Annotated in this window: 46 protein-coding genes (2 of these 46 running past the window's edge); 13 read left to right on the top strand and 33 right to left on the bottom strand. The window is 74.1% G+C overall.

The window, feature by feature from the left end; genetic code table 11:
* From ABZ117_RS01775 to ABZ117_RS01705, 15 genes are all read right to left on the bottom strand, one after another.
* A protein-coding gene (locus ABZ117_RS01775; protein WP_356816378.1) for an FHA domain-containing protein crosses the window boundary here: on the bottom strand, positions 1-852 show its 5' portion. 729 nt of this gene lie to the left of the window's left edge; 852 of the gene's 1,581 nt are visible here — the first part of the coding sequence; it begins with the start codon at positions 850-852; its stop codon lies off the left edge, out of view.
* A gap of 58 nt (positions 853-910) precedes the next feature.
* On the bottom strand, positions 911-2,263 hold the full coding sequence (locus ABZ117_RS01770) for a VWA domain-containing protein (protein ID WP_356816377.1): 1,353 nt from the start codon (positions 2,261-2,263) through the stop codon (positions 911-913).
* A gap of 97 nt (positions 2,264-2,360) precedes the next feature.
* Positions 2,361-3,686 carry a protein phosphatase 2C domain-containing protein gene (locus ABZ117_RS01765; RefSeq protein WP_356816376.1) on the bottom strand — a complete coding sequence of 442 codons (1,326 nt, stop codon included), beginning with the start codon at positions 3,684-3,686 and terminating at the stop codon, positions 2,361-2,363.
* Between the two features lie 3 nt (positions 3,687-3,689).
* Positions 3,690-6,485, bottom strand: coding sequence for a tetratricopeptide repeat protein (locus tag ABZ117_RS01760; RefSeq protein WP_356816375.1), 2,796 nt, complete (start codon positions 6,483-6,485; stop codon positions 3,690-3,692).
* Positions 6,482-7,762 carry a hypothetical protein gene (locus tag ABZ117_RS01755; RefSeq protein ID WP_356816374.1) on the bottom strand — a complete coding sequence of 427 codons (1,281 nt, stop codon included), beginning with the start codon at positions 7,760-7,762 and terminating at the stop codon, positions 6,482-6,484. Before ABZ117_RS01755 ends, ABZ117_RS01760 begins: the two co-directional genes overlap by 4 nt.
* A gap of 40 nt (positions 7,763-7,802) precedes the next feature.
* On the bottom strand, positions 7,803-8,828 hold the full coding sequence (locus ABZ117_RS01750) for a glutamate ABC transporter substrate-binding protein (protein WP_356816373.1): 1,026 nt from the start codon (positions 8,826-8,828) through the stop codon (positions 7,803-7,805).
* A gap of 14 nt (positions 8,829-8,842) precedes the next feature.
* Positions 8,843-10,186 carry a hypothetical protein gene (locus ABZ117_RS01745; protein ID WP_356816372.1) on the bottom strand — a complete coding sequence of 448 codons (1,344 nt, stop codon included), beginning with the start codon at positions 10,184-10,186 and terminating at the stop codon, positions 8,843-8,845.
* Between the two features lie 421 nt (positions 10,187-10,607).
* Positions 10,608-11,600 carry a BadF/BadG/BcrA/BcrD ATPase family protein gene (locus ABZ117_RS01740; protein WP_356816371.1) on the bottom strand — a complete coding sequence of 331 codons (993 nt, stop codon included), beginning with the start codon at positions 11,598-11,600 and terminating at the stop codon, positions 10,608-10,610.
* Positions 11,591-12,856 (bottom strand): 6-phospho-beta-glucosidase, encoded by a 1,266-nt coding sequence (locus ABZ117_RS01735; RefSeq protein WP_356816370.1) that lies wholly within the window; start codon positions 12,854-12,856, stop codon positions 11,591-11,593. The genes ABZ117_RS01740 and ABZ117_RS01735 overlap by 10 nt, the downstream gene beginning before the upstream one ends.
* A gap of 7 nt (positions 12,857-12,863) precedes the next feature.
* The gene (locus ABZ117_RS01730; RefSeq protein WP_356816369.1) at positions 12,864-13,757 is read right to left on the bottom strand and encodes a carbohydrate ABC transporter permease; all 894 of its coding nucleotides are present in this window, start codon (positions 13,755-13,757) and stop codon (positions 12,864-12,866) included.
* A 2-nt stretch (positions 13,758-13,759) separates the two neighbouring features.
* The gene (locus ABZ117_RS01725) at positions 13,760-14,701 is read right to left on the bottom strand and encodes a sugar ABC transporter permease (RefSeq protein ID WP_356816368.1); all 942 of its coding nucleotides are present in this window, start codon (positions 14,699-14,701) and stop codon (positions 13,760-13,762) included.
* Positions 14,701-16,044 (bottom strand): ABC transporter substrate-binding protein, encoded by a 1,344-nt coding sequence (locus tag ABZ117_RS01720; protein ID WP_356816367.1) that lies wholly within the window; start codon positions 16,042-16,044, stop codon positions 14,701-14,703. Before ABZ117_RS01720 ends, ABZ117_RS01725 begins: the two co-directional genes overlap by 1 nt.
* A gap of 59 nt (positions 16,045-16,103) precedes the next feature.
* Entirely contained in the window at positions 16,104-17,315 is a 1,212-nt protein-coding gene (locus ABZ117_RS01715) for an ROK family transcriptional regulator (RefSeq protein ID WP_356816366.1), read from the bottom strand.
* 299 nt (positions 17,316-17,614) lie between these two features.
* The gene (locus ABZ117_RS01710; protein WP_356816365.1) at positions 17,615-18,235 is read right to left on the bottom strand and encodes a Uma2 family endonuclease; all 621 of its coding nucleotides are present in this window, start codon (positions 18,233-18,235) and stop codon (positions 17,615-17,617) included.
* Between the two features lie 322 nt (positions 18,236-18,557).
* Positions 18,558-19,667 carry a mechanosensitive ion channel family protein gene (locus ABZ117_RS01705; RefSeq protein WP_356816636.1) on the bottom strand — a complete coding sequence of 370 codons (1,110 nt, stop codon included), beginning with the start codon at positions 19,665-19,667 and terminating at the stop codon, positions 18,558-18,560.
* Positions 19,668-19,985: 318 nt separating this feature from the next.
* Here ABZ117_RS01705 and ABZ117_RS01700 point away from each other — a divergent pair, with 318 nt between their 5' ends.
* Positions 19,986-20,522: an HNH endonuclease gene (locus ABZ117_RS01700; RefSeq protein ID WP_356816364.1), complete on the top strand. Its 537-nt coding sequence runs from the start codon at positions 19,986-19,988 to the stop codon at positions 20,520-20,522.
* Positions 20,523-20,583: 61 nt separating this feature from the next.
* On the opposite strand, the gene ABZ117_RS01695 is transcribed toward ABZ117_RS01700, so the two are convergent.
* From ABZ117_RS01695 to ABZ117_RS01675, 5 genes are all read right to left on the bottom strand, one after another.
* Complete coding sequence (locus tag ABZ117_RS01695) at positions 20,584-21,138, bottom strand: hypothetical protein (protein WP_356816363.1); 555 nt, start codon at positions 21,136-21,138, stop codon at positions 20,584-20,586.
* 53 nt (positions 21,139-21,191) lie between these two features.
* Complete coding sequence (locus ABZ117_RS01690) at positions 21,192-22,481, bottom strand: hypothetical protein (protein WP_356816362.1); 1,290 nt, start codon at positions 22,479-22,481, stop codon at positions 21,192-21,194.
* 29 nt (positions 22,482-22,510) lie between these two features.
* On the bottom strand, positions 22,511-23,281 hold the full coding sequence (locus ABZ117_RS01685; protein ID WP_356816361.1) for an ABC transporter ATP-binding protein: 771 nt from the start codon (positions 23,279-23,281) through the stop codon (positions 22,511-22,513).
* Between the two features lie 97 nt (positions 23,282-23,378).
* Positions 23,379-24,677 carry a zf-HC2 domain-containing protein gene (locus ABZ117_RS01680; RefSeq protein WP_356816360.1) on the bottom strand — a complete coding sequence of 433 codons (1,299 nt, stop codon included), beginning with the start codon at positions 24,675-24,677 and terminating at the stop codon, positions 23,379-23,381.
* Positions 24,674-25,282 carry an RNA polymerase sigma factor gene (locus ABZ117_RS01675; protein WP_356816359.1) on the bottom strand — a complete coding sequence of 203 codons (609 nt, stop codon included), beginning with the start codon at positions 25,280-25,282 and terminating at the stop codon, positions 24,674-24,676. Before ABZ117_RS01675 ends, ABZ117_RS01680 begins: the two co-directional genes overlap by 4 nt.
* A 158-nt stretch (positions 25,283-25,440) precedes the next feature.
* Here ABZ117_RS01675 and ABZ117_RS01670 point away from each other — a divergent pair, with 158 nt between their 5' ends.
* From ABZ117_RS01670 to ABZ117_RS01660, 3 genes are all read left to right on the top strand, one after another.
* Positions 25,441-25,695: a hypothetical protein gene (locus ABZ117_RS01670; protein ID WP_356816358.1), complete on the top strand. Its 255-nt coding sequence runs from the start codon at positions 25,441-25,443 to the stop codon at positions 25,693-25,695.
* The gene (gene malQ, locus ABZ117_RS01665; RefSeq protein WP_356816357.1) at positions 25,696-27,804 is read left to right on the top strand and encodes a 4-alpha-glucanotransferase; all 2,109 of its coding nucleotides are present in this window, start codon (positions 25,696-25,698) and stop codon (positions 27,802-27,804) included.
* Between the two features lie 152 nt (positions 27,805-27,956).
* The gene (locus ABZ117_RS01660; RefSeq protein ID WP_356816356.1) at positions 27,957-28,244 is read left to right on the top strand and encodes a hypothetical protein; all 288 of its coding nucleotides are present in this window, start codon (positions 27,957-27,959) and stop codon (positions 28,242-28,244) included.
* A 138-nt stretch (positions 28,245-28,382) separates the two neighbouring features.
* On the opposite strand, the gene ABZ117_RS01655 is transcribed toward ABZ117_RS01660, so the two are convergent.
* Positions 28,383-28,973 carry a TetR family transcriptional regulator gene (locus tag ABZ117_RS01655; RefSeq protein WP_356816355.1) on the bottom strand — a complete coding sequence of 197 codons (591 nt, stop codon included), beginning with the start codon at positions 28,971-28,973 and terminating at the stop codon, positions 28,383-28,385.
* Positions 28,974-29,204: 231 nt separating this feature from the next.
* Between ABZ117_RS01655 and ABZ117_RS01650 the strand changes: the two genes are divergently transcribed.
* A complete protein-coding gene (locus ABZ117_RS01650; protein WP_356816354.1) occupies positions 29,205-30,824 on the top strand; it encodes an FAD-dependent monooxygenase in 1,620 nt (539 codons plus the stop codon).
* Positions 30,825-30,897: 73 nt separating this feature from the next.
* Here the strand turns inward: ABZ117_RS01650 and ABZ117_RS01645 are convergent, their stop codons facing one another.
* A complete protein-coding gene (locus tag ABZ117_RS01645) occupies positions 30,898-31,401 on the bottom strand; it encodes a MarR family transcriptional regulator (protein ID WP_356816353.1) in 504 nt (167 codons plus the stop codon).
* A 156-nt stretch (positions 31,402-31,557) separates the two neighbouring features.
* On the opposite strand from ABZ117_RS01645, the gene ABZ117_RS01640 reads away from it, so the two are divergent.
* On the top strand, positions 31,558-32,595 hold the full coding sequence (locus tag ABZ117_RS01640; RefSeq protein WP_356816352.1) for an EamA family transporter: 1,038 nt from the start codon (positions 31,558-31,560) through the stop codon (positions 32,593-32,595).
* Positions 32,596-32,690: 95 nt separating this feature from the next.
* On the opposite strand, the gene pepN (ABZ117_RS01635) is transcribed toward ABZ117_RS01640, so the two are convergent.
* The 3 genes from pepN (ABZ117_RS01635) to ABZ117_RS01625 all read right to left on the bottom strand — a co-directional run bounded on the left by pepN (ABZ117_RS01635) (position 32,691) and on the right by ABZ117_RS01625 (position 37,046).
* Positions 32,691-35,264 carry an aminopeptidase N gene (gene pepN, locus ABZ117_RS01635; RefSeq protein WP_356816351.1) on the bottom strand — a complete coding sequence of 858 codons (2,574 nt, stop codon included), beginning with the start codon at positions 35,262-35,264 and terminating at the stop codon, positions 32,691-32,693.
* 175 nt (positions 35,265-35,439) lie between these two features.
* Positions 35,440-35,694 (bottom strand): hypothetical protein, encoded by a 255-nt coding sequence (locus tag ABZ117_RS01630; protein ID WP_356816350.1) that lies wholly within the window; start codon positions 35,692-35,694, stop codon positions 35,440-35,442.
* A 332-nt stretch (positions 35,695-36,026) separates the two neighbouring features.
* Positions 36,027-37,046, bottom strand: coding sequence for an aspartate-semialdehyde dehydrogenase (locus ABZ117_RS01625; protein ID WP_356816349.1), 1,020 nt, complete (start codon positions 37,044-37,046; stop codon positions 36,027-36,029).
* A gap of 330 nt (positions 37,047-37,376) precedes the next feature.
* Here ABZ117_RS01625 and ABZ117_RS01620 point away from each other — a divergent pair, with 330 nt between their 5' ends.
* Complete coding sequence (locus tag ABZ117_RS01620) at positions 37,377-37,925, top strand: sigma-70 family RNA polymerase sigma factor (RefSeq protein ID WP_356816634.1); 549 nt, start codon at positions 37,377-37,379, stop codon at positions 37,923-37,925.
* Between the two features lies 1 nt (position 37,926).
* Positions 37,927-39,453 (top strand): hypothetical protein, encoded by a 1,527-nt coding sequence (locus tag ABZ117_RS01615; protein WP_356816348.1) that lies wholly within the window; start codon positions 37,927-37,929, stop codon positions 39,451-39,453.
* 253 nt (positions 39,454-39,706) lie between these two features.
* Here ABZ117_RS01615 and ABZ117_RS01610 read toward each other — a convergent pair whose 3' ends face one another.
* Both ABZ117_RS01610 and ABZ117_RS01605 read right to left on the bottom strand, forming a co-directional pair.
* Complete coding sequence (locus ABZ117_RS01610) at positions 39,707-43,006, bottom strand: S8 family serine peptidase (RefSeq protein WP_356816347.1); 3,300 nt, start codon at positions 43,004-43,006, stop codon at positions 39,707-39,709.
* Between the two features lie 153 nt (positions 43,007-43,159).
* Positions 43,160-43,702 (bottom strand): CGNR zinc finger domain-containing protein, encoded by a 543-nt coding sequence (locus tag ABZ117_RS01605; protein ID WP_356816346.1) that lies wholly within the window; start codon positions 43,700-43,702, stop codon positions 43,160-43,162.
* A 124-nt stretch (positions 43,703-43,826) separates the two neighbouring features.
* On the opposite strand from ABZ117_RS01605, the gene ABZ117_RS01600 reads away from it, so the two are divergent.
* The 4 genes from ABZ117_RS01600 to ABZ117_RS01585 all read left to right on the top strand — a co-directional run bounded on the left by ABZ117_RS01600 (position 43,827) and on the right by ABZ117_RS01585 (position 48,645).
* Positions 43,827-44,267, top strand: coding sequence for a VOC family protein (locus tag ABZ117_RS01600; RefSeq protein WP_356816632.1), 441 nt, complete (start codon positions 43,827-43,829; stop codon positions 44,265-44,267).
* Positions 44,268-44,269: 2 nt separating this feature from the next.
* On the top strand, positions 44,270-45,151 hold the full coding sequence (locus ABZ117_RS01595) for a pyridoxamine 5'-phosphate oxidase family protein (protein WP_356816345.1): 882 nt from the start codon (positions 44,270-44,272) through the stop codon (positions 45,149-45,151).
* A 492-nt stretch (positions 45,152-45,643) separates the two neighbouring features.
* Positions 45,644-47,410, top strand: coding sequence for a TIGR03767 family metallophosphoesterase (locus tag ABZ117_RS01590; RefSeq protein WP_356816344.1), 1,767 nt, complete (start codon positions 45,644-45,646; stop codon positions 47,408-47,410).
* A 92-nt stretch (positions 47,411-47,502) separates the two neighbouring features.
* Complete coding sequence (locus tag ABZ117_RS01585) at positions 47,503-48,645, top strand: serine hydrolase domain-containing protein (protein ID WP_356816343.1); 1,143 nt, start codon at positions 47,503-47,505, stop codon at positions 48,643-48,645.
* A 237-nt stretch (positions 48,646-48,882) separates the two neighbouring features.
* On the opposite strand, the gene ABZ117_RS01580 is transcribed toward ABZ117_RS01585, so the two are convergent.
* Positions 48,883-49,932, bottom strand: a complete 1,050-nt coding sequence (locus ABZ117_RS01580) for a hypothetical protein (protein ID WP_356816342.1) — start codon at positions 49,930-49,932, stop codon at positions 48,883-48,885.
* 207 nt (positions 49,933-50,139) lie between these two features.
* Entirely contained in the window at positions 50,140-52,722 is a 2,583-nt protein-coding gene (gene pepN / locus ABZ117_RS01575) for an aminopeptidase N (protein WP_356816341.1), read from the bottom strand.
* Between the two features lie 141 nt (positions 52,723-52,863).
* On the opposite strand from pepN (ABZ117_RS01575), the gene ABZ117_RS01570 reads away from it, so the two are divergent.
* Positions 52,864-53,526 carry a DsbA family protein gene (locus ABZ117_RS01570; protein WP_356816340.1) on the top strand — a complete coding sequence of 221 codons (663 nt, stop codon included), beginning with the start codon at positions 52,864-52,866 and terminating at the stop codon, positions 53,524-53,526.
* On the opposite strand, the gene ABZ117_RS01565 is transcribed toward ABZ117_RS01570, so the two are convergent.
* The 4 genes in view from ABZ117_RS01565 to ABZ117_RS01550 are tightly spaced (at most 34 nt apart) and all read right to left on the bottom strand, a layout consistent with a single transcriptional unit that may run on beyond the window.
* The gene (locus ABZ117_RS01565) at positions 53,513-54,973 is read right to left on the bottom strand and encodes an FGGY-family carbohydrate kinase (protein ID WP_356816339.1); all 1,461 of its coding nucleotides are present in this window, start codon (positions 54,971-54,973) and stop codon (positions 53,513-53,515) included. The genes ABZ117_RS01570 and ABZ117_RS01565 overlap by 14 nt on opposite strands.
* A gap of 34 nt (positions 54,974-55,007) precedes the next feature.
* Positions 55,008-56,033 carry a 2-hydroxyacid dehydrogenase gene (locus ABZ117_RS01560; RefSeq protein ID WP_356816338.1) on the bottom strand — a complete coding sequence of 342 codons (1,026 nt, stop codon included), beginning with the start codon at positions 56,031-56,033 and terminating at the stop codon, positions 55,008-55,010.
* Positions 56,030-57,103: an ABC transporter ATP-binding protein gene (locus ABZ117_RS01555; RefSeq protein WP_356816337.1), complete on the bottom strand. Its 1,074-nt coding sequence runs from the start codon at positions 57,101-57,103 to the stop codon at positions 56,030-56,032. The genes ABZ117_RS01560 and ABZ117_RS01555 overlap by 4 nt, the downstream gene beginning before the upstream one ends.
* Positions 57,081-57,671, bottom strand: partial view of a DeoR/GlpR family DNA-binding transcription regulator gene (locus tag ABZ117_RS01550; protein ID WP_356816336.1) — the 3' portion only. The gene runs 237 nt beyond the window's last position; only the last 591 of its 828 coding nucleotides appear in the window; its start codon lies beyond the right edge, outside the window; its stop codon occupies positions 57,081-57,083. Before ABZ117_RS01550 ends, ABZ117_RS01555 begins: the two co-directional genes overlap by 23 nt.

The raw sequence follows: 57,671 nt of genomic DNA, 5'->3' as shown, positions 1-57,671 counted from the left end.
ACCCTGACCCTGGCCGTGGCTCTGACCGCCGCCGAAGCCGGGGCTCTGGGGGTCCTGCCCCTGACCCTGACCGCCGCCGAAGCCGGAGTGTCCACCGAAACCCTGACCCTGACCCTGGCCCTGCCCCTGGCTTCCGCCGTACCCCGAGGGGCCGCCGGGACCCTGCCCCTGACCGCCGCCGAAGCCGGACGGGCCACCGGGGCCCTGGGGGCCCTGACCCTGACCCTGGTCCTGGCCGCCGCCGAAGGCGGACCGGCCGGGCCGGCCCGGGGTGCCGGGGAAGGGCGGCGGGGGGCCGGGGCGGCGCTGGTTGCCGGGGGCGAAGGGGGGTGCGCCCGTGGGGCCGGGAGCGGTCGGCGGGCCGGCGGGGCGCCGTTCGCCGGCGAACGGCGTCGGACCCGACGGCTCGCTGGTGAAGGACGGGATCGGCTCGGCGGGCCGGTTCATCTGCGAGGGCCGGGAGCCCTGGTACTCGTATCCGTCACCGCCGCCGTACGTCGCGCTCGGCGGCTGGAACCGGGGCTGCGGCGAGCGCGGGGCGGCCGGGGTGTAGGAGGTCGCCGTGTTGGTCAGGAAGTTCCACCGGCACTCCTCGCAGAACGGCGCGCCGCCCTCGCGGGGCGTACGGCACTGCGGGCACAGTTCCGGCTCCGGTGCGGACCCGGCGGACGCGTGCGGGCGTCCGGCGCCGGTCCGGCCGCCGGGACCGCCCGGGCCGGCGGGCGGCGGGAAGCCGTAGCCACCGCCGGGCGGCGGCGGAGGGGGCGGAGGTACGGCACCGGCCATGCGGTGACCGCAGACCTCGCACCAGTCGTCGGAACCCGACTGGTGTCCGTTCGGGCAGGTCGGCATGTCGGTGCTTCCCCTTCTCCTGAGGGTCCGTCTGGATCGCTGCAATCGCTTCCAGGAGTCACTTCTTCACACGGACGGTCTTGGTGGACCGGGTCTCCAGAGTCATCTCGTCCGCCTCCGCGACCCTCGTCCTCAACCGCACAGTACCTGTCGCGGCGTCGACCACGTCCACCACCTTCGCAAGCAGTTTCGCAGTATCCGCGTTCCCCGAGGCGCTCGCCAGCTGAACCGCGCGCCCCAGTTTGGCCGTTGCTCCGTCGAAATCGCCCGCTTTGCGAAGGTCGAGGCCCTTCTGGATGACCTGTGCCAGTTCGGCCTGCCCGGTGTAGTGGGCGACTTGGGGGTTGATCGAGGTGGAGGCCGTCATGTCGTCCGTCCACACGGCCCGTACGAGCCCTTGCGCGCCGAGATTCTGTACCGTTCCGTCCGGTTGTGGGACGACCAGGGAGACCCGTGCGGCGAGCATCTCCTGTCCGATCCCGGCCGGCGGGACCGCGACGCACACGTGGTAGTCGCGGGACTCCTCGCCCCAGGACCCGGTGGGGTAGTCCCCGGCGCGCGGCCCGGCCTCGGTGCGGCGGTCGGTCAAGTCCTCCACGGCGGGCGCGACTTGCTTGACGAACCGGATGGCCGTGCCGACCGGCGTCCACACCCGCAGGGCGACGTCGGCGACCTCCTTGCCCATCGCCGTCTCCATCATCCGCGTGAAGTCGGCGGCCAGGCCGGCCGGGTCGGCGACGATGTCGGCGGTGCCGAGCAGCGCGGAGGCGATGCCTGTGACGTCTTTCACTTCCCAGTCGGTGCCCACGCCCCGCGCGTCACAGGTGAACCGTCCGGCGCACGCCTCCAGCGTGGCCCGCAGGTCGTCCGCCGGCTCGTGCTCGTTGCGGCCGTCGGTGAGCAGGATGCCGTGCCGGATGGTGACGTCCACCGAGGACAGCAGCCGGTCGGCGAGCCGCAGCCAGGTGCCGATGGCCGTACCGCCGCCCGCGCTCAGCCGGCGCAGCGCCTGTTTGGCCTGCTCGCGGGTGACGGAGTCGGCGACGGCGAGGCGTCCGCCGCCCGGGTAGACCTCCTCGGCGACGTGGGTGCCGCCGATCACCGCGAAGTGCGTGCCGTCGCGCAGGGTGTCGATCGCGGCGGCCGTGGCGTCCCGCGCGTTGCGCATCTTGGCCGGCGGGTGGTCCATGGAACCCGAGCAGTCGACCATGACCGCCACGGCGGCGGACGGCTCCCGCCCCGGTGCGTGGCCGGATGCGGCGGGCGCGGTGCCGGCGCCGCCGACGGTGCCGCCGCCGGTCGCCGTCACCGTGACGACGGCGTTGACCTCGCTGCCGCCCTCGGGCAGGTACTCGTTCTGGTACACGTCCACCGAGAACTGCGGCGCGTTCGGCTTCGCGAAACTGGCCATGCTGGTTCACATCCCCCTCGGACACCCCGCGGAAGCGAGGCCACGCAACTGAGCGGACCGGTCCCCTCCGGTCCGTCGAGGCCTCCCCGTTCCGGCCTCAGGCCGATCCTGCCCCCTGGCGCGGCGCCGGGAACGGCAGCACGGCCACTGTTACGTTGTCGTGGCCCCCGCCGTCCAGGGCGTGACCGACCAGCACCTGGGCGCTGTGCAGCGGACGGTCCGCCGCGTCCGCCGGCACGACCTCGGACAACTCCTCCGCCGACTCGGCGTAGTTCCACAGTCCGTCGGTGCACACCACCACGGTGCCGGGCCGGTCCGGTTTGAACGACGCGGTGTGCGGGTCCAGTTCGTAGGCGTCCGCGCCGAGCCAGCCGGTGATCGCGTGGGCGCGCTGGTCGGCGTACGCCTCGGCCTCGCTCATCAGGCCGGCGGCGACCATCTGCGCGGCCCAGGAGTCGTCCTCGGTCAGCCGGGCGGGCGGCGCGCCGCGGTCGGCGGGCACCCAGTAGGCCCGGCTGTCGCCGACCCAGCCGACGACCAGCAGCCCCGAGGTGACCACCGCACCGACGATCGTGCAGGCCGGCGCGTTCTGGTGCGGGGCCTGCTCGCGGGCCGTGGCGGGCTCGTCGGCGAGCGCGTCGACCGCCTGCGCGGCGGCGACGATCGCCTCGTGCATCGCCTGCTGCGGGTGGGTGCCGCGCTCCAACGCGGCCAGCAGGATGTCACCGGCCGCATTGGAGGCGGCCAGGGACGCGTCGTCGGGACGGGTCGCGGACGACACGCCGTCACAGACGACCGCCAGCGCCGCCGGGGTGCCGTCCGGCAGCGTGGTGTGGCCGACGGCGAAGGCGTCCTCGTTGCGGTGATGGCGCAGCCCGCGGTCGCTGACGGCGGCGACCGGACCCGACTCCCGCTCCACGTGGTCGCGTTCGCGGGGCTGGGCGTGTCCGCAGTTCTCGCAGTAGCCGTCGCTGTCCACCCGGCCCGTCCGGCAGGCCACGCACACCGTCGCCGTACCTGCCGGGGCGCCGGGACCGGGGGACAGCCGTGGGTCCGGTGCCTGGAGCGGGTACTCCTCGGGCTCCGCCGGCCGGTCCAGCCGCACCCCGGGGCCGGTGGACCGCTCGGCGTCGGACTCGTGCCCGGACAGCGGTGTGCCGCCCGAGTCGGTGCCGGGCAGGTCGGCCGGCAGGTGCACCCCGGGCGCGGTCCCGGCGGAGCCCGGCGGTTCGGGGGCCGGCCAGTCCACGCCGTCGCCGGGCGCGCCGGGACCGGTCATGGTGGGGGTCGGCCGGTCCTGCGGGGGAGCGGGGACCACCGAGAGGTCGTACCCGCACGCTCCGCAGAACAGGTCACCCCGCTCGACGGGCTCCGCGCAGCTCGGGCACTTCGGCAGTGCGGCCTGCTGAGGCATCTGCGACATCGACTACACCCACGTCCGGGGGCGGTAACGGTTGGCCCGTTCCACCAGCTCGATCCTTTCGTCGCCGCCGGGCGCCAGCCGGGCCAGCGTGCGGTAGGCGCGCTCCAGGCCGAAGCGCAGGCCCCGCTCGTCCAGACCGCTGCCCAGCAGCACCCGGCCGCCGGCGGCGGGGCCGGTGTCCTGGCCTCCGGAGAGTATCCAGTCCAGGGCGCAGCCGAGCACCTCCGCCGTCAACTGCTCGCGCCGGGCCGGGTCCAGACCGTACACCTGGAGCGCCTCGATCTGCCCGGCGGCGGCCGTCAGGTCGTCCAGGAACGGTACGTCGCCGGCGCTCGCCGTGCGCTGTCTCAGACGGGCCCGGACGGCGGCGACCCGGGCGGCCGTGTAGTGGATGGACGACTCCGGCACCGACTCCAGCGTCGTCACGGCGCCGCGCCGGTCCCCGGCCGCGAGCCGCACCCGGGCCAGGCCGAACGCGGCGCTCACGTAGCTCGGGTCGGTCGTCCACACCAGGCGGTAGTACTCGGCCGCGTTGTCCGGCTGGCCCAGCACCTCGGCGCACAGGCCGAGCGCCAGCTTGGGCGCGGCCTCGCCGGGGAAGGCGTCGTAGATCGCGTCGAAGGCGAGGGCGGCGCCCTCGAAGTCGCCGGTGGCCAGAGCGGTGACGCCCCGGTACCAGACCACCCGCCAGTCGTCGGGCCGTTCCTCGTCCAGATCGGCCAGGCCGGCCAGCGCGGCCCGGTGGTCGCCGCTCTCCAGCCGGGCGCGGATCTGCCGCAGCCGGGTCGCGACGGACCGGGTGGGCGCCGCGGCCAGGGCACCGATCAGCTCGGCCGGCGCGGAGGCCATGAGGCCCGCCAGGAAACCGGCGTCGGGGTCGGTGGGGTCGACCAGCGGGACCGGCAGGGCCAGGGCGGCGGCGGGGGTGTCGACGGGCCTGACCAGGGCCGCCGGGACCGGAACGGGCACGCCCGCGGCCTGCGCCCCGGGAGCCGGCATCCCGGGAGCCGCCACCGCGGCAGCCGAGACGGCCGCGCCCGGCGCCGCCGGAACCGGAGCCACCACCGCCGGACCCGGTGCCGAACTCGCCGGAGCCGAGGCCGAAGTCCCCGAAGCCGCCACGGCCGGAGCCGAAGCCGCCACCGCCGGAGCCGACGCCGAACTCCCCGGAGCCGAGGCCGAAGTCCCCGAAGCCGCCACCGCCGGAGCCGGAACCGCGGCCGCCACCGCCGGAGTCGGAGGCACCCGAGCTCCCGCTGCCGGAGCCGCACCCGGAGTCACCGCGGTCGCTACCGCCGCGCCCCCGCCCCGCTTCCGGCCGCGTACCGCGCGTGCCCCCAGCCGGGACACCTCCCCGTGCAGCCGTGGGAACAACTCCGTGTCCGTGACCTTCAGCTCGGGCCCGAACAGCGTCGACAGCGCGGGACGGGCGTGTCCGGTCTGGAGCGACACGACCTCCCGCAGCACGCCCGTCAGCTGGTCGGCCATCTCCTGGGCGGAGGCGAACCGGCGGGCCGGGTCGGGGTCGGTGGCGCGGACCAGGAGCCGGTAGAAGGACTCGTACCGGTGGAAGACCTCGATGCTGTCGGGGTCGGGCAGACGGTCGGCGTAGACGTTCGTGTAGCCCTGGAAGTCGAACGCCAGCACGGCGAGCGTACGGCCCACCGTGTACAGGTCGCTGGCCACCGACGGGCCGGTCTCGGCGACCTCCGGTGCCTGGTAGCCGACCGTGCCGTAGATGGCCGACTCGTCGTCGTCCATCCTGCGCACCGCGCCCATGTCGATCAGCTTGAGCTGGTCCTCGGTCTGGATGGCGTTGTCGACCTTGAAGTCGCAGTACAGCAGGTTGCGGCTGTGCAGGTGGCCGAGCGCCTCCAGCGCCTCGATGCCGTACGCGCACGCCTGCTCCACCGGCAGCGGGTCGCGCCGGCCGTCGGCGGTGCGGCGGGCGTTGGCGATCTCCTTGAGGGACTTGCCGCCGACGTACTCCATGACGATGTAGCCGTCGAGGGAGCCGGTGCGCTGGTCCAGGTGCTCGACGAAGTTGTAGATCCGCACGATGTTGGCGTGCTCGATCTCCGCGAGGAACCGCCGTTCGGAGATCGCCGCGGCCATCGCGTCCTGGTCGCCGGTGTCCAGCAGGCCCTTGAGCACCACCCAGCGGTCGGAGACGGCCCGGTCCACGGCGAGGTAGACCCAGCCGAGTCCGCCGTGCGCGAGGCAGCCGGCGACCTCGTACTGGCCGTGCACGATGTCCCCGGTCCGCAGCTTGGGCACGAAGGAGTACGGGTGCCCGCACTTGGTGCAGAAGCCCTCCGTGCGGCCCGGCCGCTCGCCCCGGGCCCGGCCCACCGGCGCCCCGCAGTCCGAGCGGGAGCAGAACCGCTTGCGCTCAGGCACCTGAGGGTGGTCCAGCACCATGGCGCGCGGGTCCGGCCGCGGTACCTGCGGCACGGCGACCAGCCCCGCGCCCAGCCGCCCGCGCGTGGACGGACCGGACGACGCGCCGGAGCTGCGCACCGACACCGAACGGCCGGCGGACGCGCCGGACAGCGACCGGGAGAGCCGCCCGGACACCGAGCGCCGGGACCTCGACGACTGGGACGACGTACGCGCGCTGCGGGAACTGCCGCTCTGCGCGGAGCCCCTGGTGACCCCGGTGGGCGGCGAGCCGACCGATCCGGTCGCGGAGACGACCGGCGCGAGACCGCAGGTGTCGCAGTACAGTTCGCCGCCGCCGACGTCCTCGTACGCTCCGCCGCAGCCCGGCCGCTGGCAGGTCTGCCCCGGCTGACTCATGACTGGTCCCCCCTGCCGTCCTGCGGCGCGCTCGCGCTGCCCAGTGTCTCGGCCGCCGCCCGCTGGTAGCGCAGGACGGCCTGTTCGGCGACGCGCAGGTCGCAGGGCGCGCTCCACAGCATGCGCCGGGCCGCGTCGTACCGCTCGACCAGCAGCGGGTCCTGAGCGAATCCGTGCCGGGCGACCTTGGCCCGGTAGGCGTCGAGCCGGCCGCGCAGCTCGGCGCGGACCGCGAGCGGCGCGGTGACCGCGGTCAGCGACTCGCGGGCGCGCAGCAGTTCGTCCTCCGCCTTGCGCTCCAGGTCCTCCAGCAGCGGGGAGAGCCGGTGCCAGCGGGCCTGCCTGCGGTACTCGGCCGCGGTGCTCAGCTGCTCGTGGAGCGCGGTCGGGGGCCCGCTGACCACCGGCACCTCGGTCGCGGCGATCTTCGCCAGCACCTCGCCGCGCGCGGCACGGGCCTCGGCGAGGGTGCGGTCCGCGCGCGAGAGGACGTCCCGCAGCCGGATCAGCCGGGCCTCCGCGTCCTGGCGGACCGTCAGCACCGCGTCGATCTCCCGTCGTACGTCCTCCAGGGCGCGCGCCTCACGGTCGTACACCGTCGTGTCCGGACGGCCGCCGCCGGGCGCGGAACTGCCCGCGGCCGGCACCCAGAAGGCGAGCGGGTCCGAGACGACGTCCTCGCGCAGCCGGGTCAGCGTGCGCGTGATCCGTTCCAGGTCGTCGCCGGCCGGGTGTTCGCCGGGGCGCACGCCCACGGAGTGCGCGAGCTGCCGGGTGCGCTGGAGCTCCTCGGCGAGCAGATCGATCCGCGCGGGCAGCGCCGACCACACCGCGTCGGCGGCGACGATCACGTCCAGGCTCGTCGCGTACAGCTCGTTCATCCGGTCCACCAGCGCCGACAGCGTGAACGTCTCGCTCAGCCTGCCGGTGCCGCTGTCGGGGACGGTCACACACTCGCCGCGCAGCAGCCCGGTCAGCTGCGCCAGGTCCTCACGGCTGGACCAGCGGCGCCGGGCGCGGATCTGCCGGGCGCCGCGCAGCGCGGACGTGTACGCGTCGAAGCACGCCCACAACGCGGTGATCCGCGCTTCCGTGGCCTGCCAGCGCTCCTCGGTGACACCGGTCAGTGCGGCCCCTTCGAGGAGTCTGCGGCCCGCGTGGTCCTGGAGGGCCAGCAGCGAGGTCTCGATCGCCTCGTGCTCCTGGCCGAGCCGCGCCAGCGCACGGTCCACCTCGTCCCGGTCCATCACCGGCCCGGCGGGGTCCGTGACGCCCATCGATCACCTCTCGCTCGCTGTGTTTCCGGTCGGGTGCGGCTCAACCGCCGTGCAGGTACTGCGGCACGGGCGGTTTCGACGCGGCCGGATCCTTACCCAGTGTCGCCGACAGCCACTTGTCGTACGACGCCTGCCAGCCGTTCGCGCGGTAGTCCACCAGGACGCGGTTGACCCGGCGTACCAGGTCGGTGGCGTCCCTCCGCATCGCCACGCCGTAGTACTCCTCGGTGAACGCCTCACCCTTCAGTGCGACGGTCGGGTCCTGTGCCGCCTGGCTCGCGGCGAGCGCGCCGTCGGTCACCACCGCGTCCACCTCGCCGAGTTGGAGGCGGACCAGGCAGTCGAGCTGGCTGGGGACGGTGGTGGAGATGTCGGTGGAGGCGGGCAGCCGGCCGTCCTTGCGGTCGGCGTCCAGCTTGGTGTGCGCGGTCGAACCGGCCGACGTGCAGACCTTCTTGTGGGCCAGCGAGCCGTCGTAGCCGGTGATCGGCGAGGACTTGGGGGCGAGGACCTGTTGCCCCGTCTTGAAGTAGGGCGCGGAGAAGGCGACGTGGGCGAGCCGGTCGCAGGTGATCGTCATGGTCCGTACGACCATGTCCACCCGCCCGTTCTCGATGGCGGGGATGCGCTGGCTGGTCGGGATGGCCTTGAACTGCACCGCTTCCGGGTCGCCGAGGATGTCCTGGGCGATCCGGTGGACGAGGTCGATGTCGAAGCCCTCCAGCTCCGCGCCCTCGGTGCTGGGGTTGCGGTAGCCCCAGCGGTAGCTGTTCTGGTCGACGCCGACGATCAGCTTGCGCCGGGCGCCCGTACGGGCCTTGATGGCGTCGATCACCGGCCCGTCGGCGCCGGACGGGGCGAGCGTGCGCCGGTGGGCGTCCGCGTCCGCGCAGCCGTCGGCGCGGGCCTGGGTGGCGGTGACGGTCCGCCGGGCGGCCCGCTCGGGCACCGGCGTCTGGATGCACGGCAGCAGCAGGGCGAACGCCAGCGCCAGCGCGCACAGCACCGCCATCGCGGCGACCCCGCCCCAGCCCCGCAGCGAGGCCCGTGCACGGCTCGTGTCCATCGCCCTGCCCCCTGTCACCGGTACTCCGAGAGCCGGCGCCCGACACCGGCGACGGCACCGGCCGCGCCCAGCACCGCGAGCGCGGCCGCGCCGGCCGGCAGCCCGGTCATGGCGTCGCGGCCGTCCCCGGCCGCCTGACGGAACTCGGCCTGCTCGTGGCCGATGGCGCGGACGAGGCTGCGGTCCACGCCGTCGAAGCACTGGCCGGTCGCGCCCTTCGCGCCGATCACCTTGTCGAGCGCCTGCTGGTAGTTGCCGTTCTCGTCCTCGGCCCGCGCCGCGGCGTGGCGCTGCTTCCACACCGCCATGTCGGTCTCGGCCGCCTCGACCGGGGCGGTGCCCTCCTGGTCGTCGGCGAGCCTCGCGGCCTCGGTCAGTCCCTTGCCGAGCACGGCCATGTCCTTGTCGAAGTCGTGGTAGTAGGCGTCGTAGGACGTGCCGCCGACCGTGACGGTCTCGGCGCCGCGCGACACCAGGCTCAGGTTCTCGTTGCCGCGTGCCTTCAGGGACGCGATCCGGGCGTCGTGCAGGACGTTGAGCGACCGGATGCCGTGCTCGTAGGAGCCGTCGAGTCCCGACCGGGCGAACGCGTGCCCGACGACCAGCCACAGCAGGGCGACGGTGGTCGCGGCGGTGGCGGCGACCAGACCGTGGTTGAGGACGCGGTGGGTGCGCCGGTACATGCGGTGCTGGGCCCGGCCGAGCGCGGCGAGGGCGAGCACACCGAGGGCGATCGCCGCCCACGGGTACGGTGTCGCGTCCCCGTAGTCGCCGGTGAGCCGCCGGTTCTCCGTCGAGTAGAGGTCCTCCGCCGCCGGGAGCATCTGCTTCTGCATCTTCTCGTTGGCGTAGCGCAGATAGGCGCCGCCCACCGGGTAGCCCTGCCGGTTGTACGTACGGGCCCGCTCGACCAGGCCCTTGTACTCCGGCAGCAGCCGGTTCAGCCGGGCGATGGTCGCCTCGGAGGCCGAGCCGGGTTCGGCGTTGGCGGCGGCCGTGACGAGTCCGGTCGCGGCGGTCCTGATGTCCTTCTCGTACCGGTCCCGGGAGTCCGGGGTCTCCTGCCCGCCCGCCAGGTAGCCGGTGGAGGCGGCCGTGTTGGCGTCCGCCAGCGACCGGTAGATCCCGGCCGCGCCCGCGCTGAGCGGCTGGCTGCGGTGCAGCACGTCGTCGGCGGCGGCGGACCGGGCACTGGTCTGCCAGGCCGCGACCGCCCCGAACGCGAGGACCAGCAGGGCCAGTACGGCGCCGATCACGCGCAGCCGTCCCGGCTCGGTCGTCGCGGCGGCGCGCAGCCGCTCGGCCCCCTCGGCGAACGCGGTGCGCCGGGTGGGCGGCACCGGCGGGACGACGGCCACGGGCTCCCCGGGGCGGCCGGCCCGGGCGGGGATGCCGGGGGCGGCGGGAGCGCCGGGGGTGCCGGGTGTGCCGGAAAGACCGGGGACACCGAAGGCGCCCGGGGCGCCGGGTGTGCCGGGGAGACCGTGCGGACCAGGGGCACCACGGAGGCCGGACGCGCCGGCGGGTACGGACGGCCGGGCCGGCGGTGGCACCGCGCTGCTCTTCGGCGGTTGTGTCACTCGACCTCCCCCGTGGTCATCCGTTCGCCGCCCAGTATCTCCGCCGGCACCGGCAACCGCACCGGCCTTCACGGGATCTTGATCGGATCGCAGTGTGCCCGGGGGCGTGTGCCGCCGGGCGCACCACCCCCCGGTGAGGAACACGACGGTGAGGGGGGATCGGTTCCCCCGGGATGCGGCCGGCACCCCGGGGGAGCGGTCACCGGGTCGCGCGCTCCCAGTGCCCGCGTGCCCGGTCCCCGGCCTCGGCTCCGGCCCCGAGCCGGTCCAGGCCCAGCAGGGCCGCGCCCAGGACCGGGCCGGCCGTGACCACGCGGACGGTGGCCTTGGGGGCGCGGGCGGCCAGCAGCGCGCGGATCCCGTCGTCGAGCCGGGCGTGGCCGGCCGTCAGGACGCTGCCGCCCAGCACGACCGGGGTCTCCTCGGCGAGCAGGTCGAGGCGGGTCAGGGCGACCGTGGCCATCACCGTGACCTCCTCGGCGAGCCGGGTGACGAGCGCGCCGGCCACCGGGTCGCCGGCCGCGGCCGTGGCGAAGAGGACCGGGGTCAGCTCGTGGCGGCGGTCGTGCGCGACGTGCTCCAGGTGCAGGGCCTCGATGAGGGCGTACATGGTCGGCAGGCCGAAGTGCGCGGGCAGGGTGCGGGACAGGGCCGTCGGCTCGCCGCGTCCGTCCTCCGCCCGGGCCGCGTGCCACAGCGCCTCCTCGGCCAGACCCCAGCCGCCGCCCCAGTCGCCGGAGATACGGCCGATCGCCGGGAAGCGGGCGGTGCGGCCGTCGGGGCGCATGCCCACGCAGTTGATGCCCGCGCCGCACACCACCGCCACGCCACGGGGCTCGGCGACGCCCGCGCGCAGCACGGCGAAGGTGTCGTTGCGGACCTCCACCGACGTGCCCCACGCCCGTGCGCGCAGCGCTGCCGCCAGGCGCTCCTCCTCCACCGGGAGGTCGGCGTTGGCCAGACAGGCCGACACATGGGTCACGGAGGTCACCCCGGCGTCCGCGAACGCCCGGGTCACCGGCTCCGCCAGCGCGTCCAGCGCCGCGGTCACCCCCACGGCGGGCGGGCGGAAGCCGCCGCCGCGGGCCGTGGCCAGGACCTCGCCGGCGGCGGTGACCACGGCCACGTCGGTCTTGCTGTTGCCCGCGTCGACGGCGAGGACCGTCGGCGGTTCGGCTGCGGTCAGGCCCACGCCAGATGCTCCCGGTTGTGTGCGATGAGACGGTCGGTGAGGGTCTCGGCGTACGCGTACTGGGCGATCAGGGGATGCGCCAGCAACGCGCGGAAGACGCGGTCCCGGCCGCCGCGCAGCGCCGCGTCCAGGGCCAGGTCCTCGTACGCCGTCACGTTGGCGACCAGGCCCGAGAACAGCGGGTCCAGGGCGGGGACCGGGAGCGGGACCGGCCCCGCCGGGCCGACCGCCGCCTGGACCTCGATCACCGCGTCGTCGGGGAGGAAGGGCAGCGTGCCCCGGTTGAGGGTGTTCACCACCTGGTAGGGGCTGCCGCCACCGCCGAGCAGGGCCGCGGCCAGGTCCACGGCGGCCTCCGAGTAGTAGGCGCCGCCGCGCTCGGCCAGCAGGGCCGGCTTCTCGTCCAGGGCCGGGTCGCCGTACATCGTCAGCAGTTCGGCCTCCATGGCGGCCACTTCGGCGGCCCGGGAGGGCTTGGTGCCGAGTTCCCGGACGACCTCGTCGTGCGCGTAGTAGTAGCGCAGGTAGTACGACGGGACGACGCCGAGGCGGTCCAGGAGGGCGCGGGGGAGGCGGAGGTCGGCGGCGATCGCCTCACCGTGCTCCGCCAGCAGCCCGGGCAGGACGTCGTCGCCCTCGGGGCCGCCCAGCCGTACGCCGGTCTCCCACGTGAGGTGGTTCAGGCCGACGTGGCCGAGGTGGAGTTCCGCCGGGGCCACGCCCAGCAGCGCGGCGAACTTGCGCTGCAAGCCGATCGCCACGTTGCACAGGCCGACCGCCCGGTGGCCCTCCCGGAGCAGGGCGCGGGTGACGATGCCGACCGGGTTGGTGAAGTCGACGATCCAGGCACGCGGGTTGGCGCGGCGGACCCGTTCGGCGATGTCGAGCACGACGGGGACGGTGCGCAGGGCCTTCGCCAGGCCGCCGGCGCCGGTCGTCTCCTGGCCGACGCAGCCGCACTCCAGCGGCCAGGTCTCGTCCTGCTGCCGGGCCGCCTGGCCGCCGACGCGCAGTTGCAGCAGGACCGCGTCGGCGCCGTCGATCCCCGCCTCCAGGTCGGACGTCGTCACGACACGGCCGGGGTGGCCCTGCTTGGCGAAGATGCGCCGGGCCAGGCCGCCGACCAGCTCCAGCCGGTCCGCCGCCGGATCCACGAGGACGAGTTCCTCCAGCGGCAGGGTGTCGCGCAGGCGGGCGAAGCCGTCGACGAGTTCGGGCGTGTAGGTCGAGCCGCCGCCGACCACGGTGAGTTTCACAGCCAGATCAACCCTTTACTCCGGTGAGGGTGACGCCCTCGACGAATGCCTTCTGGGCGAAGAAGAACACGAGGATCACGGGGGCCATGACGAGCACGGTCGCCGCCATGGTGAGGTTCCAGTCGGTGTGGTGGGCGCCCTTGAAGGACTCCAGGCCGTAGGACAGGGTCCAGGCGCCGGGGTTCTCCGACGCGTAGATCTGCGGGCCGAAGTAGTCGTTCCAGGCGTAGAAGAACTGGAAGAGGGCCACGGCGGCGATGCCCGGCCTGGCCATGGGCAGGACCACCCGGACGAGGGTGCGCAGGTCGCCGCAGCCGTCGACCTTCGCCGCGTCCAGGTACTCGTTCGGGATGGTCATCAGGAACTGGCGCAGCAGGAAGACGGAGAACGCGTCCCCGAACGCCATCGGGACGATCAGCGGCCACAGCGTGCCGGACAGGTCCAGCTGCTTCGCCCAGAACAGGTACATCGGGATGACGACCACCTGCGGGGGCAGCATCATCATCGAGATCACCAGCATGAGTGACAGGTTGCGGCCGCGGAAGCGGAACTTGGCGAGCGCGTACGCCACCGGCACCGAGGACACCACGGTCAGGACGGTGCCTAGGCCGGCGTAGACCAGCGTGTTGCGCCACCAGGTGAGGAAGCCGGGGGTGTCGAAGACCTTCCGGTAGTTGCCCCACTCCCAGGTGTGCGGGATCAGGTCGCGGCTCAGTGCCTGGCTGTCGCTCATCAGCGAGGTCAGCACCACGAACACGAACGGCAGGGTGAAGAACAGGGCGGCGGCGACGCCGAGGGAGTGGACCGCGACCCACTCCAGCAGCGCCCTGCGGCGGGCGGCGCGCCCGGCCGCGGAGACGGACGGCGCCGGCCGCACGGGCTGGTCCAGTACGTGGGTCATGGTCAGTCACCTGCCTGGATCAGGCCGCCCCGGCGCCGCATCAGCAGCGCGGTGAACGCCATCGACAGGGCGAACAGCACCAGCGCCACCGCGCAGGCCGAGCCGTAGTCGAAGCGCTGGAAGCCGAGGTTGTAGACGAGCTGGGGGAGGGTGAGGGTGGACTTGTCGGGGTAGCCGGGCTCGAACTGGGTGCCCGCGCCCTGGATCACGCCGGAGGCGACCTTCCCGGCGACCAGCGGCTGGGTGTAGTACTGCATGGCCTGGATCACGCCGGTGACGACGGCGAACATCACGATCGGCGAGATGTTCGGCAGGGTCACGTACCGGAACCGCTGCCACGCCGAGGCGCCGTCCAGCTCGGCCGCCTCGTACTGCTCGGTGGGCACGTCCAGCAGCGCGGCCATGAAGATGACCATCAGGTCGCCGATGCCCCACAGGGCGAGCAGGGTCAGCGCGGGCTTGGACCAGGCGGGGTCGCTGAACCAGCCCGGGGCCGGGATGCCGGTCTTCTCCAGGAGGGAGTCGACGGGGCCCGTGCCGGGGTTGAGGAGGAACGCGAAGGCCATGGTCGCCGCGACCGGCGGGGCCAGGTAGGGCAGGTAGAACAGGGTGCGGAAGACGCCAGTACCGGTCTTGATCTTCGTGATGAGCAGGCCGACGCCGAGTCCGAAGAGCACCCGGAGGCTCACCATGACCGCGACCAGCCACAGCGTGTTGCGCAGGGCGGGCCAGAACAGCGGGTAGTGCGCGAAGACGTACGTCCAGTTCTTCCCGCCGGTCCACCGCGGCGGCTGGAAGCCGTCGTAGTGCATGAAGGAGAAGTAGACGGTGGAGAGCAGCGGGTAGGCGAAGAAGACCGCGAAGCCGATGAGCCAGGGCGACATGAAGGCGAGCGTGCGCAGGGCCGAACGCCGGCGCCTGGAGGCGAGGGTGACGGTGCTCATCACCGGGCCTGCGCGATGTCCGTGTCGATCTGCGCGGCCGTCCTCCGCAGCCCGGCCTTCAGATCGGTGACCTTGCCGCTCTCGTAGTCGTAGCCGAACTGCTGGATCGTCACCAGGTACACCCCGCCGTTGAGGGAGGCGGGCGTGGTGGTGGAGTGCGGGTTCGCGGCGATGTCCAGGAACGTCCTGAAACGCGGGTCGTACTTCAGCTTCGGGGACTTCAGCGCGGCCAGCGTGGAGGGCACGTTGTGGATGGCGTTGGCGAAGCCGACCACCGCGTCCGTGTCCGTGGTCATGTACTTCACCAGCTCCCAGGCCGCGTTCTGCTTGTGGCTGGTGGCGGCGATGCCCGCGACGGTGCCGGTGATGTAGCCCTTGCCGTACTCGCCGGCCCGGTCGTCCGGCACGGGCAGCGGGGCCACGCCGATCTCGAAGCCGGGCTTGGCCTCCTCCGCCATGCCGAGCCGCCACTCGCCGTCGAGCTGCATGGCGACCTGGCCGGTGTGGAAGGGGTGCCGGGCGCCCCACTCGTCACCGAGGGTGGACCGGAACCGCTCCAGCCTGCGGAACCCGCCGAGTTCGTCGACGAGCTTCTTCTGGAGCGTGAACCCCCGCTGGAACGCGGGGTCCTCGGCGACCCGGGACTTGCCGTTCCGGTCGAAGTAGGTCGGGGAGAACTGGGCGAGGTAGTGCTCGGTGGTGGACTCCCAACCGTGGTAGTCCGGCATGAACCCGAGCTGCCGGTAGCCGTCGCCCTGGCGGACCGTCAGCTTCTTGGCGTCGGCCGTGAACTGCGACCAGGTGCGGGGCGGTGCCGTGATGCCCGCCTTCCGGAAGGCCGTCTTGTTGTAGTACAGCCCGTACGCGTCGCCGAGCAGCGGGACCGTGCAGCGGTTGCCCTCGAAGCTCGTGTACTCGTTCATCGGCTTCGGGAACGTCGTGCCCGGGTCGATCCGGGACTTCTCGAAGAACGGGTCCAGGTTCACCAGGGCACCGGAGGAGCAGAACCTGCCCACGTTGTTGGTGGTGAACGAGGAGATCACGTCCGGGGCGTTGCCGCCGCCGGAGCGCAGCGCCTGGTTGATCTTGTCGTCGGTCATGTTGCCGACGACGTTCACGTGGATGTTGGGGTGCGCCTTCTCGAAGCCGGCGATCAGCGACCGGACGGCCTTCACCTCGTTCGGCGCGCTCCAGGCGTGCCAGAAGTTGATCGTCGTGTTCTTCGAGGCGTCGTCCGTGGCGCCCGTACCGGACCGGCCGGTACAGGCGGTGGTGAGCAGGGCCAGCGACGCGGTCAGGGCAAAAGCCGTCTTTCGGACAGCTGAGGGTATGACGTCGGGCATGGCGAGGTCTCCCAGGGGCGGGTGGGCGGGACGGGGAGTGCTACCGGGGTGCGGCGGGCTCAGTGCGAGGTGTCGAAGACCTCGTCGCGGGTGGCGGCGAGCGCGGACTCCAGCGCGCCGCGCAGGACGGGGTGTTCGCGGACGTCACCGACGACCAGCCGGGGGCGGGCCGCGGCCAGCTCCTCCAGTTCGGCCTGGACGAGGGCGCGCAGCACCTCGCCGCCGGCCGTCAGGGCGGAGCCGCTGAGGACGACGAGTTCGGGGTCGAGGACGGAGACGAGGGAGGCGAGACCGGTGGCCAGCCGGGTCGCGTAGGTCCGCAGCAGTTCCCGGTGGGGGCCGCCGGCGTGGTCGGCGGCGCGGGCGACGAGCGCGGTGGCGGCCTCGGCGTACGGCCCCGGCGGCACGTCCTCGATGCCGAGTTCGCGGGCCAGCACCGGTACGGCCTGGGAGCCGGCCAGCTCCTGGTAGCCGCCGCTGTTGGCCTTCGTGACCTGCCGGACGAGGGGGGCGCCCGGCACCGGCAGGAAGCCGACCTCGCCGGCGCCGCCGGTCCAGCCGCGGTGCAGCCGGCCGCCGAGGACCAGGGCGGCGCCGAGTCCCTCCTGGTTCCACAGCAGCACGAAGTCCGCGTGGCCGCGGGCCGCGCCGAGGCGTTGCTCGGCGATGGCGGCGAGGTTGACGTCGTTCTCGTACTCGACCGGCATCGGCAGTGCCGCCGCGAGTTCGTCGAGGAGGCTGGGGGAGTGCCAGCCGGGCAGGTGGGAGGCGTAGCGCAGGCGGCCGGTGCCCGGGTCGAAGGCGCCGGGGGTGCCGATGACCAGCCGGTGCACGTCGGACCGGGCGAGCCCGGCGGCCTTGACGGCACCGTCCAGCGCGTCGGTGACCTGCTGGACGACGGGTCGGGCGGGCCGCCGGCCGGGGGTGGGCAGCCGGTACTCGCCGACCGTGCGGCCGGTGATGTCGGCGACGGCGGCCCGGATGCGGTGCGGGGTGACGTCGAGCCCGGCGGCGTACGCGGCGGCCGGGTCGATCGCGTACAGCTGGGCGTTGGGGCCCGGCCGGCCCTCGCTGGTCCCGGTGAGCCGGACCAGGCCGGCCGCCTCCAGGCGGGCCAGCAGCTGGGAGGCGGTGGGCTTGGACAGGCCGGTGAGCTTGCCGATCCGGGTGCGCGACAGCGGCCCGTGCTCCAGCAGCAGGTCCAGGGCGGCACGGTCGTTCATGGCGCGCAGGACGCGCGGGGTGCCCGGCGTACCGGCGGTTCCTGCCATGCGGGTCGACACCTGCCTTTCCAGCCGCCCAGCTTTTCAGTGACCGGGGGACGGCGTCCAGTCTTGATCGACGGCCGCCGGGAGATCACTGTTAGGAAAGTTTCCTATTCGGATGGGAGGAACGTAAGCCCAGGACGAAGGGGGCGTCAATAGACAACGCCCCCGAGGCAACGGAGTCGTTACCTCGGGGGCGTGCGCGGTGCGGGTGGCGCAAGGGGCTCTCGCACGGCACCGGCGACCTGACCGCTCCGGGCGGGGGCGCCTGGGTCCGCGAGGCTACCGGCCGGCCTGCGGCCCGCTCAGCCGGTGACGAACGGGGCCCTGTCCAGGGTGGGGTACGGCGCCGGGAGCGGCAGGGGTTCACCGAGGTCGACCTTGGTGTCGGTGCCGTAGTACGCCTCGGTGGGGTCGTCGCCGGGGAGGACCGGTTCCGTGCAGCAGTGGGCCGTCCTGGAGTGACGGTCGACGAGAACGTAGACGGGGACGCCGGCGGCGGCGTAGGTGCGCAGCTTGGGGCCGGTGTCCGTCTCGTGGTTGGTGGAGGTGACCTCCCCGACGAGGGCGAGCATGTCGATGGGGTACCAGCCCTTGTGGGCTTTGCGGTACGACTCGTCGAGCTCGGTCGGCCTGCGGCGGCGGACGTAGAAGTCCGGCACGATCAGGGCCATGGTCTTGCCGTCTTCGTGTGACGCGCGGTAGCCATTACCCATGCCCACGAGGCGGAACCCAGCCGCACGGAACTGGAAACTCAGCTCGAATGCGCCGTCGTTGTGATCGTCGTTCGGTTGCGGCGGCACGATGGCCGTCCCCTCGATGTACTCGGGTCGAATCGGCATCGAGGTTGCCTCTTCGATCGCGCTCAACAGGTCGATGGGGTCCACCTGCGTCATCACCGGCTCCATGATCGGTTCGGCGCTCATCGCTGGTTCTCCTTGCTGCACTGGTGCCAGGCTAGGGCCTTTCTTCCGGATCAGGCCGGTTTCAGCCGACTGCGCCTCCTGGCCGACCCGAGCGGGGGCCTGGTGCGTGCAGCTGCAAGGCGGAGGAGGGAGTCGACGCGGAGCGTCGGCGAGCGACGACAACGCCGCAGATGTGCGTGCCAGGCCCCGCGACGCCGGCAGGATCCGGAAGACAGGCCCTGAGCCCGCGCTGGGGCCCCGGCAGAACGATGGGGCATCCGGGGTGCGTTGCGCGGCAGAATGCGCCATCCGTTCACTCGAACGAGCGTGCTGAACCGTTCCGCTACTTCGCCGGCGGTGCCGGACGCTGTGCCGCGATCGGGGCCGTCGCATCCACCTGCGGGGAGTCCGCGTTGGCGTACGCCGACGGGGCCGCGACGGCGGTCGCCGGGTCGGGGGTGTTCTCCGCGTCCTCCAGGGCCGTCGCGCCGCCCACGATGCGGATGCTCGCCGCGTCGAACGCCCGCTTGATCCGCCAGCGCAGCTCCCGTTCGACCGTCACCGACTTGCCCGGCATGGTCTTCGCCGAGACACGGACCACCATGGAGTCGATCAGCACGGAGTCCAGGCCGAGTACCTCGACCGGGCCCCACAGCAGCTCGTTCCAGGGCTCTTCCTTGCTCATCTTCTCGGCGACCTCGTCGAGCGTGGCGCGGACCCGGTCCAGTTCCTCGCTGGCCCGCACGGTCACGTCGACGCCGGCCGTCGCCCAGCCCTGGGAGAGGTTGCCGATCCGCTTGACCTCGCCGTTGCGGACGTACCAGATCTCGCCGCCGTCACCGCGCAGCTTGGTCACGCGCAGCCCGACCTCGATCACCTCACCGGTGGCCACACCCGCGTCGATCACGTCACCGACGCCGTACTGGTCCTCCAGGATCATGAAAACACCGGAGAGGAAGTCCGTGACCAGGTTCCGGGCGCCGAAACCGATGGCCACACCCGCGACACCGGCGGACGCCAGCAGCGGCGCCAGGTTGATCTTGAACGTGCCCAGCACCATCAGCGCGGCCGTGCCGAGGATCAAGAAGCTGGCCACCGACCGCAGCACCGAGCCGATCGCCGCCGCCCGCTGCCGCCGCCGCTCGGCGTTGACCAGCAGCCCGCCCAGCGCGCTGCCGTCCACGGCCTGCACGGTCCGGTTCATCCGGTCGATCAGCTTGGTGATCGACCGCCGCACCACCGCTCTGAGCGAGACCGCCACGATCACGATCAGCAGGATCTGGAGACCCATCGCGAGCCATGTCGACCAGTTCTGCTCGACCCAGCTCGCCGCGTTCGTCGCGCTGTCCTGGGCGTCCTGGAGGGACGGCACGGCCGGCGCCGTCGACTGCGAGGGGGACGGAGACGGTGACGGGGACGCGCCGGCGGCCATCAGGGCGATGGGCAGGGACAACACGGCAGGTACCTCCAGGTGCTGCGCGGTCCGCACCGGCGGGCGGTCAAGGTCACGAAAAGGTCACCGGGCGGACAGGACCACCACACTAATGGGGCATCGTGTGTGCCTCCGGCCGTTCCGCACAGGAGGCCCGCAGGAGAGACACGGCTCACGCGGGCTTGAACGGGTGGTGCTCCGGGGGATGCATCAGATGTGGTCGAAAACACTCCCAGCCCGTTACCGGCACATGGTGGCGCTTCCGCCGGGCGTCAAGGGAGACTGACCTCAGTTCGTCCCGGCGCAAGCCACGCGCCGCCGACGCCCAAGGAGGCACCCGTGCCGCATGTCCTGGTCCTCAACGCGTCGTACGAGCCGCTCGGCGTCGTACCGCTACGCCGCGCGCTCGTCCTCGTCCTGGAGAACAAGGCCGTCTCCCTCGAGGAATCCGGCGCCTATCTGCACAGCGCGACCGTCACACTTCCCGCTCCCAGCGTGGTCCGGCTCAAGCGGTTCGTGCGGGTTCCCTACCGGGGGCCCGTCCCGCTGACCCGGCGAGCGCTCTTCGCGCGCGACGGGGGCCGGTGCATGTACTGCGGTGGCATCGCAACCAGCGTCGACCACGTCATCCCGCGCAGCCGCGGGGGCAAGCACGTCTGGGACAACGTGGTGGCCTCCTGCCGCCGCTGCAACCACGTCAAGGCCGACCGCCACCTGGTCGAGCTGGGCTGGCGGCTGCGCCACAAGCCCGCCCCGCCCTCGGGCCTGGCCTGGCGCATCATCGGCACCGGGCACCGGGATCCGCGCTGGCTCCCCTACTTGCAGCCGTACGGCGCGGACGACGCGCTGGCCCGGATCGACGGCATCTCCGCGTAGACGGGCAGCGGGCCGCCGCGCGCCGGCGGGAACGCGGCGGGCCGGCGCCGTCCCGCCGTGTTCAGCCGCGGGGCCCCTCGGGGCGGGCGCCCCGCACGGCGTACCCGGCCGCGCCCAGCGCGAACGCCGTCAGCGCCGCCGCCCACGCGCCCGGCTGCGCACCCGGCTGCACCGGCCACGCCCACACCGTGGCCGCGCGGCCGTGGACGCCGTGGGCGCCCAGGTACACCGCGGTGACGTAGCCGAACGCGGGCAGCCAGCTCGCACGGGCGCCCAGCAGGACGGCCGCCGCCGCGGTGATCCCCGTACAGCCCAGGGTGTTGCGCAGCACCGCCGGCGGCCCGAAGGTCCCCGTGTGGCCGAGCACGGCCGGCACCAGCAGCAGTGCGGCCAGCCCGGTCAGCGCCGCCAGATGCGTCAGCCGGCGCGGCCACCACGGCCGTACGGCGGTGCGGTCCAGTTCGTCCGAGGCGCTGTACAGGCTCGTCCCGATCACCGCCGACGCCAGCAGCGGCGCCAGGGCGACGACCGGCACCCGGCGGTCGGGGTCGAGGTAGGCGTCCAGCCGGCCGGCCGCCCACACCGCGAACGCGGCCGTGGCGGCGAGCGCGGCCAAGGCCGGGGGCAACGCCCGGGAACGGACGTGGAGCAGAGGCCCGCGGAATGTCGTCACAGTGCGGGAATCCCCTTCGTACGGCAGGCCGCCCGGGCCGCGAAGTACGCCGACAGCCACGCGCGGCGCTCGTGCTCGTCCATCCCGGCCAGCCTGGCCCGCGCGGCGCGGGCCCCGCGCAGCCAGGCGTCGTGGGGCTCGGACCCGTCGAGGCGGTCCCGCACCGGGCTCGGCGCGAGATAGTGCTCCACCGCGTCGTCCGCCGTCTGCACCCGGCCGGACAGCTGCTCCTGCGGACAGTCGCCGCGCAGCGCCAGCGCGCCGGCCGCCTCCCACGCGTACTGCTCCGGATCGGTCAGCCGCCCCCGTACGGCCGACCGGCCGAGCGGCGTGACCGCCGGCAGCGCCACCTCGCCGGCGCGCGGGGCGCCTCCGCGGTCCGCCCAGCGCACCGGCAGGTTCCGCACGCCCGCCAGCTTGCCCGTGACCCCCGACAGGGCATCGCTGACCTGCGGCAGCATCCCGGCGTACCGGGCGTTCACACACACCGCCGGAGTGCGGGAGGTGTCGCACACCTGGCGCCGGGTCAGCGGATCGGGGTGCCACAGGCCGTCCCCGCTCTGCGCGAGCAGCGTGCCCGCGGCCAGCGCGGCCGCCAGCGGCAGCAGCGCCACCGCCCGGCGCCGGGCCGCGTATGCCAGCGCGGCGGCGCAGGCCAGGCCGCCCGTCCACACCGCCATCGCCCACGGCTGCCACCACACCGGCAGCTCCCCGACCCCGGCCAGGGCGGCGGGACTCAGCGCGCGGCCGGCCGCCGGGCCGTCGGCCGCCAGGACGCCCAGCCCCACGTACCCGGCCATCGCCAGCAGCGGAGCCGCCAGCCGCGTAGGCACGGCACGCCCCACCACGTGCCCGGCCAGCGCGCCCGCCGCGACGGCGGCCGCGTCCCCCGGCAGCAGCGCCAGGTGCGGCCGGTCACCCCGCGCATACGGCCAGGTGGCGAGGAGCGCCACGGCCACCGTGACCAGATAGCCGGCGACCGCCCAGAACGCGACGGGCAGCGCGGCGAGCAGCAGACGGGCCAGCGGCGTGCGTACGGTCGTCGTCCACAGCTCCTCGGTACGGTGCCGCCGCTCCCTGCCGCCCTGCCAGCAGCCCGCCGCCGCGGCCAGCGGAACCGTGATCAGCAGCGCGGTGTGCGCCTCGACGGCCGTCTCCGACCAGCCGCCCTGCCAGCGGTCCGCCGTCCCGGACAGCATCGCCCCGCACGTCAGCAGCACCGCGGCCCCGGCCCACGGCGCGAACCCGCGCACCCCCTCGGTCCGCAGCGGACGCGGCGCCCGCACGCGCGCCTCCCGGGCGATGACCGGCGTCCTCACACCGCCCCCCGGGCACCCGGCGTACGGTGCGCCCGCAGCGCCGCCGTGTACCCGCGCTCGATCGGGTGGTCGCCCGGCCCGCCGGACGCCTCACCGAGCAGGCTGAGCGCACGGGGCGTACCGCGGTAGGCGATCCGGCCCCCGTCCAGCAGGGTGACCCCCGTGCAGGCGGCGGCCACATCCTCCACCAGGTGAGTGGAGACCACCACGGTCGCCGTGGCCCCCAGCTCGCGCAGCAGCTCCCGGAACTCCACCCGCTGCTCCGGGTCAAGACCGGCGGTCGGTTCGTCCAGCAGGAGCAGCGCGGGGTCGTTCACGATGGCCTGCGCGATCCCGACCCGGCGGACCATGCCGCCCGACAGCGTCCGGATCCGTACGTCGGCACGGTGCCCGAGGCCCACCCGGGCCACGGCCCGCTCCACGGCCGCCGGCACCCGCGCGGCCGGCACCTCCTTCAGCCAGGCCATGTACGCCACGAACTCCCGCACGGTGAAGCCCGGGTAGTAGCCGAACTCCTGCGGCAGATAGCCGAGCCGGCGCCGCACCCCGGTCCGGCCGCGCCGGCCGGCGACGTCCTCACCGAGCAGCTCCACCCGCCCGGCGTCCGGCCGCGCCACCGTGGCCAGCACCCGGATCAGCGACGTCTTCCCCGCCCCGTTCGGCCCGAGCAGCCCGTGCACACCGGTGCCGAGCGTCAGGTCGAGCGAGTCGAGGGCCAGGGTCTTGCGGTGCCGGACCCGCAGGCCGGTCACACGTAGCGAACTCACAGTCTCTCCAGGATCAGGAACAAGACAGGAACAAGAGGGGAGGGCGTGCCGCGGTCCGGAACCGGGGGAGGGGCGCGCCGAGGGCCACGCGGTGGACTCAGGGGCGCAGCGGGCGGTCGTACACCGGGCGGCGCGCCAGCAGCAGGGCGGCGCTCAGCGCGGCCGCCGCCGCCCACCCGCTCTGCGCGGCGGCCCCGTCCAGGCAGCGGGACAGCTGCCCGGCCAGCCGCGCGGTGGCAGCACCGCTCGGCGCCGTGGCCGGCGCGGCCAGCACGGCGAGCAGCCAGCCGCCCCCGGTCACCCCGGCCGCCGTCCGGCACCCGGTGAACGAGGCCAGGGCCAGCGTGGCCAGGGCCAGCGCCAGCCCGGGCAGCAGCCAGGCCGCCGCGCCCGGGGCGCCCGAGGCGGGCAGCAGCAGCCCGGCCAGGGTCAGCAGCGGCAGGCTCACCGCGAGCACGGCGACCGTACGGGTCAGCGCCAGCCGCAGTCCGCCGCCCGGCGTGGCCGCGGCCACCTCGTGCAGCGGATCGGCGTGCGGCCCGTAGGACAGGGCCACCCCGGCGACCGGCACCAGGGGGGCGACGGCCAGCAGCAGCGCCCGCGCCCCCGGGTAGCCGGCCCCGTACGACAGGACCAGCGCACCCACGGCCACCGCCACCACGGCCGGCAGCCACGCCCCGCGCACGGCGGGCCCGGTGGCCCACAGCAGCCGCAGGAACCGCGACGGCACGGTCCCCCCGAAGGCCCGGCCGGCCCACGGCAGCCGCGGGAACCTGGACGGCCCGGACCGCCGGGGATCCTGGGCCGCCCCCTGCTCCTCCGCCACGTCCGCGCCCGGCCCGGCAGCCGCTACCCGCGTCCGCGCGGCCACGGCGGGCAGCCACGCCCCGCGCACGGCGGGCCCGTCGGCCCACAGCAGCCGCAGGAGCCGGGACGGCGCGAACCGCGTCGGCGCCGACCGCCCGGGCTTCCGGCGGGCGCGCGGTTCCGGCGCCGCGCCCCCCTGCCACGCCGGGTCCGCCGGCCCCGGCACCTCCGCCTGCCCCCGCACCGGCGCCCGCTGCGGAACTGCCGTGCGTGCGTGTGCTGGCTCCGGTACTGCCGCGCGTGCCTGTGCCTGTGCCCGTGCCGGTTCCGGCGCCCCTTCCCGTGCGTGCGCCGGTTCCGGTACTGCCGTGCGCGCCCGTGTCGGCTCCAGTACCGCCGCTCGAACCTGGGCCAGCACCGTCCCCGCCGCCGTACCGCGCACCGCGGCCGACACCCGGGACGCGCAGCCCGTGCAGGTCTCCACGTGCTTCTCCAGGGACCACGCGTCCGCTTCCGGGAGCGTGCCCTCGGCGTAGCGGGTCACCAGGTCGTCGCAGGCGTGCCAGGGCCGCCTGCCGGGGTGCGTCATGCCGTGCCTCCCACCGGGGACGGGTTCAACCGGTCGAGTGCGTCGCGCAGTTCCGCGCGGGCGCGCCGGGCCCGGGACTTGACCGTGCCCTCCGGGATACCGAGCAGCCGGGCCGCCTCACGGGTGCTCAGCCCGTCGACGACCGTCGCCCGCAGGACCTCGCGCAGCTCGGGGGAGATCCGGTCGAGCGCGGTGCCGACATCGCCGTACTCCAGTCCCGCCAGCACCCGGTCCTCGGCGGACGGCGCGGCGGCGGGCTCGTACCGGGCGGGGAGCCCGTGCTCCGGCGGCGGTCCCGCGACCCGCGCGGCCCGTTCCTGCGCCCGCCGCGCGTCGACCAGCCGGCGCGCGGCGATCGTCCACAGCCAGCCGCCGGCCTCCTGCCCGTGGTGCCCGGCCGCCGACCGCCACACCGTGACGAACGTGTCCTGGAGCACCTCACGCACCACCTCGGGATCGGCGCACCGCCGGGTCAGCCGCGCGTGCAGCCACCCGGCGTGCCGGTCGTACAGGGTGCCCATCGCCGCCGCGTCGCCCCGCGCGACCGCCCGCAGCAGGGCCGCGTCCCCGCCGCTCGCGTCGTCGTCCTCCCGCTGGCCCCCCATGGGGCGGAACAGTCTCACACCCCCTCTATCGGTCGACCGGCCGGAACCGGATCACCCCGGCACCGGCCGGGTGCCGCGCGTGGCGACGGCGTCACGGGGTAGGCCTGCCCGTAACCCGTCCACAGCCGTACCTCCGGCACACCGACAAGGAGGCCTCCGTGGCCGCACCGGCTCTCTCGATCCCGGCCCACATCCCGGCCCAGTGCAAACACGTGGCGGAGCCCTCCGCCGAGACAGACGCGGCGTGGCTGTCCGCCTCCAACTCCGAGACCGCGTACACGCAGACACCGCTGACCAGCGAGCCGCCGCTGCCCGACGCCGAACCCCTGACCAGCGAGCCCCCGTTCGCCGAGACCGTCCCGCCGACCAGCGAGTCCGACCCGGTCCCGGCCTCCTTCGTACCGGGGCTGTAGATGGCCGCGGCGCCCGACGAGCACCCCGCGCCCGACCTCGCCCGGCTCGCCGAGCTGCACGGGGTCGCCACCTCCTACCGCCCCGCCCCCGACCGCACCGTCCAGGTCCCCGCCTCCGCCGTCACCGCCGCGCTGGCCGCCCTCGGCGTCGACGCGGCCGGCCCGGACGCCGTACGCACCGCCCTCGCCGCGCGCCAACGCGAACTGCGCGAACGCCTGCTGCCCCCGACCGTGGTCCAGTGGGCCGGCGCCGAACCGCCCGCCGCCCTCACCGCCCTGCCCGCCGGCACCCGGCTGCGCGTCCTGACCGAGGACGGGGAGGAACGCGAGGACACCGCGGACCTGCCCCTGGGCGACCTGCCCCTGGGCGTGCACCACCTCACCGCCACCGCCCCCGACGGACGGACGGGGACGGCCCACCTCGTCACCGCCCCCGCCCGGCTGCCCGCCCCGCCCGGCCGCTCCCACGGCCTCCTCGTCCAGCTGTACTCCCTGCTGTCCAGCCGCTCCTGGGGCATGGGCGACCTCACCGACCTCGCCGAGCTGGCCGGCTGGGCCGGACGCACCACCGGCGCCGGCTTCGTCCAGGTCAACCCGCTGCACGCGGCCGTACCCGGCGCCCCCACCGACCCCTCCCCGTACCGCCCGTCCTCCCGCCGCTTCCCCGACCCCGTCCACCTGCGCGTCGAGGACGTGCCCGAGTTCGCCTACGTACGGGACCGCGACCGCCTGCACACCCTGCTGGAGCGGGCCGACCGGCTGCGCGCCGACGTCCTCGACAAGGGCGCCCTCATCGACCGGGACGCCGTGTGGGAACTGAAGCGGGAGGCACTGGAACTCGTCCTCCAGGTCCCCCTCGCCCCCGGCCGGCAGGCCGCCTACGACGCCTTCCGCGCCGCCCACGGCCAGGCCCTCGACGACCACGCCACCTGGTACGCCCTCACCGAGGTCCACGGCCCCGACTGGCAGCACTGGCCCGACGGCCTCCACGACCCCCGCTCCGCCGCCACCGCCCGCGCCCGCACCGCTCTCGCCGGCCGCGTCGACTTCCACACCCGCCTCGCCTGGCTCACCGACGGCCAGCTGCGCACCGCCCAGCGCACCGCCCGCGAGGCCGGCATGTCCGTCGGGATCGTGCACGACCTCGCCGTCGGCGTACACCCCTCCGGCGCCGACGCCTGGGCCCAGCAGGACGTCTTCGCCGCCGGCATGTCCGTCGGCGCGCCACCGGACGCCTTCAACGCCCGCGGCCAGGACTGGGGCCTGCCGCCCTGGCGCCCCGACCGGCTCGCCGCCTGCGGCCACGCCCCCTACCGCGACCTGCTGCGCGCCCTCTTCCGCTACGCCGGCGCCCTGCGCATCGACCACGTCATGGGCCTGTTCCGGCTGTGGTGGATCCCCCAGGGCAGCCCGCCCACCGAGGGCACCTACATCCACTACGACTCCGACGCCATGCTCGCGATCCTCGCGCTGGAGGCCACCCGCGCCGGGGCCGTCGTGATCGGCGAGGACCTGGGCACCGTGGAACCCGGCGTACGGGAGACGCTGGAGCGGCGCGGGGTCCTCGGCACCTCCGTGCTCTGGTTCGAACGGGACTGGGAGGGCGACGGCCGCCCCCTGCCCCCCGAACGCTGGCGCGCCGACTGCCTGGCCACCGCCACCACCCACGACCTGCCGCCCACCGCCGCCCGGCTCACCGGCGACCACGTCGACCTGCGCGACCGCCTCGGCCTGCTGACCCGCTCGGCGGCCGAGGAACGCGCGGAGGTCGCCGCCGACACCGCTGAGTGGCTCGCCCTGCTCGGCAGCCTCGGCCTGCTGGACACCCCGGCCGCCGGACCGCCCGGCTCCGACGAGGAGGAGGAGATCCGTGCCGTCCACCGCTTCCTGCTGCGCACCCCCGCCCGTCTGATCGGCGTCTGGCTTCCGGACGGCATCGGTGACCGCCGCCCGCAGAACCTGCCCGGCACCTGGTACGAATATCCGAACTGGCGCCTGCCCATCGCGGACTCCGAGGGCCGGCCGGTACCCCTGGAGGAACTGGTGGGCTCCCCGCGGCTGCGGGGACTGCTCGGCGTACTGCGCGGGCCCGGCCCCTCCGCTCAGTGAGGCGGAGCCGGCACACGGCCGCGGCGGAGCCGGCACACGGCCGCGGCGGAGTCCCGGGGACGGCGGTCCCCGGGGCTCTTCCGCGCGGATGCCCGGGCCACTAGCGGCACCCCGGACGCGCACACTCCACGGCCGTTCGCTAACTTGGCACCGTGGACAAGAACAACGCCCTGCGCGCCGGCGCCCTGGCCGCCGGTACGACGCTGATGATGCTGCTCATGTCGTCCCCCGCGTTCGCGCTGACCCGCGACGACGGTGACGACCCCGGCAAGGGCCTGAGCGTCATCGAGACGCTGGGCCTGTACGTCTTCGCCCCGCTGGTGCTGTTCGCGGTGATCGCCGGTCTGGTGATGCTGCTGGACAAGTCGCGGGCCAGGAAGGACACCACCTCGTCCAACATCGACGTCAAGCCCGACGCCCAGGCCCAGGCCAGGGCCTGAGCTTCGGACCGAGCCGAGGCCCGACCGGGCTCACCGGTCCTGTCGCCGGGGGCGCCCGTCCTCCCCGCCGGTACGCGCGCACGCCGTACCCGGGGGAGACCGGCGCCCCCGGCGTTTTCCGTCTCCGGCCGGGTCCGGTCAGGGATGCGGCGCGGTCAGGTACCGCTGCACCGTCGGCCCCAGCCACGCCACCAGCTCCTCACGGGTGAGTTCCCGGGCCGGCGGCAGCCGCAGCACATAACGCGTCAGGGCCAGCCCGAGCAGCTGCGCCGCGCACAGCGCGGCCCGCGCCGGGGCCTGCTCCGGATCGGGACACACCTGCCGCGCCACGGGCAGCAGCTGCTCCCGGAAGATGCCCTGCATCCGCTCGGCCCCGGCCTGGTTGGTGACACCGACCCGCAGGACGGCCCTCAGCTCCTCGTTGCCCTCCCACAGGCCGAGGAAGTGGCCCACCAGCGCACGGCCCACCTCCTCGCGCGGCACCCGCGCCAGGTCGGGCAGCCGCAGATCGAGCGTGACGGCGGCGGCGAACAGCCCCTCCTTGCTGCCGAAGTAGCGCATCACCATGGAGGGGTCGATCCGCGCGTCGGCGGCGACGGCCCGGATGGTGGCCCGCTCGTAGCCGTCGGCGGCGAAGCGTTCGCGGGCGGCGGCGAGGATGGCGGTACGGGTGGCGTCGGAGCGGCGGGGCCGGGGGGCCGACTGGTTCGGCTGGATGCTGGCCGTCATGGGGACGAGCGTAAGCCAACGGGTGTGGGCCAACAAGTGTTGACCGGCGCTTGGGGGGCGTTCTACGCTTGCCAACAAGCGTTGACCTAGGGACGTTGACCTACGCTACGCACGTTGACCCGCGGGTGTGGGCCAACGGGTGTTGACCCACCGGTGTTGGCAAACGAACGTTGGCAGCGCGATTCGGGCACCGAGCGTTGGCCAACAAGCGTTGGCACCCAGGAGGCCACCATGACCGGCACCACGGGAAAGACCACCACCGGCGAGAGCGTCACGGGAGCCGCCCCGGACACCCCGGACACCCCGGACATCCCGGACGGCACCGCCGCCCCCCGCGTCCTCGTCGTCGGCGCCGGCCCCACCGGTCTCCTGCTCGCCGGTGACCTCGCCACCGCCGGCATCCCGGTCACCGTTCTGGAGAAGCGCCCCCATCGGGTCAGCAACCTCTCGCGCGCCTTCGTCCTGCACGCCCGCACCCTCGAACAGCTCGACGCCCGCGGCCTGGCCGACGAGTTGGAGGCCCTCGGGCAGCCCCTCGACCGGCTCGGTCTCTTCGGCCGGCTCACCATCGACCTCACCGGCCTCCCTTCCCGTTTCAACCACCTCCTCGTCCTCCCGCAGTACGAGGTGGAGAAGGTGCTGGAGCGGCGCGCGGTCGAGGCGGGCGCCGACATCCGCTACGAGACGGAGCTGACCGGCCTCACGCAGGACGCGACCGGTGTGACGGTCCGGACCCGCGGACCGGAAGGACGCGCGGAAGGGCACGGGGAAGGACACACGGAAGGAGATGCGGACGAGCCCACGGACGGGCCTACGGACGGGGGCACGGACGGGCGCGCGGAGACCTTCCGGTCCGCGTACGTGGTCGGCGCCGACGGCATGCGCAGCGCCGTGCGGCAGGCGGTCGGGCTGCCCTTCCCGGGCAGGTCGGTGATCCGCTCCGTCGTCCTCGCGGACGTCAGGCTCACCGAGCGGCCCCCGACGGTGCTCACCGCCGGCGCCGAGGGTGACGCCTTCGCCTTCCTCGCGCCCTTCGGCGACGGCTATTACCGGGTGATCGGCTGGAACCGCGCCCGCGACGTCCCGGACGACGAGCCGCTGGACCTGGAGGAGGTCAGGGAGACCGTCCGCCTCGCGCTCGGCCGGGACTACGGCATGCACGACGCCCGCTGGATGTCGCGTTTCCACAGCGACGAGCGGCAGGCGCCGGCGTACCGGGCGGGGCGGGTCTTCCTCGCCGGGGACGCCGCGCACGTGCACACGCCCGCCGGCGGTCAGGGCCTGAACACCGGGCTCCAGGACGCGGCGAACCTGAGCTGGAAGCTGGCGGCGGTCGCGGGCGGCCACGCGGACCCCGCACTGCTCGACAGCTACCAGGCGGAACGGCACCCCGTCGGCAGGGCGGTGCTGCGCAGCAGCGGCGGGATCGTCCGCCTCGCCATGGCCAGGCGCCCCTGGACGCTGGCGGCCCGCGCGGCCCTCACCGCGTTCCTCGGCGCGGTCGGCCCGGTGCGGCGCAGGGTCGTCGGCCAGGTCACCGGCATCGGCTACCGCTACCCCGCGCCGCGCGGCGCCCACCCGCTCACCGGCGCCCGCGTCCCGGACGTCGCCCTCGCCGGCGGCGGCCGGCTCCACGAGGCGCTGCGCGGCGGCCGGTTCGTACTGATCACGCCGGAGCCGTACGAGGCGGGGCCCGGACGCGCGGACCGGCTGGCCGTGGCGCGGTGGGCGAGCGGCCGTCGTACGACCGTGCTGGTGCGCCCCGACGGATACGCGGCCTGGGCGGCCGACGCGGCCACCCCGGCGCAGACCGCGGCGGTCCTCGCCCGGCACCTCGGCCCCGCCGGCTGACACCGGGGGCACCTCGGCCCCGCCGGCTGACACCGGGGGCACCTCGGCCCCGTCGGCTGACGCCGGACGGCGGCTATTCGGACGTCGCGTCGAGCAGGGCGCGCAGCAGGCCGGCCAGGTGGTCGGCCTGTTCGGTGCTCAGCGCGGACAGGGCGGCGTTCTCCTCCGCCAGTCCTGCGGCGACCGCCTCGTCGATCAGCCGCAGCCCCTCCTCGGTGAGGGTCACCTGGAGGCCGCGCCGGTCGTGCGGGTCGGGGGAGCGGCGCAGCAGGCCGGCCCGTTCCAGTTTGTCGAGGCGGCCGGTCATCCCGCCGGTGGTCAGCATGAGGGCGGCCGAGAGCTCGCGGGGCGAGAGGGTGTAGGGCTCGCCGGAGCGGCGCAGGGTGGCGAGGACGTCGAACTCGCCGCGGGAGATGCCGTACGGCTTGTACGCCCGCTCCATGCGGTCGCCCATCGCGCGCGAGAGCCGGAAGATCCGGCCGAACACCTCCATCGCCCGGGTGTCGAGGTCGGGCCGCACCCGCGCCCACTGCTCGGTGATCACGTCGACGGAGTCCGCCGGCTGTTGCTGCTGCATGGGCGAAGTATCGGCCCGCTGCCACTCGTCCGCAAGAAACTGGCCCGCAAGAAACTGGACCACAAGCAAGCCGCTTGACACTAAGTAGCTTACGGCTAAGCTAATCACTGCTGATCCAACCGGATCCGTCACCGCCTCACCGGAAGGGGCCCTCCCATGGCCACCCGCCGCCCGGGCAGCAGCGCCGTCATCGCCGTCACCGCACTCGCGCCCGTCTCCTGGGGCACGACCTACGCGGTCACCACCGAGTTCCTGCCGCCGGACCGCCCCCTGTTCACGGCGCTGATGCGGGCCCTGCCCGCGGGCCTGCTGCTGCTCGCCCTCACCCGGGTGCTGCCGCGTGGCAGCTGGTGGGTCAAGGCGGCCGTGCTCGGGGCGCTGAACATCGGCGCCTTCTTCCCGCTGCTGTTCGTGGCGGCGTACCGGCTGCCCGGCGGGACGGCCGCGGTCGTCGGCTCCGCCGGACCGCTGTTCGTCGTCGGGCTCTCGGCGCTGCTGCTCGGGCAGCGGCCGACCCTGCGCACACTGCTCACCGGGCTGGTGGCCGCGTTCGGCGTCAGCCTCGTCGTACTGCGGGGGGCCGGGGCGCTCGACCTCACCGGCGTCCTCGCGGCCGTCGCCTCCACGGGCTCCATGGCCGCCGGAACGGTCCTGACCAAGCGCTGGGGCCGCCCCGACGGCGTCGGCCCGCTGGCGCTCACCGGCTGGCAGCTCACCGCCGGCGGCCTGCTCATCATGCCGCTCGCGCTCCTGGTCGAGGGCGCCCCGCCCGCCCTCGACGCCCCGGCCGTCGGCGGCTACCTCTACCTCGCCCTGGCCAACACGGCCGTCGCCTACTGGCTCTGGTTCCGCGGCATCGGCCAGCTCACCGCCACCCAGGCCGGCTTCCTCGGCCCGCTGTCCCCGCTGACCGCGGCGGTCGTCGGCTGGGCGGCCCTCGGCCAGGCGCTGACGCCGGTGCAGATCGCGGGCATGGCCCTGGCGACCGGAGCGACCCTGGCCGGACAGTTCACGGGCGACCGACGCCCCCGCCCGTCCGCTCCCGCAGAGAACAGCGCTCCCGCAGAGAACACTGCTCTCACCGAGAACACCGCTCTCACCGAGAACACCGCTCCCGCCGGGAACACCGTTCCCGCCGAGCGCAAGGGCCACGCGACCACGACAGCCCTGCCGGTCCCGGCCCCACGAGGCTGAGGACAACGAGAAGCCCCGGCCGGGCGGTGGGCCGGGGCTTCTCCGATGAGGAAGCGCGAGGGTGCCCGGTGTGAACACCGGGCGCCCTCGGGGTGTTAGCCGGCCGCCGTCGCGTCGGCCGCCTGGGCTCGCAGGGCGCGTTCGACGCCCGAGCGGGCCTCCGAGACGAGGCGGCGCAGGGCCGCGTTCGGCTCGGCCTCGGCCAGCCAGGTGTCCGTGCGGGCCAGGGTCTCCTCGGAGACCTGGACCGACGGGTACAGGCCGATCGCGATCTGCTGGGCGATCTCGTGCGAACGGGAGTCCCAGGCGTCCTTGACGACCTCGAAGTACGTCTCCGCGTACGGCGCGAGCAGCTCACGCTGGTCGGTCTGGACGAAGCCGCCGATCACGGCCTCCTGCACGGCGTTCGGCAGCTTGTCGGAGTCGATGACCGACGCCCACGCCTCCGCCTTGGCCTCGGCGGTGGGCCGGGCGGCGCGGGCGGTGGCCGCGTGGCGCTCACCGGCCGCCGTCCTGTCCCGCTCGTACTCGGCCGCGATCTCCGCCTCGTCGTACCGGCCGACGGCCGCGAGCCGCTGGACGAACGCCCAGCGCAGCTCGGTGTCCACGGCCAGGCCCTCCACCGTCTGCGTGCCGTCCAGCAGTGCCTCCAGCAGGTCCAGCTGCTCCGGGGTGCGCGCGGTCGCCGCGAACGCCCGCGCCCAGGCCAGCTGGTGGTCGCTGCCCGGCTCGGCCGCGCGCAGGTGCGCCAGCGTGGCGTCGGTCCAGCGGGTCAGCAGGGCCTCGCGGGCGGCCGGGGCGGCGTACAGGTCGATGGCCAGCTTGACCTGGCGGTGCAGCGACTGCACCACGCCGATGTCGGACTCCTTGCCGATGCCGGACAGCACCAGGGCCAGGTAGTCACGGGCGGCCAGCTCGGCGTCCCGCGTCATGTCCCAGGCCGACGCCCAGCACAGGGCGCGCGGCAGGGACTCCGCGAAGTCGCCGAGGTGCTCGGTGACCGTCCGCAGCGACTCCTCGTCCAGGCGGACCTTGGCGTAGGACAGGTCGTCGTCGTTGAGCAGGACGACCGCCGGACGCGGCCTGCCCGCCAGCTGCGGTACGTCGGTCAGCTCCCCGTCGACGTCCAGCTCGATCCGCTCGGTGCGCACGAGCTTGCCGGAGCCGTCGAGGTCGTACAGGCCGACCGCGATGCGGTGCGGGCGCAGGGTGGGCTCGCCCTTGGCGCCGGCCGGGAGCGCGGGGGCCTCCTGGCGGACGGCGAAGGAGGTGACGGTGCCGTCGGCGCCGGTGGTGATCTCGGGCCGCAGGATGTTGATGCCGGCCGTCTCCAGCCACTTCTTCGACCAGGTCCTCAGGTCGCGGCCCGAGGTCTCCTCCAGGGCGCCCAGCAGGTCGGACAGGCGGGTGTTGCCGAAGGCGTGCCGCTTGAAGTACGCCTGCACGCCCTTGAAGAACTCGTCCTCGCCGACGTACGCGACGAGCTGCTTGAGCACGCTCGCACCCTTGGCGTACGTGATGCCGTCGAAGTTGACGAGGACGTCGTCCAGGTCGCGGATGTCCGCCATGATCGGGTGCGTGGACGGCAGCTGGTCCTGCCGGTACGCCCAGGTCTTCATCGAGTTGGCGAACGTGGTCCACGAGTGCGGCCACCGGGAGCCCGGCGCGGCGGCCTGGCAGGCGATGGAGGTGTAGGTGGCGAACGACTCGTTCAGCCACAGGTCGTTCCACCACTCCATGGTGACCAGGTCGCCGAACCACATGTGGGCCAGCTCGTGCAGGATCGTCTCCGCGCGTACCTCGTACGCCGCGTCGGTCACCTTGGAGCGGAAGACGTACTGGTCGCGGATGGTCACCGCGCCGGCGTTCTCCATGGCGCCCGCGTTGAACTCGGGCACGAACAGCTGGTCGTACTTCGCGAACGGGTACGCGTAGTCGAACTTCTCCTGGAACCAGTCGAAGCCCTGCCGGGTGACCTCGAAGATGGCGTCCGCGTCGAGGAACTCGGCGAGCGAGGGCCGGCAGTAGATGCCGAGCGGCACGCTGCGGCCGTCCTTCTCGTACACGCTGTGCACGGAGTGGTACGGGCCGGCGATCAGCGCGGTGATGTACGTCGAGATCCGCGGGGTCGGCTCGAAGACCCAGACGTGGTCCGCCGGTTCGGGCGTCGGCGAGTTGGAGATGACGGTCCAGCCGTCGGGCGCCTTCACGGTGAACTGGAAGGTGGCCTTCAGATCCGGCTGCTCGAACGAGGCGAAGACCCGGCGGGCGTCCGGCACCTCGAACTGGGTGTAGAGGTAGGCCTGGTCGTCCACGGGGTCGACGAAGCGGTGCAGACCCTCGCCGGTGTTGGTGTAGGCGCAGTCCGCGACCACCCGCAGGACGTTGCGCCCCTCCAGCAGCCCCGGCAGCGCGATCCGCGAGTCGCCGAACACCTCGGCGGGGTCCAGGTGGTCGCCGTTGAGGACCACCTCGTGGACGGCCGGGGCCACCAGGTCGATGAACGACCCGGCGCCGCCGCGGGCCACGTCGAAGCGCACCGTGGTCACGGACCGGTAGGTACCGCCCTCCTGCGCGCCGGAGAGGTCGAGATCGATCTCGTACGAGTCAACGGTGAGCAGCTCGGCCCGCTGCTGCGCCTCTTCGCGAGTCAGGTTTGTGCCAGGCACGCGGTCATCTCCTCGTTATGGGTAGGTCGCGCCATCCTTCCATGGGATCCACACACGACGCGATGTCCCCGCCCCGCCGGCCGGCGGGGCGGGGACGGGCGGCTCCGGGCGACCCCGGGCCGTGGCACGCCGGAGCCGGACGGGTACGGGGACCCGCCCGGCTCACGGCCCGCGTTCAGCTCAGCACGATCACCACGACACCGCCGCCGCCGAAACCACTGGGGAAGAAGTTCCCGTTCTCGCCGCGGTTGCCGAAGTTGTCGCAGTTGTCGTACCAGCCGTTGTTGCGATCGAAGCAGCCACGGTTGGTGGGCACGTGGGCCGGGGTGGCTGCCGAGGCCGTGCCCGCCGCGCCGATCGCGGCGCCGCCGGCCAGGAGAACGGCGACCGCGGATCCCGCGAACAGTCGCCTCGCGCGTAGTGGTTTCATGGGCCTGCCTTCCTTCCACGCCCTCGTGGGGTGCTGCCGGTACGGGGGCGATCGCCGCGGCCGCGGTGGATGCGCGCGCCGCGGTCGTAGGTGTTGCCGCGGGGGACGGGAAGCACGGCCTGCGCCGCTTGGGCGGCCCGCCCCGGTGGACAGGGCACTCGCCGACGGTGGGCGCAGCCCCGGTCGCGGCCCTTTTCCCTCACGCTAGCCGCCCACCGGGGACTCAGCATCTCGGGCGGCGACGGCCCCGGGCGCGAGACGGACATACGAGAAGGGGCGGCCGTTCCCGGCCGCCCCTTTTCCGCAGTGATCCGCGCGGTCGCGGACGCGGGTCACCGGCCCGACAGCTCCGCCGCCACCAGCTCCGCGATCTGCACCGCGTTCAGCGCGGCACCCTTGCGCAGGTTGTCGTTGGAGATGAACAGGGCGAGGCCGTTGTCCACCGTCTCGTCGCGGCGGATACGGCCGACGTACGACGGGTCCTGGCCGGCCGCCTGGAGCGGGGTCGGGATGTCGGAGAGGGCGACACCCGGCGCCTTCGCGAGCAGCTCGGTGGCGCGCTCGGGGCTGACCGGGCGGGCGAAACGGGCGTTGACCTGGAGGGAGTGACCGGAGAAGACCGGGACGCGCACACAGGTGCCGGAGACCTTCAGCGCGGGGATCTCCAGGATCTTGCGGGACTCGTTGCGCAGCTTCTGCTCCTCGTCGGTCTCGTGTCGACCGTCGTCCACGATGCTGCCCGCGAGGGGGAGCACGTTGAAGGCGATGGTGCGCTTGTAGACCTGCGGCTCGGGGAAGTCGAGCGCCGCGCCGTCGTGGGTGAGCTTGTCGGCCTCGGCGGCCACCTTCTGCACCTGGCCGTGCAGCTCCGCCACGCCCGCGAGACCCGAGCCGGACACCGCCTGGTAGGTGGCGACGACCAGCGCCTCCAGACCGGCCTCCTCGTGCAGCACCTTCAGCGCCGGCATCGCGGCCATGGTGGTGCAGTTCGGGTTGGCGATGATGCCCTTGGGGCGGTCGGCGATCGCGTGCGGGTTCACCTCGGACACCACCAGCGGGACCTCGGGGTCCATGCGCCAGGCGGAGGAGTTGTCGATCACGACGGCGCCCTGCGAGGCGACCTTCCCGGCCAGCGCCCGGGAGGTCGCGCCGCCCGCGGAGAAGAGCACGATGTCCAGGCCGGTGTAGTCGGCGCTCGCCGCGTCCTCCACCGTCACGCCGTCCAGCACGGTCCCCGCCGAACGGGCCGAGGCGAACAGCCGCAGCTCCGTCACCGGGAAGTCGCGCTCCGTGAGGATCCTGCGCATGACCGTGCCGACCTGACCGGTGGCTCCGACGATTCCGACCCTCACAGCGACTCCCTCTATGTGTCTCGTGCCCGACCGGGGCTTTTCCATCATGCGGCGAACCCCGGCCCACCTGTCCAATCCTTTGCCGCGCGTGCCCGAGGAGTGGGACACGGTTCACCGGCACACAGTTCCGTACATCCACCCGGCAACCCCGCTGAGCTGGAGATATTCCTTCCCCGGGGGGCCCGCGCCGCAAGCTGTGCTGTCCGGCCCCTGCCCGTGGGGGCCGCGGCCATACGAGGGTGTGACGTACGCCTCTGGACCCGCGCGGCGCCGGCCGAACGTTCCGGCCCGCCGCCGCGTCGTAGGGGCGGACGCGTGAGGGGGTGGCTTGTGCTGCGCGGAAGGGCGCGCCGCGACCAGGGGGCGTACGCCGACGGTACGGACCGTACCGTCGGCGATCCGCTGGACGCGGCCCAGGAACGCCGGGTGCGGGCGGTGCTCGCGCTCGGCGGGGTGCCGCAGTCGGACCTGCCGGACGGGGTGCAGCAGGTGCGGCTGCGGCTGCTGGAGCGCGCGGCGAGGGGAGACGAGGCGCCGCGTGACGTGTCCGCGTGGGCGGCGGTCGTCGCCTCCAACCTGGCCATGGACTGGCACCGGGCGAAGCGGCGCCGGGAACGGTTGGGGGAGCGGCTCGTCGCGCTGCACGAGCCCGCGCACCCCTCCGGCGAGGAGGCCAGCCTGCTCTCCCTCGCCGTCGCCCGCGGCCTCGACGAACTGCCCGCCGCCCAGCGGCAGGTCGTCGTCCTGCGCTTCTTCGCCGACCTGCCCGTGCGGGACATCGCCGGGGAGCTGGGCATACCGGAGGGCACGGTCAAGAGCAGGCTGCACACGGCGGTCCGCGCGCTGCGCGACCGGCTGCACGAGGACGAGGTGGTGTGACGTGACCGCCGAACACGAGGGCGCGGACGGCGTGCGGGGCGCGGAGGGCGCCGGGGAGTACGGCGGCATGGACGCCCTCATGGCCGCGATCACCGGCGACCCCCTCCCGGAGGAGGCCCACCGGGACCCCGCCTTCCGCAGCCGCCACCGCGCGGCCGAGGCCGACGTGGCCCTCCTGCGCGACCGACTCCACTGGCTGGCCGAGGCACTCACGGGGGAACGGACGAGTGGGGACGCGGGGGCGGGGGGTGCGGTGGCCGGGGAAGAAGGGGGGCGGTCCGCGGGTGCCGGTGAGCCGTGGGCCCGGAACGTGGATGCCGGGAACACGCAGACCGGCGATGCGGGAGCCGGGGAAGCCGCTCGCTCCGCGGGTGCGGGGGCCGGTGACCTGGTGCCCGGGGACGCCGGGGAGGCGGAGGCTCGTCCTGCGGGCGCCGGGGATCTGGTGGTCCGGGACGCGGGGGCCGGTGAGCCGATGGCCGGGGCCGCCGCTCGCTCCGCGGGTGCGGGTGCGGGTGCCGGTGATCTGGTGGCCGGGGACGCCGGGGAGGCGGAGGCTCGCCTTCCGGGCGCCGGGGAGCTGGTGGTCCGGGATGCGGGGGCCGGTGAGCCGATGGCCGGGGCCGCCGCTCGCTCCGCGGGTGCCGGTGCCGGTGCGGGTGACCTGGTGGCCGGGGACGCCGGGGAGGTGGAGGCTCGGCTTCCGGGCGCCGGGGAGCTGGTGGTCCGGGATGCGGGGGCCGGTGAGCCGATGGCCGGGGCCGCTGGGGCTCCGTCCGCTGGTGCTGGTGCTGGTGCTGGTGCTGGTGCTGGTGGCGCGGTGGTCGGTGGACCGGTGGCCGGGGGCGCGGAGGTGCGGGATGCGGTGGCCGGGGGCACCGCGGCCGGTGATGTCGGGCCGCGGGAGGCGGGGAGCCGTGGGGGCCGGGGGGCCGGGGGTGCGGGAGGGGCCGTGGCCGGTGGGGGTGTCGCTCGCCGTGCCCGGGGTCGTACCAGCCCTCCGCGACGGCCGGGGCGGCGGTCGCGGCGGGCGCTGCGGATCGGGATCGGCTCGCTCGCCGGTGCCGCGGCCTTCTCGCTGGTCCTCGGCCTCGGCTGGCTGGTGACGAGGGCCGGCGGCGGCGTGGCGGAGGACAGCGGGGGCGCGTCGCAGAGCGCCGCCGACTCCGCGGGCAAGGCGGCCGGGGACGCCGGGCGCCCGGCGGACGCGGAACGCGAGCTGGCCTGTTCCCGGCTGGTGGTGGAGGGCACCGTGGCGAAGGTGCGGCGGCTGCCGGACTCCCCGGCCAGCCGGATCACGCTGACCGTGCTCCGCTCGTACAAGCCGGCGCACGGCCCCGCCGAGGTCGGCCTCCTGCTGGACGGCGGCACGCGGCCGGCGCCGCGCACGGGACAGCACGTCCTCGTGCGGGTCGGCCGGGGCGAGGAGCAGGGGAGCGTGTGGGCCGTCGGCGACTCCCAGGTGGCCACCGCCCGCGCCTGGATCACCGACGCCCTGCCCGGCTCCCGCCACATGCCCTGCTCCTAGGCCGTGTCGTCAGACTCCCGCCTGCTCCACGACCCCATGCACGCACTCTCGCCGCACCGGGCCCCGACCCGAGTACGTCCAGTACGAGAGTCAGGACCCGGCACGCCGGGAGCACGCACCTGACGCCGCAGAGCCCGCCCTCCGGGCGAACGGCGGGAGTTCGACGACACGACCTAGGCGGGGCCGGTGGTGGACCGAAGAAGAAAAGGGGCGGGCCTCCGTCAGGAAGCCCGCCCCCGCTCGGGTCAGCCGGTTACGGCGTGACCTTGCCGATCTTCACGCTGCCGGTGCCCGCGACCGTGCCGCGGGCGTCGACCAGCTGGACCCGGCCGAAGAACTCCCGGCCGGCCGGGGCCTCGGTGGCGGCCGTGACCTGGCCGGTCACCGTCGCGGAGTCGCCCGTGCCGAGCTTGACCGGTGCGGAGCCGTCGACCGTGACGGAGCCGAGCGCGGTGGAGAAGAACACGTCCCGGTAGTCGTAGTCGGTCGAGCCGGACGGGACGGAGTAGCCCGCGACCTGGACGGTGTAGGTGCCGGCGGCCGGGGTCGGCACGGAGACCGCCTCCTCGGAGTCACCGTCGGCGGACTTGCCGACCTCCTTGCCGGAGGAGTCGTACACCGTCAGGTCGAGGTCGGCCGCCGCGTCCGAGACACCGCCGATGGCGACGTCGAGCGAGGTGGCGCCGGCCGGGACGTCGACCGTGGTGGTCTGCGTCTCGCCCTCCTTGATGGCCGGGCGGGCCGTCTTGGCGGAGCCGAGGGGACCGCCGGTGAGCTTGCCGTCCAGTGCCGCGTACGTGTTGGTGACCTTCCAGGAGGCGGCGGTCGGCGTACCGGCCTTGGCCTCGGGGACGGTCACGGTCTCGGGGTCGAAGGCGGCGCCGAGGACGGAGACGTCCAGCCGGTAGGGGTTGTCGAGCAGCGGCGAGGTGCGCCGGGCCTCGACCTCGACCTCCCAGACGCCGGCCTGCGGGTCGGCGTACGAGCGTACGTCCGGCTTGCAGCCGTTGCCGTCCAGGTAGTTGTTGTAGCAGTACGGGGTGCCGGTGTTGTCCGACGGGACGCCGTACGGGTGGATGGCGACGAACCGGGTCTGGCTCTTGTCCTTGAGCCCGCCGATCGCGACCTCCAGCGACTTCGCGCCCTCGGGCACGGCCAGGAAGTACGACCGGGTGCTGTTGCGCTGCACCGAGTCCGACGCCGAGAAGGTGTAGTGGACCGGGTCGGCGACGACGACCGTGGCGAGGACCTGCTTGTCGATGCCCTCGGTCCGCGGGTCGTCGACCTCCAGGATCGCGCTCTTGATGCCGGCCGACGCCGGGGCCGCCTGGACCTGGACGGTCACCGGCTGGTTCAGCGGCAGCCGCACCACGTCGTCGCCGACGATCCGGAAAGTGTGGCCGGCGTTGTTCTCGAAGTGCAGCTCGTGCCGGACCGCCTGGTCCGGGCCGGAGGTGCGGGTGATCGTGACGTCGTACGTCTTCTTCTGCCCGGCCTTCAGGCCGCCCTCGCGGTCGTACAGGCCGGTGCCGTAGCCCGGGGTCTTCAGGGCGCCGTCGAGCGCGGTGTCGACCGGTGCCTTGACGGTGTAGTCGTGGGCGGCGGCGCCGTCCTTGACCGACTCCCACGCGTCCCCGACGTTGATGAGGCCCGCGCCCTCCTCGTAGGCCTGCACGCCCTTGATGTGGTCGGTGGTCGAGGTCAGGGCCGTGCGCAGCCCGGCGGGCGTCAGGTCGATGCCCTTCTGCTTCGCGGCGGACAGCAGCAGCGCGGAGGCGCCGGCGGCCTGCGGGGAGGCCATCGAGGTGCCCTGGAGCATGGAGTAGCCGGCCGGCAGCGCGTAGCCCGCCTCGGCGACCGGGGAGCCCGGCAGCCAGGTCTGGGTGGTGTTGATGGCGGCGCCGGGCGCGGTCAGGGTCGGGGTGAAGCCGCCGTCCTCACGCGGGCCGCGCGAGGAGAAGGGCATCATCTGGTACTTGGTCTCCACGGCCGAGCCGTAGTTGGCGGCCCAGGTCTGCCTGGAGATGGCCGCGCCGACCGAGATGACCTTGTCGGCCAGGCCGGGGTCGCCGATGGTGTTGGCGCCGGGGCCGGAGTTGCCGGCGGAGATCACGAGCTGGACGCCGTAGGTGTCGATGAGCCGGGTGTACAGCTCGGCGCGCGCGTTGTTGCCGTCGTTCAGCGCGGGCAGGCCGCCGATCGACATGTTGACGATGTCGACGCCGCGCTTGGTGACCAGGTCGATCATGCCCTCGGTGAGGGCGACGTTGGTGCAGCCGCCGCTCCAGGTGCAGGCTCGGGAGGAGACGAGACTGGCGCCGGGGGCCGCGCCGTTCATCTTCCCGCCGAACAGGCCGTTGGCGGCGGTGATGCCGGCGACGTGGGTGCCGTGCTCGGACTCGATGACGCCGATGTTGACGTAGTCGGCCTTGGCGCCCGCGGCGTTGTAGACGACGTCCTTGCGGGTCTCGACCACGAACGGGACCCGTTCGGCGACGTCCGTCGACGGGTCGTCGGTGCCGAAGTAGCCGACCTGGTAACCGTCCTTGTACGGCTTCATCGGCGTGTCGTCGGTGAAGTCCAGGTTGTCGTCGGTGTCGACGCGGACCGTGCCGGCGACCGGGTCGTACAGCACGCCCCAGGCGTCGGTGGTGTCGCCGTCGCGGTTGAGGTCGCCCTTCTCGTCGCCGCCCGCGGTGGCGGACTCGTACATGTAGTTGAACTTGTACGAGCCCTCGGGCGCCGTGAACTTCTCGGTGCCCTGGGAGGGGGTGGTCAGGGAGAAGGACGGGCCGGAGACGGCGGTGGTCATGCGACGCCAGGTGCCGTCGCCGTCGGTGACGGGGTCGGTCGCGGTCACCCAGTCGACGATCTTGCGCTCGCCGGTGGTGGTCTTCTGGAGCGCCGGGTGGCCGAGGTCGATGCCGGAGTCGAGGATGCCGATGGTGATGCCGCGGCCGTCCGCCTTCGGGTGGTCCGCGACGAAGTCGACGGCACCGGTCTCGAAGGACGGGTTGTACGGGTTCTCCGCCGGGGTCCTGCGGTCCGGACCCGGGTAAGCGGCCTTGCCGGCCGGTGACTTGGCACCCTGGGGCGTCGGGTCGTCGAGCGGGATCTCCTGCTTGAGGTCGATGGCCCGCACGGTCGAGAGCTTCGCGGCGGAGGCGATGGCCGCGTCCGCCCGGCTCGTCGGGACGGTGGCGCGGACGTAGCCGAGCTTGTCGTCGGTGCGGCCGACCAGACCGCCCTGGACCGCGTCCAGTTCCCCGGCGACCTGCTCGGTCTTCCCCGGGGAGGTCGCGATCATCATCGTGACGGTCTTGTCGCCGTCGGCCTTGGCGTCGGCGAGCAGAGCGGCGTCGTCCGGGCCGAGCTTGTCGTCGGCGGACTTGACGCCGGGGCCGGCGGTGGCCGGGGCGGCCGGCGTGTCCGCGGCGAGGGCCAGCGGTACCGGTCCGGCCGCGGAGAGGGCGGCCACGACACCCACGGCCATGGCCATGCGGGTCAGGCGTCTCGGGCCGGGTATCGGATCACGCTCGGGCGTGTGGGTCATCGGCATCCCTCAGGTGGAGAAACGAGCGGACGAGAGCGCTCAGCTTCACGCAAGGGCCCGAGCTTTGGGGTCCGTTGACCGAATCGATATGGATGTATGGGGAAAACCCGCGATGGGATGTGCGGCGGTCCGGACTGTTTCGTCCGGATGTGCTCAGTTCTCCTTGGAACGGGCGTAATGCCGGGACGCCTTGGCCCGGTTGCCGCACGCGGCCATCGAGCACCAGCGCCGGGTGCCGTTGCGGGACGTGTCGAAGAAGTACAGGACGCAGCCGGTTCCGGAGCAGGTGCGGATGCGCTCCGGGGCCCGGGTCAGCAGGTCCAGATAGCTCCGGGCGGCGAGCCAGGCCGGCCCCCAGGACGGGTCGGCGAACTCGGGCTCCTCGGCGGGGCCCTCGGGGGTGAGCCGGGCCCGGATCCGGCCGTGTGCCAGGACGGCGTCCACGAGCGGCGCCGCCTGCTGCGGCGACCCGTCCACCGCGGCCTTGAGCGCCTCGCGCGCCTCGCGCAGGTGGCGCCCCACCTCCGCGCCGGCCGGATGGGCGCCGGCCAGCCCGTTGCTCGCGAGCCACACCGCCGGCCCGTCGGCGCGGGCGAGCAGGTCCTGGATGACGCCGTCCCGGTTCCAGCGGGTGTTCAGCAGGTCGAGCGCGAGGGGCTCACCGGTGAGCGGGCGGGGATCGCGGGCGGCGGTCATCGGGCACTCCTTCTCGTCTAACCCCTCAAGTGTACGTGACCGGTTGACGCACCTGTCTTCAACCGCCTAGCGTCACTTACGAAGGTTAGAGACTTCTCCGTTCCCGAAGGGACACACCACGACCCTGCGCCTGGGCCACACCGGCTTGAACGTCACCGACCTCGACCGCTCCCTCGCCTTCTACCGCGACGTACTGGGCTTCGCCCTCCTCGGCGAGGGCAAGGAGGACGACCGGCGCTTCGCGTTCCTGGGGGAGGCCGGCGGCCCGCCGCTGCTGACCCTGTGGCAGCAGGCGCGGGGGGCGTACGACCGCACCCGGGCCGGACTGCACCACCTCGCCCTCACCGCGGACTCGGTGGAGCGGGTCCGGGAGTACGAGTCGGCGCTCAGGGCGGCCGGCGTCGAGTTCGCCCACGACGGCGTGGTCGCCCACCGCGAGGGCGCCGCCTCGGGCGGGATCTTCTTCCACGACCCCGACGGCACCCGCCTGGAGATCTCCGTGCCCGACGGCGCCCAGGGCGCCCCCGCCCCGCACGGCACCACCCCGACCTGCGGTTTCTTCTAGACATGGGTGCCTATCACGCGGGCTCGCTCGCCGTGCAGCAGCTGGTGGGGGTGCGCGAGCGGGCCGACCGCACGGGCCGCGCCCTCGGCCAGGACATCAGCGTGGCCGCCGCCGCCTTCCTCGGCCGGCAGCCCCTGCTGGTCGTCGGCGGGCCGGACCCGGCGACGGGCCGGGTGTGGACCTCGCCCGTCACGGGCACTCCGGGATTCATCCGGGCCACCGGGCCCCGGCAGATCTCCGTCGCGGGAGGGCCACCCCCGACCGACCCTCTCGCGACGGCCCTGGCCACCCCCGGCACGCCCGTCGGCAGCATCGTCCTCGACCCGCGCACCCGCCGCCGGCTGCGCCTCAACGGCCGGGCACGGCCCACCGCGGGCGGCTTCGCCGTCGAGGCGGACCAGGTGTTCGGCAACTGCCCGCGCTACATCCGGCGCAGACAGACCTACGAGCGCGTCGAGGGGCGTACCCCCGACGCCGCCCGGCGGACCGGGCGACTGGAGCCGGCCGACGTGGACTTCGTCCGCGCCGCCGACACCTTCTTCGTGTGCACCGTGCACGGCGACGGCGCCGACGTCAGCCATCGCGGCGGCAGCCCCGGCTTCGTCCGCGTCACCTCACCCGGGGAGCTGCGCTGGCCGGACTACCCCGGCAACGCCATGTTCCTCACCCTCGGCAACCTGTACGCCGACCCGCGCGCGGGCCTGCTCTTCCTCGACTGGGAGACGGGCGGCACCCTCCAGCTCACCGGGGAGGCCCGCACCGAGTTCTCCGACGCCGGCGAGCGGACCGTGTGCTTCACCGTCACGGAGGCGGTCCGCACCACGGCCGCCGTGCCGCTGCGCTGGTCCGCCCCGGAGTACTCACCGGCCGACCCGGACGACTGACGCCGCCGGACGGGCCGCCGACTGACGCCGAAGGACGGCCCGGCGGGCGGCAGTCGGCAAGGGACCGGTCACCGTGCCGGGTGACCGGTCCTTCCCCCGCACCGGCTCCCTCCTCCCGCACCGGCTCGTCCCCCCTCCCGCATCGGCTTCCTCCCCCCTCCCGCACCGCCTCCTCCCGCCCCGCCGTCCGCGAGCGCGAGGCACCGGCGGCCAACTCCTCCGGTGTGTGCGCCGGTTCGGCCGGCACCGGCCCGGGGTCCCTCCCCTACCCCGTGAAGTGAACGGGGAGTGACCGGTCTCCGGCGGTCCGCGATCCACTCCATGGCCGCGCCCGGTACCCCGTGATCCACGTACGGTGATCGGCGTCACGCGTTGCCACCGCGTTCACGCGCAGGCCATCCCCGCTGCCAACGATCCATGGTGAGCGGGGCGTTCGCGTCCGTGACGGCCCGCGACCACTGCCGACGCGTTCGTACCCGGGGAGATCGCGCCATGTCGCGCACACGCTCTGTCGCCGCCTTTGCCGCGGGGGTCAACCGCCGTACCGTCCTCGCCGCCGCCGGAGCGGTCTCGCTCTCCGCGGGCACCGGCTACGCCCTCCGCCCCACCGACAGCCGGGCCGCCACCGCCGCCTCCGCCGGGGCGGCGGAGGAAACGCCCGTCGCCCACTCCCGGCAGGCCGCCACCACCCCGCTCGCCCCCTTCACCAAGGGCACCACCGTCGCCTCCGTCGCCACCGCGCGGAACGGCTCCGGCTACCGCCGCCTCGGCGACGGGCCCGGCTGGCAGCGGGTCGTGCGCACCGAGCTGGCGACGCCCGGATCCGGCCGCGCCGCCCGCCGTACCGCCCTCGCCGCGTTCGTGCAGCTCACCGACCTGCACCTGATGGACGTCCAGCACCCGCTGCGCCTGGAGTACCTGCGCTCCCACGATGTGCACGCCTGGCGCCCGCACGAGGCCCTCACCGTGCCCGGCGCCATCTCCCTCGTGGAGCGCGTCAACGCGCTGCGGGGCGCCCCGGTCACCGGAGCCCCGCTGCACTTCGTGATGACCACCGGCGACAACACCGACAACAACGCCCACTCCGAACTGGAGTGGTTCATGAAGGTGATGAGCGGTGGCCGCATCACCCCCAACTCCGGTGACCCCAAGCACTACGAGGGCGTGCAGAACAGCGGCCTCCCGCTGTACTGGCAGCCCGGCTCCGGCGCCCGCGACCACGACAAGGCGCTCGGCTTCCCCTACCTGAAGGGCTTCCTGGCCGCCGCGATCCGCGAGGTGCGCAGCCCCGGCCTCGACCTGCCCTGGTACTCCACCGCCGGCAACCACGACGCCCTCCCGCTCGGCTGCTACGGCTCCCACGGCGACCCCTACCTCACCGAGGCGGCCATCGGCGGCCGGAAGCTGCTGAGCGTCCCCGCCGCCGACGCCAAGAAGCTCCAGGACGCCATCAAGAACGCCAAGGACCCCCGGGGCACCGGCTACCGCGACTTCCTCAAGGCCCACGCCCGCTCCATGCGCGCGGTCACGCCGGACGAGAAGCGGGCCCCGTACACCCAGGCGGACTACCTCAAGGCCCATCTGGACCCCGCCCACCAGGGCGCCGGCCCGGTCGGGCACGGCTACTCCTCGGCCAACCTGGACGCGGGCACCCAGTACTACGCCTTCCGCGTGTCCGACGACGTCATCGGCATCAGCCTCGACACCACCGACGCCGGCGGCCACTACGAGGGCTCGATCGGCACCGCCCAGCTGAAGTGGCTCGACAGGACGCTGAAGGAGCACAAGGACTCGTACGCCGTCGTCTTCAGCCACCACACCAGCACGACGATGACCAACACCCGCCCCGACCCGTCCCGTCCGGGCGAGAAGCGGCACGGCGGCGCCGAGGTGATCTCCGTGCTGTCCGCCCACGCCAACGTGCTGGCCTGGGTGAACGGCCACATCCACAAGAACGTCGTCACCCCGCACCGGGCCTCCGGCGGCCGTTCCTTCTGGGAGGTCTCCACCGCCTCGCACGTCGACTTCCCCCAGCTCGCCCGGGTCATCGAACTGGCCGACAACAAGGACGGCACGATCTCCCTGTTCACGACGCTGATCGAGGCCGCCGCCCCGCACCGCACCGACTACGCCGACCTCTCCCAGACCGGTCTCGCCGCGCTCTACCGCGAGCTGTCCTACAACGCCCCCGGCGCCAACAGGGCCCTCGCGGGCCACGCGGCCGACCGGAACACGGAACTGGTCCTCAAGAAGGGCTGAGAATCACTCAACCGGCCCAGCCCGCGCAACCCCCGCGCCCCGGCCGCGGTCCCTTCCCGCGACCGCACCGGATCCACTCCCTGGGGGAAGACATGCGCGTACGGACGACTCTGGCGGGCACCGCCGCCCTGCTCCTCTCCGCGGCCCTCGCGGCCCCGGCCGTGGCGGCGGCCGGCCCCGCCCGCCACGGCCCCGGCCACGCCGCGACCCGTGAGGCCGTCGAGGCGGTCGTCCGGGACGGCGTGCCCGGGGTGACCGCCACCGCGCGGGACGCCCACGGCACCTGGTCGGCGACCGCCGGTGCGGGCGACACCCGCACGGGCGCGCCGCGTACGGCCGCCGACCGCTACCGCGTCGGCAGCATCACCAAGACCTTCGTCGCCACCGTCCTGCTCCAGCTGGAGGCGGAGGGCCGGCTCTCCCTGGACGACACGGTGGACGAGTGGCTGCCGGGCGTCGTCCGCGGCCACGGCCACGACGGCCGCGCGATCACCGTCCGGCAGCTGCTCAACCACACCAGCGGCATCCACAACTACACGGAGGACGAGGAGTTCGCCCGCACCTACTTCCTCAAGGACGGCTTCCTGCGGCACCGCTACGACACGCTCGCCCCGCAGGACCTGGTGGCGATCGCGATGCGGCACAGTCCGTACTTCGCGCCGGGCACGTCCTGGCACTACTCCAACACCAACTACGTCCTGGCCGGCATGGTCATCGAGAAGGTGACGGGCCACCCCTACGCCACGGAGATCCGCCGCCGCATCATCGGGCCCCTGCACCTGACGGCCACCTCCGTCCCCGGTACGAGGGTCACCGTCCCACGGCCGAGCAGCCGTGCCTACGGCAAGCTCGCCGAGACGGCGACGGGCCCGACCTACGACGTCACGGAGCTCAATCCGTCCGTCGCCTCCTCCGCCGGTGAGATGATCTCCGACTCCGCCGACCTGGACCGCTTCTACAGCGCCCTGCTGCGCGGGAGGCTGCTGCCGCCGCGGCAGCTGACGGAGATGAAGACCACCGTGAAGAGCGACGAGGTGCCCCGCGCCGGTTACGGCCTCGGCCTCCAGGAGACCGTGCTGGACTGCGGGGTGCACGTCTGGGGCCATGACGGCGGCATCCACGGCTCCGGGTCCGCCGCCGTGACGACCGAGGACGGCCGGCACTCCCTGGCCCTCAACCTGAACGCGGACTGGACCGGGGACCCGGACACGGTGGTGCGGGCGGAGTTCTGCTGACCACCGTCCCGGGCCCCTGGGGGCGGCGCATCAGGGGCCCGGGACGGTGGGTCCAGGGGCCGGCGGCGCGGACGGAGGACGGCGTGGCGCGGCGGCCTGCGTGCGGGGCCTGAGGGCCGTGGCCACCGACCGGGTGAACGGCGCCGTGCGGGTGCAGGTCACCTGCTCCTCGCCGTCGGGGAAACGGAGTTCGGGGTGCACGCGGGAGCCTCCCGCCGCCCCGTAGGGTCTCCCCGGCTACCGGGGCAGGACCACGACGTACGCGGCCGGATCGCGGTCGCCGGACGCCATGAGCGCCGTCCGCACCACCGCCGCCTGCTGCTCGGGACAGTCCCGCAGCTTCTTCGGCGTGGTGTACACGACCGTGATCCCCAGCCGCTCCAGGTGCTCGCGCTTGCGGGCGTACTCCGACCACAGCGCGTCGCCGCCCTCCCGGTGGCCCGGCAGGGGGGCGCGCGTGTCCAGTTCGACGGCGACGGCGTGGTCGGGCCAGTAGGCGTCCAGGCCGCCCAGGTGCGGTCCGCCGGGCAGGCGCAGGTCGACGTTCCACACCGGGTCGGGCAGACCGCACTCGCGGACCATCCGGTACAGGCGGTCCTCGGCGGCCGAGCGGCCCTCGGCCACCAGCGAGTCCACCGCGTCCACCACGTGCGCCCGGCCCAGCAGCTTGGCGCGGGTCAGCTCCCGCACCACCGCCACCGGTTCGCAGTGCCCCCCGCGCACCGCCTCGGTCAGCAGCCGCCGTACCGCCTCCGCGTCCGTCAGCTCCGCCACCGCGTCCGCCAGCGCCCGCGGCACCGGCGCCACCGGCAGGCCCGACACCGATTGCGGCACGGGCAGATCGGCGGTGCGCAGGACGCGGACGTAGCCCGTCGAACGCAGCCGGCGCAACCGCGGGACCAGGACGTCCACCCGGTTCAGGGCGTCCGGCGCCGGGGCGTGGGAGAAGCCGTGCAGGGTGAGCGCCACCAGGCCGGTGAGCACCGCCTCCGCGTACCGGGGCCGGTGCGGGGACGCGGACGTCGGCTGGACGGGTACGGCCGGCGCCGCCGCGCGGGCCGCGTACAGCAGGGCCCCGTGCAGCCGTTCCTCGCCGGTCGGCGGGCCGGGGTGCAGCAGGACGACGTTCGGCAGCAGTTCCCGCCAGGGGCCGCCGGGACGGCACTGCTCGGTCTGCTCGGCCGGTGTCACACCGTGGGCGCGGAGCTGAGCCGCCGTCATCACCCGGCGGTGGACGTCGGAGAGGTGGCTCAGGGAGCGGGGGGAGAGCGGGGCGTCGTGCGTCATGGCGGGGGGATTCCCGCGCCGGGTCCCTCCTCTAACCGCTGTTACACGGCCGTCGAACAATGCGGACAGGACGGGACTAAAGGTCAGGTGTTCGGATGCCGAGTAGGGACGGGAAACCCCTGGTCCGCTCGGGTGCGGACCAGGGGTCACGGTGATGTGTGACCGGATCTCGTAACGGTCACCCACCGGGCAAGCTCAGGCCAAGGCTCAGTGGCCGGCCGCCGCCGCGTCGCACTCCTGTGCCCGCAGCGCCCGCGCCAGGTCGTCCCGCGCCTCCAGCACCAGCCGGCGCAGCGCCGGCGCCGCGTCCGCGTGCGCCCGGAGCCACGCGTCCGTCGCCTCCAGCGTCTCCGGGCGGTCCTGGTACGCCGGGAACAGACCCCGCACCACGTCCATGCCGATCTGGATCGACCGCTCCCGCCACACCCGCTCGATCGCCGCGAAGTACAACTGCGCGTACGGCGCGGTCAGCTCCCGCTGCGACGGCCGGGCGAAGCCCGCGATCGTCGCCTCCACATGCGCGTTCGACAGCGCCTCCGACTCCACCACCTGCGCCCACGCCTGCGCCTTGACCGCCGCCGACGGACGCGCGGCCAGGCAGCGCACCTGGTGCCGCCTGCCGGACGCCGTGTCGTCCCGGGCCAGCTCGGCCGCCAGCTCCCGCTCGCCGGCCACCCCGTGCGCCGCCAGCGGCTCCAGGAACACCCAGCGCAGCTCCTGGTCCACCACCAGGCCGTCGAACCCGGTGGTGCCGTCCAGCAGGTCCCTCAGCAGAACGAGGTCGCCCTCGGAAGTGGCCACCGCCGCGAAGAACCGCGCCCACGCCAGCTGCTGCTCACTGCCCGGCCCGGCCGCCCGCAGCTCCCGCAGCGCGCCCTCCGCCAGCAGCCGCCCGCCCGTCTCCCGCCACGCCGGTGCCGCGTAGTGCGCCAGCGCCGAGTCCGCCCAGGCGTGCAGCATCTGGAGCACACCGATGTCGGACTCGCGGCCCGCGAAGCGCAGCACGAGGGCGATGAAGTCGCGGGCCGGCAGCAGCCCGTCCCGGGTCAGGTTCCACAGCGCCGACCAGCACAGGGCGCGGGCGAGCGGGCCGGTGAGCGCGCCCAGCCGGGTGCGCAGGGTCGCCAGCGAGGTCTCGTCGAACCGGATCTTGCAGTAGGTGAGGTCGTCGTCGTTGACCAGCACCAGCTCCGGTGCCTGCTCGCCCGCCAGCTCCGCCACGACCGTCCGGGGACCGTCCACGTCCGTCTCCACCCGCGCGTACCGCTCCAGCGCGCCCTCCGGCGTGGTGCGGTACAGGCCCACCGCGACCCGGTGCGGACGCAGTTCGGGATGTGACTCGGCCGCCTCCTGCACCACCGCCAGCTCGGCGATCCGGCCGCCGTCGGTGTCCAGCAGCACCTGCGGGGTCAGCGCGTTCACCCCGGCCGTCTGGAGCCAGGACCGCGCCCAGCCCGACATGTCCCGCCCGCTGGTCTCGGCCAGCACCGACAGCAGGTCGCCCAGGCGCGTGTTGCTGTACGCGTTGCGCTTGAAGTAGCGCCGGGCACCCTCCAGGAACGCGTCCTGGCCGACGTACGCCACCAGCTGCTTGAGCACCGAGGCGCCCTTGGCGTAGGTGATGCCGTCGAAGTTCAGCTTGGCGTCCTGGAGGTCGCGGATGTCCGCGGTGACCGGATGCGTGGACGGCAGCTGGTCCGCCCGGTACGCCCAGGCCTTGCGGCGGTTGGCGAAGGTGACCCAGGCGTCCCGGAAGCGGGTCGCGCCCACGTTCGCGAACGTGCCCATGAAGTCCGCGAAGGACTCCTTCAGCCACAGGTCGTCCCACCACACCATGGTGACCAGGTCGCCGAACCACATGTGCGCCATCTCGTGCAGGATGACGTTGGCCCGCGCCTCGTACGACGCCTGTGTCACCTTCCCGCGGAAGATGTACTCCTCGCGGAAGGTCACCAGGCCCGGGTTCTCCATCGCGCCGAGGTTGTACTCCGGCACGAACGCCTGGTCGTACTTGCCGAACGGGTACGGGAAGTCGAAGTGGTCGTGGAAGAAGTCCAGGCCCTGCCTGGTCACCAGGAAGACGTCGTCCGCGTCGAAGTGCGGCGCCAGACCCTTGCGGCACATCGCGCCGAGCGCGATCTCCAGCTTCGTGCCGTCCTCGAAGGTGCGCGTGTAGGAGTCCGTCACATAGTGGTACGGGCCCGCCACCACGCACGTGATGTACGTCGAGACCGGCTTGGTCTCCGCGAACCGCCACACCCCGTCGGTGAGTTCACCGGCACCGTTGCTCCACACCGTCCAGCCCTCGGGCGCCCGCACCTCGAAGCGGTACGGCGCCTTCAGGTCCGGCTGCTCGAAGTTCGCGAACACCCGGCGGGCGTCGGCCGGCTCGTACTGGGTGTACAGGTAGACCTCGCCGTCCTCCGGGTCGACGAAGCGGTGCAGGCCCTCACCGGTGCGCGAGTAGGCGCACCGGGCGTCCACCACCAGCTCGTTCTCCGCGGCCAGGTCCTCCAGCAGGATCCGGGAGCCGTCGAACACCTCGCCCGGGTCCAGGTCCCGCCCGTTGAGCGAGACGGACGTGACGACCGGGGCGATCAGGTCGGCGAAGCTCGCCGCGCCCGGCTCCGCGCAGCGGAAGCGGACGGTGGTCACCGAGCGGAACGTGCGCGGCTCGCCGCCCCCGTCACCGACGGCGGACCGGATGTCGAGGAACACGTCGTACCCGTCGACGGACAGCAGGGCGGCCCGCTCGCGGGCCTCGTCGCGGGACAGATTCTCACCGGGCACGGACGGCACTCCCTTGTGATCGCGTGATGGTGGCGGAACAGGACCGATCCTGCCATGCGGTCCTGACGGCGGACAGCGGGGAATGCGACGGGCGGTGACCTCGTTGTCGGGGCATACGACGTCTGCCCTGAGGAGCCTTCCGTGTCCGAGACCGCCACCCCGTCCGGCAAGACCCCCGTCGACTTCTGGTTCGACCCCCTGTGCCCGTGGGCCTGGATGACCTCCCGGTGGGTGCTCGAGGTGGAGAAGGTCCGCGACATCGAGGTCCGCTGGCACCTCATGAGCCTCGCCGTGCTCAACGAGGACAGGCTCGACGAGCTGCCCGAGGAGTACCGCGAGCTGCTCGAGACCAAGGCGTGGCCGCCGGTGCGCGTGGTCGCCGCGGCCTGGCAGAAGCACGGCGCCGACGTCCTCGGCCCGCTCTACACCGCGCTCGGCACCCGCATCCACAACAACGAGGAGGGCCCGACCCTGGAGGCGATCGCCGGTGCGCTCGCCGACGTGGGCCTGCCCGCCGAGCTGATCGACTACGCCGGCCAGGAGGACTTCGAGTTCGACGCCGAGCTGCGCGCCTCCCACAAGGAGGGCATCGAGAAGGTCGGCCAGGACGTCGGCACCCCGGTCATCGCGGTCCCCGGCACCGACGGTGAGCAGATCGCCTTCTTCGGCCCGGTCGTCACCCCCGCCCCGCAGGGCGAGGAGGCGGCCCGCCTGTGGGACGGCACGCTCGCCGTGGCCTCCGTGCCGGGCTTCTACGAGATCAAGCGGTCCCGGACGAAGGGCCCCGACTTCAGCAACCTGTGACGCCGCTGACGGGCCCGGTCCTCGGCCGGGCCCGTTCCCGCGCCCCGGCCAGCAGCTCCAGGTGCTCCGCGTAGCCCTGCGCGTAGTACGCCGCCCGGTACGGATCCGGGTCGACCAGCCGGGTGGGCCGCGTCCACGCCCCCGCATCCAGCGGCACGCCGTACCGTCCGGCCGCCGCCAGCACCGCGCCCCGCGCGCCGACCTCGCCCTCCACCACCCGCAGCTGCCGGCCCAGCACGTCGGCCAGCAGCTGTGTCCAGGCCGGGCTGCGGGTGCCGCCGCCGCACACCGCGAGCGTCCCGGTCAGGCCCGCCGCCGCCAGACAGTGCCGGGCCGCGTAGCCGATGCCCTCACAGGTGGCCCGGACCAGGTCGGCGGGGCGCGTCTCCAGGGACACTCCGTGCAGCTCGGCCCGCAGCCCCGGCTCCACGAACGGCGCCCGCTCGCCGGAGGGCGCGAAGTACGGCAGCACGCGCACCCCGGCCGAGCCGGGCGGCGCCTCGGCGAGCAGGGCCTCCAGCTCCTGGTGCCGGGCGCCCGTCGTGGCCAGCACCCAGTCCAGGGCCGCCGTGCCGACCATCGCCGGCATCGCGCGCAGCCGGTGGCCCGGCCGGTCGGTGGAGATGTACAGGCCGGCCGGTTCGCCGCCGAGGTCCAGCCCGGTGGTGACGACCAGGCTCGCCAGACAGGTGCCGACGATCAGCAGCCCGTCGCCGGGCGCGGTGACCCCCGCGCCGAGCGCGCAGGCGGCCAGGTCGTACGGTCCGTTCGTCAGCGGGGTCCCGGCGGGCAGCCCCTCGCCGGCCGCCCCGCCGGCCGCGACCGGGTCGCCGATCTCCGGCAGCAGCCCCCGCCGGTGGCTCAGGCCGAGCAGCTCCAGCACCCCGTCGTCGTAGGACCGGGTGCGCGGGTCAAGGAACGGCATCGACGCGTCGGACACGTCCGTCACCGCCCGCCCGGCGCCGGTCAGCCGCTGGAAGACCAGGTCCTTGCAGCACACGGCCGCCGCGGCCCGGTCCAGGGAGGCCGGCTCGTGCCGGTCGAGCCAGGCCAGCAGCGGGCCGGGGCTGCCCGGGAACAGCGCGCCGCCGGTGCGCCGGAAGACCGCCTCGACGGTGCCGTCCGCCAGCCAGCGGTCCACCAGATCGTGCGCCCGGCCGTCCATCCAGGAGATCGCCGACCGCACCGGCCGGCCCGCCGCGTCCACCAGCCACAGCCCGTCGCCCTGGCCGGTCAGCCCGGCCAGCTCCACGGGCTCCGGCACCCGCGCGGTCAGCGCCTCCAGCACGGCGGTGACGGCCGCGTACACCTCGTCCGCGTCCTGCTCCACCGTCCCGCCGGACAGGTCGAGCCCCACCGGGCGGGCCTCCACCGCCAGCGTCCGGCCGGAACGGTCGAAGGCCGCGGCCTTCACCAGGGACGTGCCCACATCGATCCCGACGAACATGACACCCCTCACCCTCTCGTCTGGTCGGGCCCGCTCAGGTCAGGCAGTGCGCGAGCGGTTCCCCGCGCACCCAGCGGCCCACCTCGGCCGCCGCGATCCGCGCGGCCTTCTCGGCCACCGCCCGGCTCGCCCCGCCCAGATGCGGGGTGAGCACGACCCGGCCGGCGAGCGGACGCAGCCGCGAGTCCGGCGGGAGCGGCTCGCGGGCGTAGGTGTCCAGGGCCGCCGCCGACAGCCGCCCCTGCCCGAGCGCGTCGCACAGCGCGTCCTCGTCCAGCAGCGGACCGCGGGCCGCGTTGACCACCACCGCGCCCGGCGGCAGCAGCGCCAGCTCGCGGGCGCCGATCAGACCGCGGGTCTCCTCGGTGAGCCGGGCGTGCAGGCTGATCACGGCCGAGCGGCGCAGCAGGTCGTCCAGGGAGGTCAGCCGCAGCCCGTGCACCTCGCCGCGCACATAGGGGTCGTACACCATGACCCGCGCCCCGAACGCGCACAGCACCCGGGCGACCCGGCTGCCGACCGCGCCGTAGCCGACGAGCCCGACGGGCAGGTCCTCCAGCTCCAGGCCGCTGTGCTCGTACGTGTAGTACGTCGCGCCCGCCCAGCTTCCCTGCCGGGCCAGCAGGTCGTGGGCCTGCGGGATGCGGCGCAGGGCGGCGAGCAGCAGGCCGACGGTGAACTCGGCGGTGGCGGCGGCGTTGCGGCCGGGCGCGAAGCACACCCGCACGCCGTGCCGCCGGGCCGCGTCCAGGTTGACGTTCACCGGGCCGCCCCGGCAGACGACGACCAGCCGCAGCGCCGGGCAGGCTTCGAGGACCCGCTCGGTGACCGGTCCCATCTGGGTGACCAGGACCTGCGCGCCGGCGAGCGCGCCGATCAGCTCCTCCTCGGCGTCGCTGGCCTCGCTCACCTCGCCCACCGGCCCGAACGGTTCCAGCGGCCAGCCGAGCGTCAGCTCCCGCGTCTCGACGTCGGTCTCCTCCGCCAGGGCGCGGGTGATCAGGGACGGCAGGACGAAGTGGTCGCCGGCGGCCACCACACGTACGGCACCGTAGGTCATCGCAGTGAATCTCCTGTCTCGGCGTCGAAGACATGGACGAGTCCGGCCGCCACCCGGACCTGTTCGCCGTGGGCGAGGCGCACCCCGGGCCCGGTGAGGACCACCAGGTGCCGTGCCACCCCGGCGAGGGCGAGGGTGGCGATGCCGGACTCCAGCAGGGGTTCATGGGCGACGACCCGGGCGGGGATGCCGTCCGCGCCGGTCAGGCCCAGGTCCTCGGGGCGCATGCCGGCCACCACCGGCCGGCCGGCCGGCACCGCCGCCGGCAGCGGGACGCGCACCCCGGGGGACAGCCGGGCGTGGCCGTCGCCGTCGGCGACGCCGGGCAGCAGGTTGATCGCGGGTTCACCGACGAAGTCCGCCACGAACGTGGTGGCGGGGCGGTCGTAGATCTCGTACGGGGTGCCGAGCTGCTCGATGACGCCGTCCCGCATGACGGCGATCCGGTCGGCCAGGGACAGCGCCTCCTCCTGGTCGTGGGTGACGAGGATCGTGGTGTGGCCCAGGTCCCGCTGGATGCGCTTGAGTTCGCGGCGGGTGCTGTCGCGCTCGGCCGCGTCCAGGTGGGACAGCGGCTCGTCCAGCAGGAGGACGTCCGGTTCCCGGATCAGGGCGCGGGCCAGGGACACGCGCTGTTTCCGCCCGCTGGACAGGCCGGCCGGGCGGGCGTCGAGGACATCGGTGAGGCCGACCCGCTCGGCGATCCGGGCGACCCGGCGCCGCACGTCGTCCCGGTCGCTCCCGCGGCGGGCCCGCAGCCCGAACGCCAGGTTCTCCGCGACGGTGAGCGGCGGATACAGGGCGTAGTTCTCGAAGGCGACCCCGATGTTCCGCCGCTGTGCGGGCCGGTCCGCCACGGAGGCGCCGCCGACCAGGATGTCGCCGCCGGTCACCGGTTCCAGGCCCGCGATCATCCGCAGGGTCGTGGACTTCCCGCAGCCCGACGGGCCCAGCAGGCCGAGCAGTTCCCCGGGGTCCAGGCGCAGGTCGATGCCCCGCACCGCCTCCACCGGCGGGCGCCCCCGCGGCCGGTAGGTCTTGCGCAGCTCACGTAACTCCAGCGCGGTCATCGTCCTCCCTCGTGCCGGTGGCGCACACCTCGTAGCGCACCTCGTGCTCGTCCAGGTCGCGCAGTGCCTCGGGGGTGGCGCCGTCGTCCACCAGCAGCAGGTCGAAGCGGGAGAGCGGGGCGACCCGGTGCAGGGCGACCCGGCCCAGCTTGGTGTGGTCGGCCAGCAGCAGGGTGCGGGCGGCCGAGTCGAGCATGGCCCGCTTCACGGACACGATGTGCTGCTCCTGGTGGTAGGCGTGGCCGCCGTGCACCCCGGAGGTGGACACGAACCCGACGTCGACGCGCAGCTGCTCGACCGCGTCCACGCAGGACACCCCGAGGAAGGAGGAGTGCAGCCGGTCGTAGTCGCCGCCGAGCGCGACCAGGTGGATGCCCCGCCGGCCGGCGAGCAGGTTGACGGCCTCCAGGAAGTTGGTGACGACGGTCAGCGGGGTGATCTCCCCGGACCGCAGCCGGCGGGCTATCTCCAGGGTGGTGGTGGAGTCGTCGAGCAGGATCGCCATGCCGGGCTCGATGTGCCTCAGGGCGTGCCCGGCGAGCGCGGCCTTCTGCGCGCGCATGGTCTT

This window comes from Streptomyces sp. NPDC006309, assembly GCF_040613095.1.
Lineage (GTDB): Bacteria > Actinomycetota > Actinomycetes > Streptomycetales > Streptomycetaceae > Streptomyces.
The sequence above is the reverse complement of the archived record's forward strand: the minus strand, read 5'-3'. Positions and strand labels throughout refer to the sequence as shown.

Coding starts and splice junctions, on each gene's coding strand:
- ABZ117_RS01715 (WP_356816366.1), bottom strand. CDS start 17,315: ATGGCAGGAACCGCCGGTACGCCGGGCACCCCGCGCGTCCTGCGCGCC.
- ABZ117_RS01610 (WP_356816347.1), bottom strand. CDS start 43,006: ATGACCCACACGCCCGAGCGTGATCCGATACCCGGCCCGAGACGCCTG.
- ABZ117_RS01560 (WP_356816338.1), bottom strand. CDS start 56,033: ATGACCTACGGTGCCGTACGTGTGGTGGCCGCCGGCGACCACTTCGTC.
- malQ (WP_356816357.1), top strand. CDS start 25,696: ATGGCCGCGGCGCCCGACGAGCACCCCGCGCCCGACCTCGCCCGGCTC.
- ABZ117_RS01650 (WP_356816354.1), top strand. CDS start 29,205: ATGACCGGCACCACGGGAAAGACCACCACCGGCGAGAGCGTCACGGGA.
- ABZ117_RS01730 (WP_356816369.1), bottom strand. CDS start 13,757: ATGACCCACGTACTGGACCAGCCCGTGCGGCCGGCGCCGTCCGTCTCC.
- ABZ117_RS01655 (WP_356816355.1), bottom strand. CDS start 28,973: ATGACGGCCAGCATCCAGCCGAACCAGTCGGCCCCCCGGCCCCGCCGC.
- ABZ117_RS01555 (WP_356816337.1), bottom strand. CDS start 57,103: ATGACCGCGCTGGAGTTACGTGAGCTGCGCAAGACCTACCGGCCGCGG.
- ABZ117_RS01770 (WP_356816377.1), bottom strand. CDS start 2,263: ATGGCCAGTTTCGCGAAGCCGAACGCGCCGCAGTTCTCGGTGGACGTG.
- ABZ117_RS01590 (WP_356816344.1), top strand. CDS start 45,644: ATGTCGCGCACACGCTCTGTCGCCGCCTTTGCCGCGGGGGTCAACCGC.
- ABZ117_RS01565 (WP_356816339.1), bottom strand. CDS start 54,973: ATGTTCGTCGGGATCGATGTGGGCACGTCCCTGGTGAAGGCCGCGGCC.
- ABZ117_RS01725 (WP_356816368.1), bottom strand. CDS start 14,701: ATGAGCACCGTCACCCTCGCCTCCAGGCGCCGGCGTTCGGCCCTGCGC.
- ABZ117_RS01755 (WP_356816374.1), bottom strand. CDS start 7,762: ATGGGCGTCACGGACCCCGCCGGGCCGGTGATGGACCGGGACGAGGTG.
- ABZ117_RS01580 (WP_356816342.1), bottom strand. CDS start 49,932: ATGACGCACGACGCCCCGCTCTCCCCCCGCTCCCTGAGCCACCTCTCC.
- ABZ117_RS01630 (WP_356816350.1), bottom strand. CDS start 35,694: ATGAAACCACTACGCGCGAGGCGACTGTTCGCGGGATCCGCGGTCGCC.
- ABZ117_RS01585 (WP_356816343.1), top strand. CDS start 47,503: ATGCGCGTACGGACGACTCTGGCGGGCACCGCCGCCCTGCTCCTCTCC.
- ABZ117_RS01760 (WP_356816375.1), bottom strand. CDS start 6,485: ATGAGTCAGCCGGGGCAGACCTGCCAGCGGCCGGGCTGCGGCGGAGCG.
- ABZ117_RS01675 (WP_356816359.1), bottom strand. CDS start 25,282: ATGGGGGGCCAGCGGGAGGACGACGACGCGAGCGGCGGGGACGCGGCC.
- ABZ117_RS01750 (WP_356816373.1), bottom strand. CDS start 8,828: ATGGACACGAGCCGTGCACGGGCCTCGCTGCGGGGCTGGGGCGGGGTC.
- ABZ117_RS01645 (WP_356816353.1), bottom strand. CDS start 31,401: ATGCAGCAGCAACAGCCGGCGGACTCCGTCGACGTGATCACCGAGCAG.
- ABZ117_RS01765 (WP_356816376.1), bottom strand. CDS start 3,686: ATGTCGCAGATGCCTCAGCAGGCCGCACTGCCGAAGTGCCCGAGCTGC.
- ABZ117_RS01710 (WP_356816365.1), bottom strand. CDS start 18,235: ATGAGCGCCGAACCGATCATGGAGCCGGTGATGACGCAGGTGGACCCC.
- ABZ117_RS01720 (WP_356816367.1), bottom strand. CDS start 16,044: ATGCCCGACGTCATACCCTCAGCTGTCCGAAAGACGGCTTTTGCCCTG.
- ABZ117_RS01595 (WP_356816345.1), top strand. CDS start 44,270: ATGGGTGCCTATCACGCGGGCTCGCTCGCCGTGCAGCAGCTGGTGGGG.
- ABZ117_RS01640 (WP_356816352.1), top strand. CDS start 31,558: ATGGCCACCCGCCGCCCGGGCAGCAGCGCCGTCATCGCCGTCACCGCA.
- ABZ117_RS01605 (WP_356816346.1), bottom strand. CDS start 43,702: ATGACCGCCGCCCGCGATCCCCGCCCGCTCACCGGTGAGCCCCTCGCG.
- ABZ117_RS01680 (WP_356816360.1), bottom strand. CDS start 24,677: ATGACGCACCCCGGCAGGCGGCCCTGGCACGCCTGCGACGACCTGGTG.